The 57,671-nt window shown below is 47.3% G+C and carries 48 protein-coding genes (1 of these 48 only partly in view); 37 read left to right on the plus strand and 11 right to left on the minus strand.

What is annotated here, in order from left to right; all coding sequences use genetic code 11:
- From Q4Q54_RS13325 to Q4Q54_RS13420, 20 genes are all read left to right on the plus strand, one after another.
- Nucleotides 1–127: the 3' portion of an N-acetylmuramoyl-L-alanine amidase gene (locus Q4Q54_RS13325; protein ID WP_311988682.1), read on the plus strand. 1,295 nt of this gene lie to the left of the window's left edge; 127 of the gene's 1,422 nt are visible here — the last part of the coding sequence; the start codon falls outside the window, past its left edge; it ends in the stop codon at nucleotides 125–127.
- Nucleotides 128–157: 30 nt separating this feature from the next.
- Entirely contained in the window at nucleotides 158–2,044 is a 1,887-nt protein-coding gene (gene mutL / locus Q4Q54_RS13330) for a DNA mismatch repair endonuclease MutL (RefSeq protein WP_371824968.1), read from the plus strand.
- On the plus strand, nucleotides 2,037–2,963 hold the full coding sequence (gene miaA / locus Q4Q54_RS13335; protein ID WP_311898586.1) for a tRNA (adenosine(37)-N6)-dimethylallyltransferase MiaA: 927 nt from the start codon (nucleotides 2,037–2,039) through the stop codon (nucleotides 2,961–2,963). Before mutL ends, miaA begins: the two co-directional genes overlap by 8 nt.
- A 92-nt stretch (nucleotides 2,964–3,055) precedes the next feature.
- Nucleotides 3,056–3,328 carry an RNA chaperone Hfq gene (hfq, locus tag Q4Q54_RS13340; RefSeq protein ID WP_006084207.1) on the plus strand — a complete coding sequence of 91 codons (273 nt, stop codon included), beginning with the start codon at nucleotides 3,056–3,058 and terminating at the stop codon, nucleotides 3,326–3,328.
- Nucleotides 3,329–3,351: 23 nt separating this feature from the next.
- Complete coding sequence (hflX, locus tag Q4Q54_RS13345) at nucleotides 3,352–4,659, plus strand: ribosome rescue GTPase HflX (RefSeq protein WP_311988683.1); 1,308 nt, start codon at nucleotides 3,352–3,354, stop codon at nucleotides 4,657–4,659.
- A 36-nt stretch (nucleotides 4,660–4,695) separates the two neighbouring features.
- Entirely contained in the window at nucleotides 4,696–5,835 is a 1,140-nt protein-coding gene (gene hflK, locus Q4Q54_RS13350; RefSeq protein ID WP_106651683.1) for an FtsH protease activity modulator HflK, read from the plus strand.
- 3 nt (nucleotides 5,836–5,838) lie between these two features.
- Nucleotides 5,839–6,732, plus strand: coding sequence for a protease modulator HflC (hflC, locus tag Q4Q54_RS13355; protein ID WP_311890132.1), 894 nt, complete (start codon nucleotides 5,839–5,841; stop codon nucleotides 6,730–6,732).
- A 370-nt stretch (nucleotides 6,733–7,102) separates the two neighbouring features.
- A complete protein-coding gene (gene petA / locus Q4Q54_RS13360; protein WP_106651681.1) occupies nucleotides 7,103–7,693 on the plus strand; it encodes a ubiquinol-cytochrome c reductase iron-sulfur subunit in 591 nt (196 codons plus the stop codon).
- Nucleotides 7,693–8,907, plus strand: coding sequence for a cytochrome bc complex cytochrome b subunit (locus Q4Q54_RS13365; protein WP_105250274.1), 1,215 nt, complete (start codon nucleotides 7,693–7,695; stop codon nucleotides 8,905–8,907). Before petA ends, Q4Q54_RS13365 begins: the two co-directional genes overlap by 1 nt.
- Nucleotides 8,907–9,611: a cytochrome c1 gene (locus Q4Q54_RS13370; protein ID WP_311988684.1), complete on the plus strand. Its 705-nt coding sequence runs from the start codon at nucleotides 8,907–8,909 to the stop codon at nucleotides 9,609–9,611. Before Q4Q54_RS13365 ends, Q4Q54_RS13370 begins: the two co-directional genes overlap by 1 nt.
- Before the next feature lie 96 nt (nucleotides 9,612–9,707).
- Nucleotides 9,708–10,337 (plus strand): stringent starvation protein SspA, encoded by a 630-nt coding sequence (gene sspA / locus Q4Q54_RS13375; protein WP_006080065.1) that lies wholly within the window; start codon nucleotides 9,708–9,710, stop codon nucleotides 10,335–10,337.
- Nucleotides 10,337–10,774 (plus strand): ClpXP protease specificity-enhancing factor, encoded by a 438-nt coding sequence (locus Q4Q54_RS13380; RefSeq protein ID WP_006080066.1) that lies wholly within the window; start codon nucleotides 10,337–10,339, stop codon nucleotides 10,772–10,774. Before sspA ends, Q4Q54_RS13380 begins: the two co-directional genes overlap by 1 nt.
- Before the next feature lie 192 nt (nucleotides 10,775–10,966).
- Nucleotides 10,967–11,551 carry an aminodeoxychorismate/anthranilate synthase component II gene (locus tag Q4Q54_RS13385; RefSeq protein WP_311988685.1) on the plus strand — a complete coding sequence of 195 codons (585 nt, stop codon included), beginning with the start codon at nucleotides 10,967–10,969 and terminating at the stop codon, nucleotides 11,549–11,551.
- Nucleotides 11,552–11,758: 207 nt separating this feature from the next.
- Nucleotides 11,759–14,239 carry a prolyl oligopeptidase family serine peptidase gene (locus Q4Q54_RS13390; protein WP_311988686.1) on the plus strand — a complete coding sequence of 827 codons (2,481 nt, stop codon included), beginning with the start codon at nucleotides 11,759–11,761 and terminating at the stop codon, nucleotides 14,237–14,239.
- A gap of 204 nt (nucleotides 14,240–14,443) precedes the next feature.
- A complete protein-coding gene (locus Q4Q54_RS13395) occupies nucleotides 14,444–15,589 on the plus strand; it encodes an HDOD domain-containing protein (RefSeq protein ID WP_006080071.1) in 1,146 nt (381 codons plus the stop codon).
- Nucleotides 15,590–15,644: 55 nt separating this feature from the next.
- Nucleotides 15,645–16,556 carry an alpha/beta hydrolase gene (locus tag Q4Q54_RS13400; protein WP_311988687.1) on the plus strand — a complete coding sequence of 304 codons (912 nt, stop codon included), beginning with the start codon at nucleotides 15,645–15,647 and terminating at the stop codon, nucleotides 16,554–16,556.
- Nucleotides 16,557–16,863: 307 nt separating this feature from the next.
- Nucleotides 16,864–18,081, plus strand: coding sequence for an aspartate aminotransferase family protein (locus Q4Q54_RS13405; RefSeq protein WP_311988688.1), 1,218 nt, complete (start codon nucleotides 16,864–16,866; stop codon nucleotides 18,079–18,081).
- Between the two features lie 127 nt (nucleotides 18,082–18,208).
- Nucleotides 18,209–19,228: an arginine N-succinyltransferase gene (gene astA / locus Q4Q54_RS13410; protein WP_311988689.1), complete on the plus strand. Its 1,020-nt coding sequence runs from the start codon at nucleotides 18,209–18,211 to the stop codon at nucleotides 19,226–19,228.
- A 9-nt stretch (nucleotides 19,229–19,237) separates the two neighbouring features.
- Complete coding sequence (gene astD / locus Q4Q54_RS13415) at nucleotides 19,238–20,698, plus strand: succinylglutamate-semialdehyde dehydrogenase (protein ID WP_311988690.1); 1,461 nt, start codon at nucleotides 19,238–19,240, stop codon at nucleotides 20,696–20,698.
- Nucleotides 20,699–20,907: 209 nt separating this feature from the next.
- Nucleotides 20,908–21,711, plus strand: a complete 804-nt coding sequence (locus tag Q4Q54_RS13420; protein WP_115333847.1) for a DUF1338 domain-containing protein — start codon at nucleotides 20,908–20,910, stop codon at nucleotides 21,709–21,711.
- Nucleotides 21,712–21,827: 116 nt separating this feature from the next.
- Here Q4Q54_RS13420 and Q4Q54_RS13425 read toward each other — a convergent pair whose 3' ends face one another.
- From Q4Q54_RS13425 to crp, 4 genes are all read right to left on the minus strand, one after another.
- A complete protein-coding gene (locus Q4Q54_RS13425; RefSeq protein WP_006080079.1) occupies nucleotides 21,828–23,156 on the minus strand; it encodes an ATP-binding protein in 1,329 nt (442 codons plus the stop codon).
- On the minus strand, nucleotides 23,153–23,827 hold the full coding sequence (locus Q4Q54_RS13430; RefSeq protein ID WP_006080080.1) for a response regulator transcription factor: 675 nt from the start codon (nucleotides 23,825–23,827) through the stop codon (nucleotides 23,153–23,155). The genes Q4Q54_RS13425 and Q4Q54_RS13430 overlap by 4 nt, the downstream gene beginning before the upstream one ends.
- Complete coding sequence (locus tag Q4Q54_RS13435) at nucleotides 23,808–24,155, minus strand: PepSY domain-containing protein (RefSeq protein ID WP_259565614.1); 348 nt, start codon at nucleotides 24,153–24,155, stop codon at nucleotides 23,808–23,810. Before Q4Q54_RS13435 ends, Q4Q54_RS13430 begins: the two co-directional genes overlap by 20 nt.
- Before the next feature lie 82 nt (nucleotides 24,156–24,237).
- The gene (gene crp / locus Q4Q54_RS13440; protein ID WP_006080082.1) at nucleotides 24,238–24,873 is read right to left on the minus strand and encodes a cAMP-activated global transcriptional regulator CRP; all 636 of its coding nucleotides are present in this window, start codon (nucleotides 24,871–24,873) and stop codon (nucleotides 24,238–24,240) included.
- Between the two features lie 430 nt (nucleotides 24,874–25,303).
- On the opposite strand from crp, the gene Q4Q54_RS13445 reads away from it, so the two are divergent.
- On the plus strand, nucleotides 25,304–26,083 hold the full coding sequence (locus Q4Q54_RS13445) for a tetratricopeptide repeat protein (RefSeq protein WP_311905654.1): 780 nt from the start codon (nucleotides 25,304–25,306) through the stop codon (nucleotides 26,081–26,083).
- A 122-nt stretch (nucleotides 26,084–26,205) separates the two neighbouring features.
- Here the strand turns inward: Q4Q54_RS13445 and thpR are convergent, their stop codons facing one another.
- On the minus strand, nucleotides 26,206–26,745 hold the full coding sequence (gene thpR / locus Q4Q54_RS13450; RefSeq protein ID WP_311905655.1) for an RNA 2',3'-cyclic phosphodiesterase: 540 nt from the start codon (nucleotides 26,743–26,745) through the stop codon (nucleotides 26,206–26,208).
- A 199-nt stretch (nucleotides 26,746–26,944) separates the two neighbouring features.
- Here thpR and Q4Q54_RS13455 point away from each other — a divergent pair, with 199 nt between their 5' ends.
- From Q4Q54_RS13455 to Q4Q54_RS13485, 7 genes are all read left to right on the plus strand, one after another.
- The gene (locus Q4Q54_RS13455; protein ID WP_311905656.1) at nucleotides 26,945–29,164 is read left to right on the plus strand and encodes an EAL domain-containing protein; all 2,220 of its coding nucleotides are present in this window, start codon (nucleotides 26,945–26,947) and stop codon (nucleotides 29,162–29,164) included.
- 82 nt (nucleotides 29,165–29,246) lie between these two features.
- Nucleotides 29,247–31,817: an ATP-dependent helicase HrpB gene (gene hrpB / locus Q4Q54_RS13460; protein WP_311988691.1), complete on the plus strand. Its 2,571-nt coding sequence runs from the start codon at nucleotides 29,247–29,249 to the stop codon at nucleotides 31,815–31,817.
- Between the two features lie 84 nt (nucleotides 31,818–31,901).
- Nucleotides 31,902–34,226, plus strand: a complete 2,325-nt coding sequence (mrcB, locus tag Q4Q54_RS13465) for a penicillin-binding protein 1B (protein WP_311898600.1) — start codon at nucleotides 31,902–31,904, stop codon at nucleotides 34,224–34,226.
- 152 nt (nucleotides 34,227–34,378) lie between these two features.
- The gene (locus Q4Q54_RS13470; protein WP_006084190.1) at nucleotides 34,379–34,657 is read left to right on the plus strand and encodes a peptidylprolyl isomerase; all 279 of its coding nucleotides are present in this window, start codon (nucleotides 34,379–34,381) and stop codon (nucleotides 34,655–34,657) included.
- Nucleotides 34,658–34,747: 90 nt separating this feature from the next.
- Complete coding sequence (locus Q4Q54_RS13475; RefSeq protein WP_106651668.1) at nucleotides 34,748–35,143, plus strand: DUF2391 family protein; 396 nt, start codon at nucleotides 34,748–34,750, stop codon at nucleotides 35,141–35,143.
- A 158-nt stretch (nucleotides 35,144–35,301) separates the two neighbouring features.
- A complete protein-coding gene (locus Q4Q54_RS13480; RefSeq protein ID WP_106651667.1) occupies nucleotides 35,302–35,532 on the plus strand; it encodes a hypothetical protein in 231 nt (76 codons plus the stop codon).
- A 211-nt stretch (nucleotides 35,533–35,743) separates the two neighbouring features.
- Complete coding sequence (locus tag Q4Q54_RS13485; protein WP_311905659.1) at nucleotides 35,744–36,445, plus strand: DUF3581 domain-containing protein; 702 nt, start codon at nucleotides 35,744–35,746, stop codon at nucleotides 36,443–36,445.
- Nucleotides 36,446–36,536: 91 nt separating this feature from the next.
- Here Q4Q54_RS13485 and Q4Q54_RS13490 read toward each other — a convergent pair whose 3' ends face one another.
- The 4 genes from Q4Q54_RS13490 to dsrO all read right to left on the minus strand — a co-directional run bounded on the left by Q4Q54_RS13490 (nucleotide 36,537) and on the right by dsrO (nucleotide 43,310).
- Nucleotides 36,537–37,835, minus strand: a complete 1,299-nt coding sequence (locus Q4Q54_RS13490) for a PAS domain-containing methyl-accepting chemotaxis protein (protein ID WP_311905660.1) — start codon at nucleotides 37,833–37,835, stop codon at nucleotides 36,537–36,539.
- Between the two features lie 477 nt (nucleotides 37,836–38,312).
- The gene (locus Q4Q54_RS13495; protein ID WP_311988692.1) at nucleotides 38,313–41,420 is read right to left on the minus strand and encodes a tetrathionate reductase subunit A; all 3,108 of its coding nucleotides are present in this window, start codon (nucleotides 41,418–41,420) and stop codon (nucleotides 38,313–38,315) included.
- Between the two features lie 35 nt (nucleotides 41,421–41,455).
- A complete protein-coding gene (gene nrfD, locus Q4Q54_RS13500) occupies nucleotides 41,456–42,538 on the minus strand; it encodes an NrfD/PsrC family molybdoenzyme membrane anchor subunit (protein WP_311905662.1) in 1,083 nt (360 codons plus the stop codon).
- The gene (gene dsrO, locus Q4Q54_RS13505; RefSeq protein ID WP_311905663.1) at nucleotides 42,528–43,310 is read right to left on the minus strand and encodes a sulfate reduction electron transfer complex DsrMKJOP subunit DsrO; all 783 of its coding nucleotides are present in this window, start codon (nucleotides 43,308–43,310) and stop codon (nucleotides 42,528–42,530) included. The genes nrfD and dsrO overlap by 11 nt, the downstream gene beginning before the upstream one ends.
- A gap of 394 nt (nucleotides 43,311–43,704) precedes the next feature.
- Between dsrO and Q4Q54_RS13510 the strand changes: the two genes are divergently transcribed.
- The 7 genes from Q4Q54_RS13510 to Q4Q54_RS13540 all read left to right on the plus strand — a co-directional run bounded on the left by Q4Q54_RS13510 (nucleotide 43,705) and on the right by Q4Q54_RS13540 (nucleotide 54,836).
- Complete coding sequence (locus tag Q4Q54_RS13510; protein WP_311988693.1) at nucleotides 43,705–45,642, plus strand: PhnD/SsuA/transferrin family substrate-binding protein; 1,938 nt, start codon at nucleotides 43,705–43,707, stop codon at nucleotides 45,640–45,642.
- Complete coding sequence (locus Q4Q54_RS13515) at nucleotides 45,642–46,262, plus strand: response regulator transcription factor (protein WP_259585444.1); 621 nt, start codon at nucleotides 45,642–45,644, stop codon at nucleotides 46,260–46,262. The genes Q4Q54_RS13510 and Q4Q54_RS13515 overlap by 1 nt, the downstream gene beginning before the upstream one ends.
- Before the next feature lie 358 nt (nucleotides 46,263–46,620).
- Nucleotides 46,621–50,295, plus strand: coding sequence for an ATP-binding protein (locus Q4Q54_RS13520; RefSeq protein ID WP_311988694.1), 3,675 nt, complete (start codon nucleotides 46,621–46,623; stop codon nucleotides 50,293–50,295).
- Between the two features lie 112 nt (nucleotides 50,296–50,407).
- Nucleotides 50,408–51,061: a hypothetical protein gene (locus Q4Q54_RS13525; protein ID WP_006080105.1), complete on the plus strand. Its 654-nt coding sequence runs from the start codon at nucleotides 50,408–50,410 to the stop codon at nucleotides 51,059–51,061.
- A gap of 48 nt (nucleotides 51,062–51,109) precedes the next feature.
- On the plus strand, nucleotides 51,110–52,330 hold the full coding sequence (locus Q4Q54_RS13530) for a phosphoenolpyruvate carboxylase (RefSeq protein WP_311988695.1): 1,221 nt from the start codon (nucleotides 51,110–51,112) through the stop codon (nucleotides 52,328–52,330).
- Nucleotides 52,318–53,190: a hypothetical protein gene (locus Q4Q54_RS13535; RefSeq protein WP_311988696.1), complete on the plus strand. Its 873-nt coding sequence runs from the start codon at nucleotides 52,318–52,320 to the stop codon at nucleotides 53,188–53,190. Before Q4Q54_RS13530 ends, Q4Q54_RS13535 begins: the two co-directional genes overlap by 13 nt.
- A 401-nt stretch (nucleotides 53,191–53,591) precedes the next feature.
- A complete protein-coding gene (locus tag Q4Q54_RS13540; protein WP_259214815.1) occupies nucleotides 53,592–54,836 on the plus strand; it encodes a dicarboxylate/amino acid:cation symporter in 1,245 nt (414 codons plus the stop codon).
- Nucleotides 54,837–54,930: 94 nt separating this feature from the next.
- On the opposite strand, the gene Q4Q54_RS13545 is transcribed toward Q4Q54_RS13540, so the two are convergent.
- Together Q4Q54_RS13545 and Q4Q54_RS13550 are read right to left on the minus strand one after the other, a co-directional pair.
- On the minus strand, nucleotides 54,931–55,401 hold the full coding sequence (locus tag Q4Q54_RS13545; RefSeq protein ID WP_311988697.1) for a hypothetical protein: 471 nt from the start codon (nucleotides 55,399–55,401) through the stop codon (nucleotides 54,931–54,933).
- A gap of 430 nt (nucleotides 55,402–55,831) precedes the next feature.
- The gene (locus tag Q4Q54_RS13550; RefSeq protein WP_006080109.1) at nucleotides 55,832–56,326 is read right to left on the minus strand and encodes a TIGR00645 family protein; all 495 of its coding nucleotides are present in this window, start codon (nucleotides 56,324–56,326) and stop codon (nucleotides 55,832–55,834) included.
- A gap of 394 nt (nucleotides 56,327–56,720) precedes the next feature.
- On the opposite strand from Q4Q54_RS13550, the gene Q4Q54_RS13555 reads away from it, so the two are divergent.
- Together Q4Q54_RS13555 and Q4Q54_RS13560 are read left to right on the plus strand one after the other, a co-directional pair.
- Entirely contained in the window at nucleotides 56,721–56,876 is a 156-nt protein-coding gene (locus Q4Q54_RS13555; protein ID WP_311988698.1) for a hypothetical protein, read from the plus strand.
- A gap of 11 nt (nucleotides 56,877–56,887) precedes the next feature.
- Nucleotides 56,888–57,250, plus strand: a complete 363-nt coding sequence (locus Q4Q54_RS13560; RefSeq protein WP_311988699.1) for a DUF7010 family protein — start codon at nucleotides 56,888–56,890, stop codon at nucleotides 57,248–57,250.
- Nucleotides 57,251–57,671 lie beyond the last annotated feature (421 nt).

Consider the following 57,671-nt stretch of genomic DNA (forward strand, 5'->3'; position numbering starts at 1 on the left):
TCGTGGCGAGTCTTTATCGGCTATCGCGCAGCGTTATCGAGTGCCTATGTCTAGCATCAAACAAGCGAATGGGATGAAGTCCGATGTGGTGCAGTTAGGGCAAACGTTAGTCATACCCCAGAGTTAAATAGGAAAGAGAGTTAAATAGGAAAGCATGATGGGCATTCAGATCCTGCCACCGCAATTAGCCAACCAAATTGCGGCGGGGGAAGTGGTTGAAAGACCCGCTTCCGTAGTCAAAGAATTAGTTGAGAATAGCCTCGACGCAGGAGCGAGCCGAGTCGATATTGAAATCGACAAAGGCGGTAGCAAGCTGATTAAAATTCGCGATAACGGATCTGGTATACCCAAAGATGAACTCGCGCTGGCCTTATCGCGCCATGCGACCTCAAAGTTACACACCTTAGACGATCTCGAAGCGATCCTCAGTTTTGGTTTTCGCGGTGAAGCGTTAGCGAGTATCAGCTCAGTCTCACGCTTAACCTTAACCTCGCGCACTGCTGATCAAACCGAAGCATGGCAAGCCCATGCTGAAGGTGCCGACATGGCGGTTAAAGTCATGCCCGCCGCGCATCCTGTTGGTTCTACGATTGAAGTGGTGGATTTATTTTTCAATACGCCAGCTCGCAGACGCTTTTTAAAGAGCGATAAAACCGAATTTACCCATATCGATGAATGGTTAAAGCGCATTGCATTAGTGCGCGGCGATATCCATTTTACACTGACCCATAACGGCAAGACGGTACGCAATTATCGTCCCGCCATGAATGAAGCCCAGTATTTACAACGTTTGACGCAAGTAAGTGGTCGCCCATTTGCTGAGCAAGCGCTTAAGATTGAATGTCAACACGATGATTTGCGCCTCAGTGGTTATTTACAGTCACCTTGGTCGCCGGTGATTACTGATACCCATTATTTTTATGTCAACGGACGGCTTATCCGTGACCGCTTAGTCAATCATGCTGTGCGCCAAGCCTTTGCCCAAAAAGCAGAACTGGAGCAACCCGGTTATGTGTTGATGTTGGATATCGATCCCCATCAAGTGGATGTAAACGTGCATCCTGCTAAACATGAGGTACGATTCCATCAGAGTCGCTATGTGCATGATTATATTTTGCAGGCACTGCAATCGGCGCTGGAAGAAGCAGGGGAACTCAATGTCGTTCACTCTAGTTCCTTGGATGAAGTTGAAGATGTGTTTGTGGATGCTCCAACAAGCGCAGTTGGAATAGCTGCCCCTTTTGCACTTGGTGCTGATTCATTTGAGTCTGCTCAAGATGCAGTTTCCACTGCCGTTCAAGTAAAATCGGTCGGCGCAGGACGAGAAGGCGCCAGTTTTGGCACTCAAACCAATGCCTTTGGCAGCATGGCCACGCCAAGGGACAGTAGTCGCAGCAGTTATTCTGCAAGTGAATCTCGGCAACGTACTGAATTACCGTCAAAAGCGGCAATTGCAAGTTATGGTGCTTTATTGCAAACACCTTCTTACAGTGTAAAAGATCAAGATTATCAGCCATCTTTACCTATGCCTGCTATTTTAGATGGCCAATATTGGGTAATGGCGACGGCGGATAAACTGAGTCTATTGCCAATAAAATCAGTAGCATTGGCGACGCGTTGCCAAGAGATTGAGGCTAAGCTAGCGACCGGATTAATTGGTCAGCCTTTATTGATGCCAGTGTCTGTCGCGGCCGATGCGGATTGGCAGGCTGTGCTCGATGAACATGACACGCTAATCCGCCAGTTAGGTTTAGAACTAACAATTCGTTACCAGCAGTTGATTATTAAAAAAGTGCCCCCATATATCAGAGAGAGCCAGTTAGCCAAAGTGATCCCTGAGTGGTTACAATCGCTGCGTTTTGAAACACCTGCGCCAAGCGCATTGGCATTTTGGTTGGCAAAACACAGTTTAACGGGATTCGTTTCGGCGCCAGAAATTTGGGCAGCATTTTCGCAGTTAGCTGACGAGAAAAAACAGCTTATTGCCAACAAAGCAATATCATTACCTTGGCAATCGTGGCTAGAAGAGCAAGCAAGTGAATAAAGAATTACAGCCTAATGTGATATTTTTGATGGGGCCAACGGCCTCAGGCAAAACTGCTTTAGCATTAGAATTGGCCGAAAAGCATAACTGCGAAATCATTTCGGTCGATTCAGCATTAATTTATCGCGGTATGGACATTGGCAGCGCCAAGCCTTCAGCCGACGAATTGGCCCGTGGGCCACATAGATTGATCGACATTCGCGATCCTAGCGAAAGTTATTCGGCAGCCGACTTTAGAGCCGATGCGATAGCCGAGATAGAACAGATTGTCAGCATGGGTAAAACGCCAGTATTAGTTGGCGGAACCATGATGTATTTCAAAGCGTTACTCGAAGGTTTATCACCTTTGCCGAGTGCGGACGAGGCCATTAGAGCCGAGATCCAAGCTGAGGCGGATGAAAAGGGATGGGAAGCACTGCATGACCAATTAAGGGAGATAGATCCCGTGTCGGCAGAAAGAATTCATCCTAATGATCCACAAAGACTTTCAAGAGCGCTGGAAGTCTATAGAATAAGCGGCAAGAGTATGACTGAGCTGACTCAGACCAAATCTGCTCCCTTGCCCTATGACGTAGTGCAGTTTGCTATTGCACCGCGTGAGCGCAAAGTGTTACATGACTTAATTGCGCAACGTTTTGCGATTATGCTCAAGCAGGGCTTTCTTGAGGAAGTCACAGAGCTGAAAGCCCGTGGAGACCTGCATTTAGACTTGCCTTCAATGCGTTGTGTGGGTTATCGACAGTGCTGGCAATATCTCGATGGTGAGTTTGACTATGATACTATGGTCGAAAAAGCGGTTGCTGCTACTAGGCAATTGGCTAAGCGTCAATTAACATGGTTGCGCAGTTGGCCAGAGTTGAATTGGCTCGAAAGTGGTGCTGAGGGGAATTTAGTTACACTTATGCGTCAATGCCGCTAGCTTATTAGCCCTTGCTGTATAATACTAAAACTAAACAAAAAACTATCACTGATATCGATTTATTTTATATAAATTAAAAAGGAAATAATAAAATGGCTAAGGGGCAATCTTTACAAGACCCATTTTTGAACGCATTGCGTCGCGAGCGCGTTCCTGTATCAATTTACTTGGTTAACGGCATTAAACTCCAAGGACAGGTAGAGTCGTTTGATCAATTTGTCATTCTGTTGAAAAACACAGTGAGCCAAATGGTTTATAAACACGCTATTTCTACTGTCGTGCCAGCACGCCCATTCAACGTTACTGGTCACCAAAATGCCCAAGGCGGATATGGTGCTCAAGATGATGCGCCTAGTGGCGAATAAGTTTTATCTAAGGAGTTTACTTCTTGTTTGATCGTTATGAGGCGGGAGAAACTGCGGTTCTTGTCCATATCGACTTTTCCGATGAGGAACGCCGAGAAGATTTAGTCGAGCTGCAGCTATTAGTAGAATCAGCTGGAGCGCGATCAGTCGGGGTGATTACTGGAAGTCGACGTTCGCCGGATCGCAAATTTTTTGTGGGTTCTGGTAAAGCTGAAGAGTTAGCCGCATTAGTGGCGGCGACCGAAGCCAATGTGGTGATTTTTAATCATGCATTGAGTCCAGCCCAAGAGCGTAATCTTGAGCAAGTGTGTCAATGTCGAGTACTCGACCGTACGACACTTATTCTCGATATTTTTGCTCAAAGAGCGCGAACTCACGAAGGTAAGTTGCAGGTGGAGCTAGCGCAATTGCGCCATATGTCGACTCGCCTGATCCGTGGTTGGACGCATCTTGAAAGGCAAAAAGGTGGTATTGGTTTACGTGGTCCAGGGGAAACCCAGCTCGAAACCGATAGACGTTTGCTCAGAGGACGGATTAAAAATATCAACAAACGCTTAGAGCGAGTTGATAAACAACGTGAACAGAGTAGACGTGCACGTAAGCGCAGTGATTTGTCGACAGTATCATTAGTCGGCTACACCAACGCCGGTAAATCAACGCTGTTTAATGCCTTAACATCTTCCGATGTTTATGCAGCAGACCAGCTGTTTGCCACACTCGATCCCACGTTAAGAAAGTTAGATTTACCCGATGGTGCCGTGATACTCGCGGATACAGTAGGGTTTATTCGTCATTTGCCCCATGATCTCGTTGCTGCATTTAAGGCGACTTTACAAGAGACAAGGCAAGCTGAGTTACTACTGCACATTGTTGATTGTGCAGATGAAAACATGGCGGATAATTTTGATCAGGTTCAATCTGTACTGAAAGACATCGAAGCCGATGAAGTCATGCAACTCGTGGTATGTAACAAAATCGATTTACTCGAGGATGTAATCCCAAGAATTGAATATAACGACATAGGCAAACCCGTTCGAGTTTGGGTTTCAGCACAGAAGCGTTTGGGATTTGATTTGCTATTGAAAGCCATCACTGAGCTTATCGGTGAGGTGATTAAAGAGCTAACACTAAGAATTCCGGCAACTGCTGGACATTATCTTGGCCAGTTTTATCGACTGGATGCGATACAGCAGAAAGAGTACGACGATCTGGGGAACTGTATTTTGTCTGTTCGTTTATCGGACGCCGATTGGCGCCGATTAGCTAAACAGAGTCAGGGTGAGTTAGAAACCTTCATCTACGAAGATTCGATAGATGAGGCTGTTTGTTAATAATCTAATTTATTTCATCCACTTATGGAGTGCTAAATGGCTTGGAACGAGCCCGGTAACAAGGGTAATGATCCTTGGGGAAATAAAGGTGGTAACGACAAAGGACCACCGGACCTTGACGAGGTTTTTCGTAATCTTTCAAAGCGCTTTGGCGGCAAAGGAAATGGCTCAGGCCAATCTTTTAGTTCGTTTAGCCTAATCATCATTCTTGCTGTTGCTTTGGTTGTTTGGGGGCTTTCGGGTTTTTATACAATTAAAGAAGCGGAGCGTGGTGTGGCACTGCGATTTGGTCAACATAATGGCGAAATAGGACCAGGTCTTCATTGGAAAGCGACTTTCATTGACCAAATTTATCCCGTTGACATTCAATCGGTTCGCTCTATTCCTGCGTCTGGTAGTATGCTGACATCCGATGAAAACGTCGTGAAAGTTGAGCTTGATGTGCAGTATCGTATTTTAGATGCTTACTCATATCTGTTCAGTGCCGTCGATGCGAACGCCAGTTTGCGTGAAGCGACCGACAGTGCATTGCGTTATGTCATCGGACATAACAAGATGGATGATATTCTGACTACTGGCCGTGATGCTATCCGTCGCGATACGTGGAAAGAGTTAGAGCGCATTCTTGAGCCCTATAAATTGGGTCTGGCGATTGTCGATGTTAACTTCTTGCCGGCACGTCCGCCTGAAGAAGTGAAAGATGCCTTCGATGATGCGATTTCTGCCCAAGAAGATGAACAACGTTTTATTCGTGAAGCTGAAGCCTATGCCCGTGAGATTGAACCTAAAGCTCGTGGTGAAGTTGAACGTATGGCACAACAAGCGAATGCTTATAAAGAGCGTGAAGTCTTAGAGGCTCGCGGTAAAGTGGCTCGATTTGAGCTGTTATTACCTGAGTATCAAGCTGCGCCTGAAGTGACTCGCAAGCGTTTGTATCTCGATACAATGCAGCAAGTGATGACTGATACGAATAAAGTGCTGATTGATGCCAAAAACAACGGCAACTTAATGTACCTACCGCTAGATAAGTTAATTCAGCAGAAGCCTGCGACAATTGAGCTGGAAGCTAAGCCACAGCAAAATGTCAATTCTTCATCTGTATCAACGACTCGCGCGAATGAGCCTTTGAGTGGACGTCCATCCCGCGATGATCGTACTCGCCAAGGGAGGGAGTAATCCATGGGTAGATTAAGCGTTATTCTTATCGCCGTACTTTTAGGTATTGGTTTGTCATCTTTAATGGTGGTGAATGAAGGCGAGCGCGCAATTGTGGCGCGTTTCGGTGAAATTTTAAAAGACAATGTGGATGGCAAGCAAGTCACTCGCGTCTATGGTCCAGGTTTACACGTTAAAGTACCTGTGATCGATAAAGTAAAATTACTCGATGCCCGTATTCAAACACTTGATGGTGCTGCGGATCGTTTTGTAACTTCAGAGAAGAAAGACCTTATGGTCGATTCTTATGTGAAGTGGCGTATTTTGGATTTCGAAAAATATTACCTGTCTACAAATGGTGGTATTAAATCGAATGCTGAATCGCTTTTACAACGTAAGATCAACAACGATTTACGAACTGAGTTTGGTCGCCGCACAATCAAAGAGATTGTCTCTGGTAAGCGTGATGAGTTACAGAATGATGCATTGGAAAATGCTTCAGAAAGCGCTAAAGACTTAGGTATTGAAGTTGTCGATGTGCGTGTAAAGCAAATCAATTTACCCGCTAACGTCAGTAACAGTATTTACCAACGTATGCGTGCTGAGCGTCAAGCTGTGGCAAAAGAGCATAGAGCACAAGGTAAAGAGCAATCTGAAATTATCCGTGCAACGATCGATGCTAATGTAACAGTGAAGATTGCTGAAGCTGAGCGTAAAGCCTTAACCATTCGTGGTGAAGGTGATGCATTAGCGGCTAAGATATATTCTGATGCTTATAGCAAAGATGCTGAATTTTTTAGCTTTGTTCGTAGCTTAGAAGCCTATCGTGCTAGTTTCTCAGGCAAGTCAGATATCATGGTATTAGAGCCTGATAGCGAGTTCTTCAAGTATATGAAGAGCACTTCACCCAAGAAGTAATACGTTAAAAGTGTTGATCTAATAGGCCCTGTTACCCAGGGCCTATTTTTTTATCTGGCGATTGTTAACTTAGATAGAAAAGTTAAGGCTAATTTATATTAGCGATGCATGCTTTATGCCGATGTCACAGACAAGATGCTCAAAAAACCTTCCAAATTGATTAAAACGGCTTAATAGTTGGGGCTTTTTTCGACTTTTTTCAAAAAACACGCAATCTCCCTAACTTACTTGCGTGTTTTCACTATGATCTGCTTCTAATTTTTAGCTATAATGAGCCCCGCTTCAAACTTCGATTTTTGACCCTAGTGATGACTAAGGGCCGAAAGTCTTTGAAATATAAAAATTCCAACACCCTCTGGGAGATAAGTGGATGAGCAATGCGCCAGTCGATACCGGACGTCGCAGATTCCTGACAGCCGCAACCGCCGTAGTAGGTGGTGCTGGTGCCGTCGCTGTAGCGGTTCCTTTCATCAAGTCATGGAATCCGAGTGCCAAAGCGAAAGCTGCAGGTGCACCGGTCGAAGTAAATATCAGTAAAGTAGAGCCAGGTCAGCTGATCCGTGTTGAGTGGCGTGGAAAACCTGTATGGGTTGTCCGTCGCACAGATGCTGTGATCAATGAACTGCCAACACATGATGATAAGTTAAGAGATCCTGCTTCTGCTGAAATGCAGCAGCCTGAATATGCAACAAATCCTTTGCGCTCAATTAAGCCAGAGTATTTTATTGCTGTCGGTATTTGTACCCACCTCGGATGTTCACCTACTTATTTACCAGATTCATTTGGTGAGCAAGTTGAAGGTGTCACTTCTGGTTTCTTCTGTCCATGTCATGGCTCTAAGTTCGATATGGCTGGCCGCGTCTTCCAAGGCGTACCTGCTCCATTGAACCTAGTTATTCCTCCACATCAATACGTTGATGATGGCACCGTGATTATCGGTGTAGATAAAGGAGTGGCGTAATGGTTAAGAATTTAATTAATTGGATTGATGCGCGTATCCCTATGACGGCGACTTATAACCGTCACGTGGGTCAGTATGCAACGCCAACTAACTTTAACTTTTGGTACTTTTTCGGTTCGCTAGCGATGTTGGTATTGGTTAACCAATTACTGACGGGTATCTGGTTGACGATGAACTATGTACCAACAGCAGAAGGCGCATTCGCTTCTGTTGAGTACATAATGCGTGACGTTGAATACGGTTGGTTGCTGCGTTATATGCACTCTACCGGTGCTTCAGCGTTCTTCGTTGTGATCTATCTGCACATGTTCCGTGGTTTAATTTACGGTTCATATCAGAAGCCTAGAGAACTACTGTGGCTGTTCGGTATGTTAATTTTCCTCGTGCTGATGGCCGAAGCCTTTATGGGTTATTTGCTGCCATGGGGTCAAATGTCATATTGGGGTGCGCAGGTAATTATCTCTCTGTTCGGTGCGATTCCAGTTATTGGTGACGACTTAACCCTGTGGATCCGTGGTGACTACGTGATCTCTGGCGCAACGCTGAACCGTTTCTTTGCGCTGCACGTTATTGCTCTGCCGCTAGTATTAGTCGTACTCGTGTTTTTACACTTAATTGCGCTGCATGAAGTGGGTTCTAACAACCCTGACGGTATCGAAATCAAGAAGAACAAAGACGAAAATGGCTGGCCAGTCGACGGTATTCCATTCCACCCATATTACACTGTAAAAGACATCATGGGCGTCGCGGGCTTCCTGATAGTGTTCTGCTATGTGTTGTTCTTTATTCCTGAAGGCGGTGGTTACTTCCTTGAAAAGCCAAACTTTGAAGCGGCTAACTCGATGAAGACACCTGAACACATTGCACCCGTTTGGTACTTCACTCCTTTTTACGCCATTTTACGTGCTGTGCCTGATAAATTGGGTGGCGTGATAATGATGGGTCTGTCGATTGCAGTACTGTTCGTATTGCCTTGGTTAGATCGCTGTAAAGTGAAGTCAGTTCGCTACCGTAGTACGCTACATAAGCTGAATATTGCCCAATTTGCTATATCTTTCATAGTATTGGGTTATTTAGGGGTAGTGCCTGCCACGCCGACCCTGACGATAGTTGCACAGGTGTTTACTTTCACTTACTTTGGTTTCTTTGTGGCGCTGTGGGTATACAGCAAGAATGAAAAAACTAAACCTGTTCCAGCGAGGTTGACACACTAATGAAAAAATTATTGATTGCATTAGTTGCATTAGTTGCCTTGTTGCCGACCTTGGCAATTGCCGCGAGCGGACACGTACATTTAGAAGATGCCAATGTTGATCTGCATGATAAAGCTTCTTTAGAACGTGGTGTGGACCTGTTCCAACATTACTGTTCTGGTTGCCATAGCACTCAGTATCAACGTTATGAACGTGTAGCAACCGATATCGGTATCTCTGCGGATGATATGCGTAACAAGTATATGTTCACCGATGCTAAAATTGGTGAGTTGATGCAAAACGCTATTCCACCTAAAGATGCTGCTAAATGGTTTGGTGCTACACCGCCAGACTTAACTTTAGTTGCTCGCGTGCGTGGTGAAGATTGGGTTTATTCCTATCTGAAAGGCTTCTATAAAGATCCAAGTCGCCCATTTGGTGTGAATAACACAGTATTCCCATCTGTTGGTATGCCACATGTACTTGAAGAGTTACAAGGCACACCAGTTAAACAAGAAGATGGCACTATTGTGGTGACTGGCGGTAAATTGAATGCGGAAGAATACGACCAAGCAGTACGTGATATCACTGGCTTCTTAGTTTATTCGGCTGAACCTGTTAAGCTAGAGCGTCAAGCTATGGGCTGGTGGGTACTCGGATTCCTGTTTATATTCTTTATTGTGGCCTACCTCTTGAAGAAAGAGTATTGGAAAGATGTACACTAGGCACCAATAACGGGTAAAATGTAATATCCGCATAGTGTAAACGGGGGGCTTTGCCCCTCGTTTACTTTTGTTTTATTTCGATTCTGGAGGGTATCAATGGCTGTTGCTGCCAACAAACGCTCTATCATGACACTGTTTTCAGGTGCTGATGATCTGTATAGCCATCAAGTACGTATCGTGTTAGCTGAGAAAGGGGTTACTGTTGATGTTTTACAGGTCGACCCTAACGAAATGCCTGAGGATTTGCTCGAAGTAAATCCATATAACTCAGTGCCAACTTTGGTAGACCGTGAACTCGTTTTATACGAATCACGCATTATCATGGAATATTTGGATGAGCGTTTTCCTCATCCGCCTTTGATGCCAGTTTATCCAGTGTCTCGCGGCCAAAGCCGTTTGATGATGCATCGCATCGATACTGACTGGTATTCGCTTGTTGACCGTATCCGTAAAGGTGATCGTGTTGAAGCGGCTCGTAAAGAGTTGACTGAAAGCCTGATCGCAATTGCGCCAATCTTCGGTGAAGTGCCTTACTTCATGAGCGAAGAATTTGGTCTAGCGGATTGCTACCTTGGCCCATTGTTGTGGCGCTTACCTGTATTAGGTATTGAGCTAGATAGCCGTGTAGCTAAAGATATCAAAGCGTACATGACACGTATTTTTGAGCGTGAATCGTTTAAAGCTTCTCTAACTGAAGCTGAACGCGAAATGCGCATGGGTATGTAATGAAACCTTTGACTCCAAATCGTCCTTATTTACTAAGGGCTTACTATGATTGGTTGATGGACAACCAATTGACTCCTCACGTTGTGGTGGATGCCTTTGTTGAAGGCACTCAAGTACCGCAGCAATACGTGAAGGATGGCCAGATAGTGCTGAATATCGCTGCTGGCGCAGTGGGCAATTTGCAAATTAGCAATGAGTTTGTGGAGTTCAATGCGCGTTTCGGTGGTGTTCCCCAGCAGGTGATGTTGCCAATGGCGTCGATTGTCGCTATTTATGCCCGTGAAAACGGTGCTGGCACTGTCTTCGATATTGAAGATGCTTACCTGGTGGATGATGAAGTCGATTCATCTTTATCGGTTGTTGAAACAAACGATAAAGCACCTGAGCCGACTGATGAACCACCTAAGCGTCGCAGCCATTTAACCGTCGTAAAATAACGACCGCTAAAGAGCTGTGGTGAAATGCCCAAGTTGTTTTAAAACTAAGCCAGTCCTATGACTGGCTTTTTTGTCGCTGTATTTTATCGCCGTAATTGGCTAAACCTTGAGGATAAGGTGTGGTAGCATTTGCGCCCGCATTCATCCGTCGGATATGCGTTACCTTTACCCATTTAGGCCAATGGATCTTGTATGTTGCTAATGATCGATAATTACGACTCTTTTACCTTTAACTTAGTGCAGTATTTTCAGCAGCTAGGGCAAGAGATAGTGGTCAAACGTAATGACGAAATTAGCATCGCCGAAATCGAGGCACTTGCGCCTACTCATCTGGTGATTTCGCCCGGCCCTTGCACTCCCAATGAGGCGGGGATTTCCCTTGCGGCGATTAAACATTTTGCCACGCGCATGCCGATCCTAGGTGTGTGTTTAGGGCATCAGGCGATGGCGCAGGTTTTTGGTGCCAATGTGGTGCGTGCCGAGCGGGTAATGCACGGCAAGGTCAGCGCCATTGCGCACACTGGCCAGCGGTTATTTGAGGGATTAAATCAGCCCTTAACCGTCACACGTTATCACTCGTTACTGGTTGATGCTGTGCCTGAAGGTTTTGTACTCGATGCTTGGTTTGACGATGCAATTCACGGCCGAGAAATCATGGCCATGAGCCATCAAGACTTACCGCTGTATGGGGTGCAATTTCATCCCGAATCAATTCTCACCGAGCAAGGTCTCGAACTATTAGCCAATTTTTTAGCGCAACCTGCTGTGCCTGTATAATTTCCTCGCCCTAAAAACTCCTCGTCCTAAAAACTCCCCGCACTATATTCGTACTATCAATTTCTGTTACAAGATTTATCCTTTTTTTAAGCAAGTTTAGCGATTAACTATGCTATAACTTCGGCAAAACTACGCGAATAGGCAAAACCAGCAGATCAATTAGACTGGGTCATGTAGCCATTGCGATAACAATAAAAGGAAGGACAAATGAGAAGCGTAATGCGAAATTTGGGTTTAAGTGCGTTAGCGGTTGCCGTATTGGCAGGTTGCGCAGCGACATCGACTGAAACAGCAGCTCCTGCATCATCCCCGCAAGCATTCCAAGTTCCCTTAGCCCAACCGCCACAGGTTTCACAGGCGCTTACGCTTAATCAAATTATGGCAAATCCCGATTGGATGGGGGTTTTCGCTAAGGAGGCTTACTGGAGCGACGATAGCCAAAGCGTGCTGTTTGCCCGCCAAGCGAGTGCTTCACCTCTGCGCAGTTATTATCAGCAAGGCATCAATGACAGTCGCGCCGTCGAGCTAGCGCTTGATAAATTACACGCGGCAGATCAGCAGTTTGGCGTGTTTGATCGCACTAAGTCCCACAAGGCTTATCTGTATCAGGGCAACATTTTTGTTAAGCAATTAAGCACAGGTAAAATCAGCCAACTGACTCGTCAGCGCAGTGCCATCGATGGCGTGCGTTATCTCAATAATGGCGATATCGCCTATTGGCAGGGCGACAATGTTTTCCAAATTCATCAAGACTCAGGCTTAGTCGAGCAACTTGCTGAAATTAAAATGGCGAAAGCCCCAGAAGGTGTAAAAGAGCCAACGTCTTACCTTGCCAAGCAACAGCACAGATTGATTAAGTATGTGGCGCTGCAGCAAGAGAATGCTAAAGCCAAAGCACAGTACATAGATGAATTGCAAAAAAGCGACCCGACGCTCGCCGCCAGCACTTGGTATTTAGGCGATAGCGAAGTGGTGTCAGAGCTTAGTCTGTCACCGGATGGCCGCTATATCTTACTCGCCCTGACCGATAAGAATTACACCGGCAGCAGCGAACACGACATCATGCCTAACTACTTAGGTAGCGACGGTTATATCGATCCTGTGCCAGTACGTGCACGTGTGGCTGAAGATACGCCACCAGGACAACGCTTTGTAGTGCTTGATTTAAAACAGCATAAACAAGTCGATATCACTATCGAGGGCCTGACTGGTTTTGATGAAGATGTGCTTGCCAAAGTGAAAGCTGAGAATGCTAAAGCGAAAGGCGAAACTTACCAAAGCACTAAAGCGCCACGCAAGATTCAGTTGATGCAGGATTGGGGCTGGACCCAAAGCGCGATTCAGTGGCATGAATCGGAAGATAAATTAGCCCTGATGCTAGAAGCCACCGATAACAAAGATCGCTGGATCGCCAGTGTCGATTTAGCTAAAGGTAAATTCACCACCGAACATCGTTTGCATGACGACGCTTGGGTGAATTACGACTACAACCAATTCGGTTGGTTGCCGGGGACGGATTCTCTGTACTATTTGTCGGAAGAATCAGGTTATTCGCAGCTCTATGTGAAAGGACTCGGTGAAAAGCCGCGCGCCTTAACCCAAGGCAAGTTTGTGGTGAGCGACATCCAGCTGTCACCGGACGCAAATTACATCTACTACAAAGCTAACCAAACTCACCCTGGCATTTATAACGTTCACCGGGTGAACTTAGCCACAGGCAAAAATGAGCAATTAACGCAGTGGGATGGCAACTTAGATTACAGCCTAAGTCCTGATGGCACTCAGCTACTACTCAATGCTTCACGCCGTACTCAGCCCAATGAGCTTTATGTTCAACCTATTGGCGGTGAGTTAAAGCAACTGACGTCTTACACCAGCGATGCCTTTAAAAACTATCCATGGCAAGCGCCAGAAGTGGTCGCTGTACCTTCAAGCCATGGTGCCGGCAAGGTGTACGCCCGCGTCTATTTGCCACAAGGCTATGATAAATCCCGCGCCGAGAAATACCCTGCGGTGATTTTCAACCACGGCGCTGGTTATCTGCAAAATGCTGACTATGGCTTTAGCGGTTACTTCCGCGAGTTTATGTTCCACAACCTGCTGACTCAGCAAGGTTATGTGGTGATGGACATGGATTACCGTGGCTCTAAAGGTTATGGCCGAGATTGGCGCACCGCGATTTATCGCAATATGGGTCATCCAGAAGTGGAAGACTTAAAGGATGGCGTTAGCTGGATGGGAACCAATACGAATGTTGATACGGAGCGTGTCGGGACTTATGGTGGTTCCTACGGCGGATTCTTAACCTTTATGTCATTGTTCACTGCACCAGATCTGTTCCAAGCAGGAGCCGCACTGCGTCCTGTGGCGGACTGGGCACATTATAATGCGCCTTATACCTCCAACATCTTAAATACGCCTGATGTCGATCCTATCGCCTATGAGCGCAGCTCTCCGATTGAGCATGCTCAAGGATTAACGAAACCACTGCTTATTATGAGTGGCGTTATGGACGACAACGTTTTCTTCCAAGACAGCGTGCGTATGGTGCAGCATTTGATCGAACTGGAAAAACCGACCTTTGAAACGGCGATTTATCCTGTCGAGCCCCATGGTTTCCGTCAGCCTTCTAGCTGGTTAGACGAATACCGCCGCATCTATAAGTTATTCGAACAAGAACTCAAATAACTCAGCTCGACTTCCTGTAAAGGCCTCTATGTGAGGCCTTTTTATTGGCCAACTGAGTAGGAAATATCCGATATAACACTATGTTTGTGTTCTGCGACTTTGCGTTATTGCTAAGATTAAGTGTATGTGCTGAAATTGTAATGATTTTGAGAGTTTGATTGTTTTGACGTCACTCGGGCATTAGCGATATAGGAAAGATTTATAGTGGCGATTTCGGTTGCGGGCGGTGTAAGACCCGGCAAAATTATAGAGATAGAGCACAGACTCTATCAGCAATTGATCCTCGGAAAGCATAAAGCGAGCCCGACTCTTTTGGATGATCTCGACCTTGAATTAGAGGCCGATGCGAATAAGTTAGATGTTGAGCGCGAAGCGATTTTAGCGCGTTTAATGAAACAAATTAAAGCCAAAGAAGTGTTCGAAGCCGTGTCGAGCCAGCTGCATGAAACGGTCAATAATGCCATCGAGCATCAACTCGCGTCCCCCGAACTGGTTCTGGCTAAGTCAGAGATCAATGAATCGCAAATTCTATTGCTGGAATTACTGCTGGCAAAAAATCTTGATGCGACGCGATTAAGACCGCTGATCAGTAACTTAAGTTGGTTGTGCCGCGATTTGACCAATATGGTCAACAGCCCGTCTTTTCGTGCCCGCCGGCCTCAGAGCTCAGATGTGCGAGTCACTGATATCAAATTGGTGATGAATTACATCGGCATCGAAAACCTGCGAACGATTATCCCTTATTTTTGCCTGCGCAATTGGCTGCCGAGCGCCAATGCTAAGTTGTTGTGGACTACCCGTAAATTATGGCGCTACAGCATAGTCAGTGGCATAGCCGCCAATGCGTTGGCTCAGCTTCATAATACTGACTCAGCCTTAGTTTATAGTAGTGCCTTGCTCAATCAATTAGGCACCTCGGTTGTGCTGAGTTTGAGTGCCCGCTTATTCGATCAAACCTGGGGAGCGTGGATAAGGGAGGCCAGCAGCAGCCGTGATAAGGAAGTGTATGATGCTGTGATTGCCACTGAGTTTCCGGCCAAAGCGGTGTTTGAACAAGTGTTAAGCCATGGTCATAAACTTAACTGGCAGCTATTAGAGTTACTTAAGTTTGAAGCGAGCCCTTTGACTGGGTTATTGAAGGAGTTAGACCTGACTTTAAGCTATCGAGAATTGTCACCGCAGGCCGCATTAGTCGCGCGGGCAAACTGTTATGCTAAGGTGGTGTTACTCGAAGAGATGCGTCAAATCGATCCCCAAGAAAAGCGTTTAATGTTCGATTATTACGAGTTAACTGAGCAAGAAGTGCTGCGCTTAAAAGCACAGAATTATAGGAAGTTAGATCTGCTGTAGTCCACGACCTGCGACTTGAGCGTCGGGATGGCGGCGTTTAAGTAGAGGAAGGGATATGCCAAGCTGGCAAGCATCTGTACTGAATACTATTTTATCTTATGTCGCTAGGCCATCCATCAGTCGCGGCAAGGCCAAAGTCCCCCTAGCGCAAGTGCGTAAAAAGTTGCTTGATCTCGATAAACGTTGGCTTCCTTGGCCGAATAAGTTAGTCAGTGCCACCATCCCTTTGCAACACTCTAGCTTGCTGCACTATGTGCTTCTCAATGAGCAAACTCGCCTTGGCAATCTGTTTTATATCCGTGGCGGAGGCTTTTGTTTTAAAACGCCCCACGCCCACGCAAGATTGATCGCAGATATCAGCCAACGTTGTCAATTGGATGCCTATATTCCTGATTATCGTCTCGCACCTGAGCATCCTTTTCCTGCGCCATTTGATGATGTGCTTGAAGCCTATAAGCAATTAATCACGCTTAAGGGCGCTGAGAATGTGATCCTCATGGGCGACTCTGCTGGCGGCAATTTAGCCCTGAGCTTGTTGCTGGAATTAAAGCGTTTAGCCCTGCCTTTGCCGACGGCTTGTATCTTGTTATCTCCCGCGTTGGATTTAGCACTAACCGGAGATACTGAGCTGATACTCGCAGCTGACGATCCCTTCTTCACCATCGAAGCTTTGCTGCGTTTACGTGGCGCCTATCTTGCTGGGGCAGACCCTATGTCAGCAAAGGTTTCACCCTTGCAGGGAAACTTAGCTGATCTGCCGCCCATCTTAGTGATTGCGGGTACGCGGGAACTCTTATTGCAGGATTCTGAGCGCTTAGTCACCCAAGTTAAAGCCTGTGGCGGCGAGATAACAGGCTGTTTTTACCCTAACATGCCCCATGTGTTTCCCTTGTTCGATTTATTGCCCGAAGCCCTTGAGGCGAGGTCTAAAATTAGCCATTTTGTGCTTTCACACTTGATTCGTTAAAATGGTGTAGTTATTCACATTCAGTGAATAGCTAGCAAAATGAGGGGTAAATAACTTTTTTTCTGACTAATTATGCTGCAAGCCACGGGTTTAAACGCTTGTATAGTTCTTAAACTGCAATCTTTATGCACTTTGGGTAGAAGAGCTAGGATTGATGTTTGTGAAAAACTGGTATTTTGATCACATTTTCGCTAATAATGGTTATTAATAGACACAAGCAATCCCAGTATCACTAACTCTAGATAAAGATACCTATGGGACTCTGACGGCCCCGATGCCGTTAAACAAACACAAAGGACGAAGAAGAATGAGCATTGATATGAAGTTAGACCGTGCCCAGTTTGACGCAGTTATGGTGCCTAATTATGCGCCTGCTGCTGTGATCCCTGTTCGTGGCGAAGGAAGCCGAGTTTGGGACCAAGAGGGTAACGAGTTTATCGATTTTGCTGGCGGTATTGCGGTAAATTGCTTAGGTCACTGTCATCCTGCTCTTGTGAATGCCCTTAAAACACAAGGCGAAAAATTATGGCATCTGTCAAACGTAATGACGAACGAGCCTGCCTTAGAATTAGCGACTAAATTAGTCAACAGCACGTTTGCCGACAAAGTGTATTTTGCCAACTCTGGTGCCGAAGCCAACGAAGCCGCATTGAAACTTGCCCGTCGTTACGCCTTAGAAAAACACGGCGTTGAAAAAGACGAAATCATAGCATTTGATAAAGCCTTCCACGGCCGTACCTTCTTCACCGTGAGCGTCGGTGGACAAGCTGCCTATTCCGATGGTTTTGGTCCTAAGCCGCAGAGCATTACTCACCTGCCATTTAACGATGTTGCCGCATTAGAAGCCGCAGTAACGGACAAAACCTGCGCCATCATGCTTGAGCCGCTGCAGGGCGAGGGCGGTATTATTGATGCCGATCCTGCATTCCTGAAAGCCGTGCGTGAACTGGCTAACAAGCACAATGCGCTAGTGATTTTTGATGAAGTGCAAACGGGTGTGGGTCGTACTGGCGAACTGTACGCTTACATGGGGACTGAAATCGTACCTGACATTTTAACCACAGCTAAAGCACTCGGTGGTGGTTTCCCTATCGCAGCTATGCTGACAACCGCTGAGATTGCTGAACATCTAAAAGTGGGCACTCACGGTTCTACCTACGGTGGTAACCCATTAGCCTGCGCTATTGGTAATGCTGTGTTAGACGTAGTGAACACGCCTGAAGTGTTGGACGGCGTTAAACATCGCGAGCAGTTATTGCGCGATGGTTTGAACAAAATTAATGAAAAATATCATGTATTTTCAGAAGTACGCGGTAAAGGTTTGCTGTTAGGGGCAGTTCTTAATGAACAATACCAAGGCCGTTCACGCGACTTCTTGGTGGCCTCTGTCGCTGAAGGCTTAATGAGCCTGATGGCGGGTGCTAACGTGGTACGTTTTGCTCCTTCTCTGGTGATCCCTGAGGCAGATATTGCTGAAGGTCTAGCTCGTTTTGAACGTGCTGTGGCGAGCATTGCTGCCGCCTAAATGACCAAAGGAGTGCTGAATTTATTCGCACTCCTTTTTTGTCAGGGAATACTTACGTGCATCATTACCTGTCTTTTTGAAGAGAGGCGCCTTGATGCACGGCAAGCCAAAGTGAGGAGACACTAAGATGTTAATCATACGTCCTATTCAGGCTGGCGATTTTGAAGCCTTATATCAAATTGCCGAAGAGTCTGGTCATGGTTTTACGTCATTACCCGTGAATGCCGATTTGCTCAGACATAAAATTGCGCGAGCAGAAGCCTCATTCGTCAAAACTGTCGATGCGCCCTTCGATGAAGGTTATTTGATGGTGCTGGAAGATACCGATACCCGTGAAGTGGTGGGGACGTGCGCTATCGAAGCAGCCGTGGGAATGGAAGATGCTTTCTACCATTATCGACTCGGTACCGAAGTCTATCATTCCGAACAAATTGACGTGCGTAACGAGGTCGAAACCCTCACCCTTTGCCATGATTACACGGGCGCCGCCGAAATGTGCACCCTGTTTTTGCGTGAAGCGTATCGCAAGGGCAACAATGGCCGCATGTTATCCCGCAGTCGCTTTCTGTTTTTAGCGCAACATGCAAAGCGTTTTGGCGAAACTGTGATTGCCGAAATGCGCGGTGTGAGCGATGCCGATGGTCATTCACCTTTCTACGGCTGGCTGCAAAAACACTTTTTAGGCATTGATTTTATTCAGGCGGATTATCTTTCTGGTTTGGGTAAAAAGGCATTCATGGCCGAAATGATGCCACGAAATCCGGTATATGTTTGTCTATTGCCGGAAGAAGCGCAGAAAGTGATTGGCGAAGTGCATACCAATACCCGTCCCGCATTAAGTCTGCTGCAGGCCGAAGGTTTTAGATGCCGCGGTTACGTGGATATTTTTGATGGTGGTCCAACGGTTGAGTGTCGTTTATCGGACATTCGCGGCGTGCGAGAAAGCCGTCTGTTGACCGTCGATATTGGTGAGATGGCCGAAGCCGACACTCAATTTATTATCTCAAATACTCAATTAGCCAATTATCGAGCGACGTCTGCCGCACTGGCTGTGGACGACAAATCCGAACACATCATTATCAGCCCTGAGCTGGCAGCGGGTTTGTTACTCGCAAAAGGCGATCAAATCCGTATTTTGGCAATGTAGGAATAGCAAATGACACATTATATTCAAGGTCAGTGGCATGCTGGCAAAGGTCATGACGTGGCCTCAATTAACCCAGCCAATGCTCAAACTATTTGGACAGGCAAAACGGCTACAGCAGAACAAGTTAACGCCGCCGTTGATGCCGCGCGCGCCGCGCAGTTTGATTGGTTTATGTTAGGTTTCGATGCGCGTTTAGCCATAGTCGAAGCGTATAGCAGCCAACTTGAAGCCAACAAAGCGGAACTGGCTGAAACGATTGCCCAAGAAACCGGTAAACCTCAGTGGGAAACGGCGACCGAAGTCGGCGCCATGATAGGCAAAATTGCGCTATCAGCCGCGGCTTACAATAAACGTACGGGCACAGAAGCCAACGATACGCCAGCGGGACGCGCGGTTATCCGCCATAAGCCCCACGGTGTTGTGGCGGTTTTCGGTCCTTACAATTTCCCAGGTCATTTGCCGAACGGCCACATAGTCCCTGCGCTGTTGGCGGGGAATACTGTGATTTTTAAACCTTCTGAATTGACGCCTAAAGTTGCTGAGCTGATGGTTAGCCTATGGGATAAAGCGGGTCTGCCTGCTGGCGTGCTTAACTTAGTCCAAGGTGAAGTGGATACGGGTAAAGCATTGGCTTCTCACCCGCAGCTCGATGGTCTGTTCTTTACTGGCAGCTCACGCACGGGTCATTTTTTACATCAACAATATGCCGGTCATCCGGGCAAGATTTTAGCACTTGAGATGGGTGGCAATAACCCACTGATCATTAAAGGTGTGCAGGATATCAAAGCTGCCGTGCACGATATTTTGCAGTCGGCTTATATCTCATCTGGCCAACGTTGTACTTGTGCGCGCCGTCTATATGTAGAGCAAGGCGAGCAGGGCGATGCCTTGATTGCCATGTTAGCCGCTGCGGTCAAACAGATTAAAGTTGGCCCTTGGAACGCGCAGCCACAACCTTTTATGGGCTCAATGATTTCTGAAACTGCCGCCAAAGGTATGGTTGCGGCGCAGACAAATCTGCAGAACTTGGGCGGCGTGTCGTTAGTCGAGTTAACCCATCTAGAAGCGGGTACGGGCTTAGTCTCTCCTGGCCTTATCGATGTGACGGCTATCGATGTTTTGCCGGATGAAGAATACTTCGGACCTCTGCTACAGCTGGTGCGTTATAGCGATTTCGATCAAGCGATTAAACTGGCTAACCAAACGCGTTATGGTTTGTCAGCGGGTTTACTGGCCGATAGCCGTGAAGATTATGACTATTTCCTCGCGCGCATTCGTGCTGGGATTGTTAACTGGAACAAACAAATCACTGGCGCATCGGGCGCGGCACCTTTTGGTGGCGTAGGTGCATCGGGTAATCACAGAGCGAGCGCTTTCTATGCCGCCGATTACTGTGCTTATCCCGTCGCTTCGGTCGAGGCCGATGCAGTGAGCTTACCTGTGACATTAAGCCCAGGTTTGAGCTTGTAAGCGGGTAGAGATTTAACTTTTATCTGGTAAAGAGTACGTGGTAAAGAGGAGGAAGGACGAATGTTCTTCCTTTCTAATAACAAGCAGTAACGTAACTTGAGCTTCTACTGTGGGTATGTGTGACGCTGCAACAGTGGCATCTAGGTCGTTACATTTAGTGTTCGCGGCAAAATAACAGCAATAACCGCAGCACAATAAAAGGAGTTTTTATGCATACCGACATCAACGCGTTATTTGCCGCCCTGTGGCAAGACTATATTCAAATGACCCCTTCTGCGGCAAAAGTGCACGCGCTGCTGGGCCATGGTAAGCCAATCATCAACGATCATATTGCCTTGCGTACTTTCAACATCGCTAAGGTGAATTTGGATGTGCTCGCTAAGCATTTCACTTCACTTGGTTATGTCGCTTGCGGTGATTATAAGTTTGAACAGAAAAAACTGATCGCTAAGCATTTTGAACACCCAGATTCGACTCAGCCTAAAGTGTTTATCTCTGAGCTGTTAGTTGAAGAATTTAGCCCTGCGCTACAAGAGACCATTCAAGGCTTAATCGCCCAAGTGGATGTAGCGGCGACAACGGCGGACAACTTTATTTACTCGGGTCGCCATTGGTCTTTAGATTCTAAAACCTATCAGGATTTATTAACTGAGAGCGAATATGCGGCTTGGGTAGCGGCTTTTGGCTATCGCGCTAACCATTTCACTGTGTCTATCAATCACCTCGACGGTTTTGAAACCTTAGAGTCAGTGAATGATGCACTGAAGCAAGCGGGCTTTGTACTCAATGGTTCAGGTGGCGAGATCAAAGGTTCGCCAGAAGTGTTATTAGAGCAATCGTCGACTATGGCCGATAAGATTGGCCTTGAATTCACCGATGCGACAGTGGAAATTCCAAGTTGTTTCTATGAGTTTGCGCTGCGTTATCCTATGGCCAATGGTGAGCTGTATACTGGCTTTGTGGCTGCGTCTGCCGACAAGATTTTTGAAAGTACGAACGTGAATAAGGCTTAACGTGAATAAAGCCTAACGTCATCAGACATTAAGGATAAAAAACGCCATCAATTCGATGGCGTTTTTTTTATGAGTATTTTAAAGAGAGCATTTAACGCTGAGCATGTTAAGCGAGACTAACTGAAGGTCAGTTCGATTCTCAGTCCACCTAAGCGAGTGCTGTGGCTAAACTTAAGCTCAATCTCATACTGTTCGGCAATTTCCTTCACTATCGACAAGCCTAAGCCGTGCCCCATTACAGACTCATCTAATCGAGTGCCTCTTTGAGTGAGTTTATCGAGTTCATCATCGGCAACCCCTGGACCATCATCATCGATACAAAGGCAGAGACGCTCCTGTTGGCGTGATAACTGAATGCTGACTCGGCTCTGGGCCCATTTAAAGGCGTTGTCCAGCAGATTGCCTAGGAGCTCCATGCCATCTTCCCTGTGGATCGGCAGCCTGAGAATATTAGGGTCGAGTTCGAAAGCACATTCGATGGTTTTATTGCGGTGAACCTTGTTTAAGGTGTTGGCTAGGCTGTGTAAATCCCTTGGGATAACCAATTGCGCCGCAGGAAGCATATCGCCTGTGATCCTTGCCGCCGCCAGTTTGCGCTCGACCATCTTGTGGATAGAATCCAGCTGTTGCTGCAAGGCAATGGCGGTTTCAGGATCTTTAAGACCAAGGGCTTCGACCTGTTGCTGCATCACGGCCAGCGGGGTTTTAAGCCCATGGCTTAAGTTACCTAAGTTATTGCGGCTACGCTCAATTTGCTTGGCGGTGTACTCGAGTAACTCGTTGTAAGTCTTCGCTAGTGGCTGCACTTCGGGGGGAATATTATTCAGCTCCAGCGCGTTAATCTCGCCTTCTCTTAGCCGCGAAAGCGCGTGCTGAATATGCTTAACTGGCTTAAAGGATTGGCGCAGGATCAGGAAGATCCCCGCGATCATAGCAACCAACATCGCCAGATTGATCCCAAGCTTAGTGCCATAGACTTCGCTAAACACGCGTCTGCCGATACTCAAATCTTGGGCAACGGTTAAGGTGGCACTGACATTGGCGCTACTGGAATTTAATCCCAGTGATAACAGCTGCATATCGTTATTTTTTGGCCCTTTAGCTTGCCAGACACGGGTTTTATTTGGCGCGAGTGGCTCGATATCTAACTGCATATCCCACAGGGAGCGCGAGCGAATGACTTCATTGGGCAGGTTAAGCTGGAAATAGCGGCCTGAATAGGCGGGCTTGTAGAAACTGGAAAGCTGGCTTTGATCTATGCTGATGTCCCCATCGTGGATATGGGTTGCCAACATAATATGTTCGAGATCTTCTTCTAAGCGATTGATAATAGAGTCATGGAAGGCCTGACGCAGCATGGACTCAAACAAGATGAGCCCAATGACTGTGCCTATTACCAGTAAGCCCGTTAACCATAAACTGAGCTTAGTGCGGATCGAGATCATTCAATAATGCCGTGGAAGATATAACCTTGGCCGCGACGGGTTTCGATAGCGGTTTTGCCTAATTTCTTACGTAAGTGGGTCACATAAACTTCGACCACATTACTCTCTTTTTCATCGTCAAACTGATACAGCTTATCGGTGAGCTGTGTCTTAGATAACAGCTTCTTAGGCGACATCAGGAAGATCTTCAATAATCTGAATTCCATCGCCGTAAGTTCAAACAATTGGTCTGCCACTTTCACCGTTTGCTCGGCTTCGTCTAAGATCACGCCGCCATAGCTCAATTGCTTGCTAGAAGTGTTCAAGCGACCATGGGCACGGTGGATAAGGGCTTGAATACGCGCCAATAATTCCTGTGCGTGGAAAGGCTTGCCTAAGTAATCGTCGGCGCCAGCATTAAAGCCTTCGACTTTTTCATGCCATTGACTACGAGCGGTCAGCATGATGACTGGGGTGCTGATCCCTTGATTACGCCAGCCTTCGAGCAGTTCGAGGCCGTTGCCGTCGGGCAAGCCTATATCTAAGATCACACAATCGTATTGGGTTTCTTTGATCAGATAATCGGCTTCAAGCGCTTTGTCTGTAATATCGGTCACATAGCCAGCGAGTTTGAGTTGTTTCTCCAGCTCGGTGACTAGCATAGGGTTATCTTCAACGAGTAACAGTTTCATGTTTTCGACATTCGCTCGGTAATGCTATTGAGTGATCGGCTTGACCATTGGTTGCATCAATACTGAGATTGACGATTTGGCCACGCTGAACTTTGATTTGCAAATCATAGCGCCATTTATGATCTTCTTGATAGAGATGAGCATCAATTAGTTCACCTTGGCAAAACTGATTTACTACGGCGAGTGTACCGTTTAAGGACAGTATTTGCCCAGAGTTGACGAGTGCCTTGGCTTGATAGTGTTCTAATTCAATAGGTTCGGCATTCAATTGCATTGGATGCACCAGCGTGAACAGGCTGAAAAAACAGATTAAAAACAGCCGTTTCATTTGAGCTCTCCAATAAAAAATGGCCTAGAATTTATTCTAGGCCACTTTAATAAGGCAGGCTTAAATCAAGCTGAAGACTAACTTAACGGGTACCGTATACCACGATGGTCTTACCATGAGCTTGGATCAAATTCTGTTCTTCTAACATCTTCAAGATACGACCCACAGTTTCCCGTGAACAGCCAACGATTTGGCCTATCTCTTGACGTGTGATCTTAATCTGCATGCCATCAGGATGCGTCATAGCATCAGGCTGTTTCGCCAGATGTAACAGCGTTTGGGCAATGCGGCCAGCCACGTCTAAGAATGCGAGGTTACCCACTTTCTGGCTGGTGCTTTGTAGGCGATAGGCCATTTGCGCAGACAGCTTCATCAGAATTTCAGGGTTAACTTGAATTAACTGTCTGAATTTCTTGTATGAAATCTCAGCGATTTCACAAGCTTGCTTAGCACGAACCCATGCAGTACGTTCGGCTTGTTCTTCAAACAAACCTAGTTCACCGATAAAGTCACCTTGATTCAGATAAGAAAGGATCATCTCCTTACCTTCTTCATCTTTAATCAATACCGCTACAGAACCTTTTACTATGTAATAAAGAGTATCTGAATCTTCACCAGCATGAATAAGAGTGCTCTTTGCAGGGTACTTATGAATGTGACAGTGTGATAAAAACCATTCCAAAGTTGGATCAGGTTTTGGCTTACCAATCAGAGCCATGTTGGTGTTCCTCGATTGATTAAAACGAAAGTAAGAGTATTCTAAATAAGCATTTTACGTCAATTAAACTAACAAAAACTTGATGGAAGTCTTACTTTAGAATAAGTGAATAAATGCAATTAACCATCTAAAATTAGAGCTTATTTTGCTACTTTAGTGATTTAAGTCAACTAAATCGGCGTGAAACTCGCTGGATTCACTTAACTCTGTCGAGTTAATCACATCTTACCAGTCTAATTAAGCCGTTTTATTATAGATTATGGATAAAACAGGCCCCTAAATTACAGTATAAGATGTTTCACTTTTTAAATTCGGCGCTTATTTGCTTCAACTTCCCCCATTATCCTGAGGTTTGTGTGTATTTAGGCTCGACTTATGGGGTTAATTCTGGCTAACTTTGTGGGCAGTCGCTTTCAAGAGAGGTAAGCAAGTGAAATACAGATTATGGGTTTTAGGTGCAGGTTTAAGCTTAACAATCGGGCTGAGCTCTGCGACGCACGCATTTTCTATCCCGCAGCCTGCTGCCGAACTCGCGGCCAGTAAGTTTGTGCATATACAGGTGACGGCAGAGCAAGGCGACGCCGATGCCCAATTTTTGCTGGGATTAATGTACCTTTCTGGCCGTTTTGTGGCGCAAGAAGTGCCCTCTGGTTTGCACTGGATTTCACTTGCCGCCGAGCAGCAACATGAAAAAGCCCAGCAAACCTTAGCCGACCTATCTTTTGAAGGCCAATTGATCAAGCGTGACTTATCCGTGGCCGAGCATTGGTATCGAGCCTTGAGTGAGCAGGGAAGTCGTTGGGCACAATTCCGTTTAGGTTTTATTTATGCTTCTGGCGGCGATGGTGTGCAACGTAATTGTGGTAAAGCGGTCGAGCAATTTTCCCAAGTGGGTGATGATGTTGCCTTAGGTAATGTGGCGTGGATTTTAGCGACTTGCCCCGAAGCTGAGTATCGCGATGGCAATAAAGCGGTCGAGTTATCCTTAAAGTTACTCAAAGTGAATGAGAACGATCCGACAAATTTAGATAATCTGGCGGCGGCTTATGCCGAAGTCGGCGATTTTGGTGCGGCAATTTCGACGCAGCAAAAAGCGATAGAAGCGTTAAAGATGAGTGCCGAAATGACCAAGACAGATGAGTTTATGCAGCGCTTACAAACCTACGAGCAAAAGCGTGCGTATCGCGAAACCTTACGCTTACTCGAATAAGGCATTGGTTATTGGAGCCCTTAAAGTAAGCCCTGTTGGTTTATTCGCGCTTTAGTTGATGCATATAATGATAAATTGGAAAGCCTGAGTTAATACTCGGGCTTTTTTGTTTTTAATTCACGCTAACCGAGCGTCCAAGAATCTAGGATGTGGTATTCCACACCCGTGCTTGTGCTTTTTGAATGATATAAATGCAAATGTTCGGGCGTTAGCGTATTCATCTCCTTGAGTTGCAATAAAGCCGGCTCATCTCGTGTCCATTGTTTGGCCTTCCTAAATAAACTAATGTGCGGGCAAAAGTGGTGTTCACTGCTATGTAATTGCAGGCGGCCTGCTATTGCTTGCGTCTGCTTAGCTAATTGCGCTAACGGCGGATCAACTTCATCGGCTTTTAAGCAACAGACTTGGGCATTAGGCCATAAATCGAACTGGTTAAGTTGAACACTGAATCTTGGCTTAGCTAAGCGGTCAAGCGCATCAAGGAGGGAGATACGTTGATCGTCGTCCACTTGCCCTAGAAAGCAGAGCGTTAAATGCATATTGTTGACACTCACTGCTTTCGCCTCAGGATTAAGGTGGCAAAGCAGTTGTTGCTGTAAATCACTCAGCCTTGCTTTTTGTGTAGTCGTAGGCGCGAAGCCGAGAAATAGCCTTTGTTGCATCGGTTTATCGTCCTTTGTGGGGCTCAACACGGATTATCTCAGGGAACACTTTGACGGTTAGCGTCTTTGAGCGTTAATCTAGTTGTTGAATTTATCGGCTAATTTACGACTCAAGCAGACGTTTAATTCACTGTGAGCCTATACTCAATATACGTCGATAATACCTTAAATGGATTTTTAGGTAAGGAAGTCACTTTTCATGTCAGTAGGTTTAGCAAATCCACTCCAACAGGCCTTAGTGAGTATTTTTAGTGAGTCTCCACTAGAAACCTTAGAGCAAAATGTTGACCGAGCACTTGAGACCATCACATTGCAACTGCATTGTGATGGGGTATTTGTATTGACGGGCAGCCAGTCTCTGGATCGTTTACGCACGCGTAATTTGTATCTAAAACCCCAATTTGCTAAAGGCCAGCAAACTCGAGTTTGGCCCTTAGCGCGCATGCCATTCTTTCGCTCACTCGTTCGCACCCCAAGACTATTAAATCTGCCCGATGTGAATACCTTACCCGCCGATGCACAGGCCGAGCGAACGCTATTAAGAGATTGGGACGTCAAAAGTTTATTGGTATTGCCACCTGTGGTATTTGGCGAAACGCGTATCGCGTTGGGCGCGGTGAATTGCTCTGAGTGTTGCGAATGGAGCGAAGAGTTTATTCAGGAATTTAATCACGCCGCTGTGATGATTGGCTCGGCGATGGAGCTGACGCGTATCGCCCTGAGTATGCTCGCCAGTGAGCATAAATATTGTGAAGTCTTTAATCAGTTGCCCTTAGCCTGTGCCTTGCTAGATAAGCATGATCAATTGACTATGCTCAATAAAGTCGCCCTGCAAACGCTACCAATCCAACATGGTTATGACTTATTCGACATGGTACGTGAGGAAGAGCATGCCATGCTCACCGATACCTTACATGTGGTACGTGAAGGTGTACTCGGTCACGCTTGGTGTGAGTTACCCTTAAAATCTATCCATCAATTGGCTTGGTTGAAACTCAGCTTTAGCCAGATCAGTGGCGATAAAGATACCTTAGTCATGATTGCCGAAGATGTCAGTGAAAAGTATCGCCTAGCCGATGAGCTGTCATTCCATGCCAATTATGATGCGCTCACAGGATTGCCCAATCGGTTACATTTCGAAGCCCTATTAGAAAATCTGCTGCACGCCCACGACGACATGCCAATATGTGTGGCGTTTCTCGATTTAGACCAATTCCAAGTCATCAACAATATCAGTGGCCATCAGGCAGGCGATAAGCTGCTGTGCCAAGTGGCATTGCGCTTAAAACAGCTCGTGCGTAAGGGCGATATTGTTGCCCGTTTAGGAGGCGATGAATTTGGTATCTTAATGCATTACTGCAATGTGGAATCGGCGAAACAAATTGCTAAACGTATCTGTACCCAATTGGCGAAGCATGAGTTTATTTGGGAAAGCCGTAGTCACAATGTCAGTGTCAGTATGGGGATTGCCAAGTTAGATAAAAAAGCCGCCGACATTTATACCGTAATGAGTCAGGCCGATGCTGCGTGTCGCTTGGCGAAGGATCAAGGTCGCAATGGTTGGCATTTATACAGCGCGAGCGATCCTAAAATGAACCGTCTCTATACCGAGATGATGGCGTCTGTGGATATCGTTGGCGCACTCGCGTTAAATCAATTTGAGCTTTATTTTCAAAGCATAGTGCCATTAAACCGTGAGGCGTCAGGTCTGCATTTAGAGATCTTACTGCGCATGGTGCAGGCTAACGGCACTATTGTGTCTCCCGCCATTTTCTTACCCGCCGCCGAGCGATACAACTTAGCTTCTAAGGTCGACTTGTGGGTGATCGATAATTTACTCAAGTGGGGCGGTTGCCATTTAGATATCTGGCAGCAATTGGACCTAGTGTCGGTGAATTTGTCGGCGACGTCTTTGGGCGACCATGAGTTTATGAACTGGCTAGAAATGCGTTTAATGGCCGAACCTGAGCTGGTGGACAAGCTTTGCATCGAAATCACTGAAACCGCAGCCGTGAGTCAGCTCGATCAAGCGACAAAGTTACTCGATATATTGCGCCCGCTCAATTGCAAGTTAGCCCTCGATGACTTTGGGGCTGGTTTTTCTAGCTTTGCCTACCTTAAGCGCCTCAATGTGGACATTGTGAAGGTAGATGGTCAATTTGTAGTGAACATCTGCGAAGACAGTGCGGATCAGGCGATTGTTAAGTCGATTTGCCAACTCGGCCAAGATATGGGCTTTGATGTGGTTGCCGAATTTGTCGAATCCCAAGATATTGGCCGAAAACTGCAAGCTTTAGGCGTCGACTATGCCCAAGGTTACGCCATCAATAAACCGATACGGTTAGCTGAATTGCAGTCTGGACTCAGTCAGCCTTGGCTCGAAAAACGTGAGACCTTTGCGGCCTATCCCCTACTATAGTGTTTGGTACACTTATCTACTGAGCTGGATTATGTTGCAGTGAAATGGTACTCACCGTCGATTGTTAGTACACTGACGGCCTGTGTTGGCCGCTGATGTCTTTTTCTTGAACTCTCTACCTATTCATAGCTTATTAGCACCGCTGCGTGCGGCTTTTTCTAGTCACGCTCAAGTGATCCTCGAGGCACCGACAGGTGCGGGTAAATCTACCGCGTTACCTTTGGCTATGTTGGATTGGCCAGAAATCAGCGGACGCATTTTAATGCTCGAACCGCGGCGTGTCGCGGCGCGCAGTGTGGCGCACTATATTGCCCATTGCCGCCAGCAAAAGGTGGGGCAAGAAGTGGGCTATCGCGTGCGCGGTGAAGCTAAAGTCAGCGCTAATACCCGCTTAGAGATTGTCACCGAAGGCATACTCACGCGGATGATCCAGCAAGATCCCGAATTAACTGGGATTGAGATGATCATCTTCGATGAGATCCATGAACGCCACCTCACTACCGATTTAGGCCTCGCCTTAGCGCTCGAAGTGCAAGCTTCACTGCGGGACGATTTAAAAATATTGGCCATGTCGGCCACCTTATCTGGCCTTGCCTTGGGCGAATTGATGCCAGAGGCCGTGACCTTGCACAGTGAAGGCCGCAGTTTTCCCGTTGAGGTTGAATATCGCCCTGTGCCGACGCAGCAGCATTGGATCGATCATCTTGGCCGCTGCGTACTCGATCTGGTCTCGGCCAGTAGTGCCAACGTTGATAAAACGGCTAGCAATAACGCCGTGCTCGTTTTCTTACCTGGAAAAGGCGAAATCTCACGACTGCAGCAGTTTCTGCGTGAGCGCTTAGCCCAAGATGCCTTTCTGATTTGCCCCCTTTATGGTGAGCTTTCTGGCGCAGAGCAAGATAGCGCGATTGCGGCAACTACAGATGGCAGGCGTAAAATCGTGCTAGCGACTAACGTGGCGGAATCGAGCTTAACTATTGAAGGAATAGGTTTTGTCATCGACAGTGGCTATAAACGTCAGGCCAGTTTCAATCCTAAAACTGGCGTCACTCGCTTAGGTTTAAAACGTATAAGCCAAGCCTCTGCAACTCAGCGCAGTGGCCGCGCGGGACGTTTATCTGCGGGTGTGTGTGTGCGTTTGTGGAGCCAAGAAGAACATGGCCGCATGCTCAGGGCCGATGAACCCGAGATCAGCCAAGCGGATCTGGTGGCTATGGCCCACGATTGTGCTTACTGGGGCGCAAAATCCTTCTGCGACTTGATGTTGTTAACGCCGCCACCGAGTGTGAATGAGGCGCTGGCGTGGCAATTGCTGCAGCGCTTAGGCATGGTTGATGGTCAAAATAAACTCACTCCCCACGGTAAAGCGGCCTATGAGCTGGGGTGTCACCCCAGGCTTGCCCATATGCTATTGGGCGCGAAAAGCTTAAGTGTGAAAAGCTTAGGCGTAAACAATGTTAATGAGCAAACTGGGCAATTGGGCAGTTTGGCCTGTTTGCTGTCGGGGATTGTAGAGGCGCGCGGTTTGCCTAAAAAGGGCGCCGATATCATGAATTACCTGCACTTTGCCTGTCAGGGGCAAGCGGGACAGCAGGCGAAACAGTGGCAGAAAAAGCTCGGATTAACTGCTGACTTAGTGAAGGTTGCGACCCATGCTCACCACAGCGATGTGGGATTATTACTGGCGTTGGCGTATCCGGATCGCATCGCCAAAGCGCGTGGCGTTGAGGGCTATCAATTAGCCAATGGCACTGGCGTGGTGCTGGTGGCCGAAGATGCCTTGTCGCAAACGCCTTGGATGGTGGTGGCGGATTTCCAAGAAACTGAAGGCCGAAACGCCGGGCGGATTTACTTGGCGAGTCCGTTTCAGCCGAGCTTGTTCGATAGCGAGCTAAAAGACTTGCTGGAAATCCACGAGATCTGTGGCTGGGATGAAGGCAAAGGCCGAGTCATTGCCGAGCGCCAATACAAGGTCGGACAAATTTTAGTGAAAACCGAGACGATTGCTAAGCCTGAGCGCAAGCAAATTGTCGCGGCCTTACTGGGTTATATTCGCCAGCAAGGATTACAAATTCTCAATTGGAACGCTAACTTAGAGCAGTTTCAATACAGGCTTAAACTTGCGACAGAGTTCGACGCGGGCAGCGACTGGCCCAAGGTCGATGATGGGGCGTTATTAGCGAGCCTAGAAACTTGGCTGGCGCCTTACCTCGAAAATGTGAATAATCTGCCGCAATTAGTTAAGCTCGATTGCTTTGGTTTTGTGGCAAACTGTTTGAGCTGGCAGCAGAAACAGCGACTGGACGAGTTATTGCCAACCTCTTGGCCGTTAGTTACCGGTACCTCTGCGCCAATCGTATACGATGAATCTGGGCGTGCGCTGCTGCGGGTGCGTCTGCAAGAAACCTTTGGCATGGCACAAAGCCCTATGCTGGCGCAGGGCAAGCTAAAGGTGACGATGGAATTACTTTCTCCCGCTCAACGTCCATTGGCTTTAACGGCGGATTTAGCCAGTTTCTGGCAGGGACCTTATGTGGAAGTGAAAAAGGAAATGCGCGGCCGATATCCAAAACATCTGTGGCCGGACGATCCTGTGAATACACTACCGACAAAATTTACCAAGAAGAAAACCTTGGGTTTAGCTCAGCCATAGCGCAGTGGCGCTGGTTTTTTAATCGCGTGATAACACGCCTTGATTCGCACCACGCTTGTTATTGTGGCTGATGTCTTTAAATGCATGAATGATGAAGTAGATATGACGACTAAGACGACAAAAAAAACACCCGCTTCCCGTAGGGCCAACAATGGCCGCGGTTTATTTCGACGAATGTGGTCAATCACTTGGAAATTAGCCTTAGCTGGATTAGCTGTAGTGACGTTCTACAGCATTTATCTCGATCAAATTATTGCGCAAAAATTTGAAGGCCAAAAATGGCACTTGCCCGCGCAGGTGTTTAGCCGTTCTATGGCGCTGTATCCCGGCGCGGCGGTCAGTCATCCGCAAATGATGGCTGAGCTTAAGTTGCTCGGCTATCGCAAAGTCGCGAATCCACGCCAAGTGGGAGAATTTTCGGCATCAAGCACTCGTATCGAATTGTGGCGTCGACCGTTCTTACATCCAGAAGGCGATCAAGTCGAACAAAGAGTCATGATCAGCTTCGACAGCAATGGCGTCAGTTCAGTCTCCCGGGTGTCGGATAAGCGTCAACTTGCCGTATTCCATCTTGAGCCTGTGTTGCTCGATCGCATTATTACTGGCGACGGTGAAGATAGGCTGTTTGTGCCGACCGAAGAAATGCCTAAGTCGATTGTGCAGGCGTTATTGCTGGTGGAAGACCGTAGCTTTTACGAACATCATGGGGTGAATCCCTTCGCGATTGCGCGCGCCGCGTTTGTGAACATTAGCGCCGGTCGCACAGTGCAAGGTGGCTCGACGTTAACCCAGCAGTTAGCGAAAAACTTTTTTCTATCCAGTGAGCGTTCTTTACTGCGTAAGGTGCGCGAAGCCTTGATGGCAGTGATTATCGATTTTCGTTACAGCAAGGACGAAATCCTCGAAGCCTATCTTAACGAAGTGTATATGGGGCAGGATAAATCCCGCGCCGTTCATGGTATGGGTTTGGCATCGCGTTTCTATTTCGGCCGTCCAATCAGTGAGTTGACTATCGCCCAGCAGGCATTTTTAGTGGCTGCGATTAAGGGACCGTCTTACTACAATCCATGGCGATATCCGGATCGCATTCAAGAGCGTCGCGATCTGGTATTGCGTTTACTCATGGATGCAGGCGATTTAACCACGGCCGAGTACAAGGCGGCGGTAGAGTCACCTCTGGCGATCCGTAATCTTAATAAACCCGCACACCAGAAATTACCTTCCTTCTTCGCCCTGGTAAAACAGGAAGTGAACGAGCGTTATGGCGATGCGTTACTGAAGCAATCTGGGGTAAAAATCTATACCACGCTCGATCCTATGGCCCAAGAAGCCGCCGAAATTGCGGTGACTCAAACCCTTAAGAGCTTAGATAAGAGCAACAAGTCATTGCAGGTAGGCATGGTGGTGACCGACAAATACACGGGCGGTATCGCGGCAATGGTCGGCGATAAAACCCCTGGATTTGATGGCTTTAACCGTGCGGTTGAAATTCGTCGTCCGATTGGCTCGTTAATTAAGCCCTTTGTGTACGCCACGGCACTGGCACCCAATAGCCAATTTACCTTAGCGACTCCCCTTAAAGATCAGCCTATTACCTTAAAGAGTGAGCAAGGTAAGACATGGTCACCGCAAAACTTCGATAAGAAGTTCAGCGGCCAAGTGCCTTTGTTAACGGCGCTGAAAAAGTCGATGAACGTCCCGACAGTAAATCTTGGGATTGCGGTGGGCGTGGATGCGGTTGCGACAACCTTAGCTAAGTCGGGTTGGCAGGAGCCGTTAAACGAGTATCCTTCTATGTTACTCGGTGCCGTCAATGGTTCGCCATTAATGGTGGCGCAGGTGTACCAAACCTTAGCCGATAGTGGGGTTTATCGTAAATTAACCACAGTGACGGCTGTGTTAGATGCAGATAAAAATCCATTACCTGTAACACGATTACCTAAAGAGCAGGCTATTTCACCCGATACTGATTTTTTGATCCAGTACGCTATGCAGCAAGTGGTGAATACAGGCACAGCGACGCGCTTAGGCAATGCCTTCCCTGGCGTTGGACTGGCGGGTAAAACAGGCACAAGTAACGACAGCCGCGACTCTTGGTTTGCGGGCTTTGATGAGCGTAATGTTGCTGCTATTTGGGTGGGGCGTGATGATAACGGCAAAACCAGCTTGTATGGCAGCAGTGGCGCCATGGCCGTGTATCTTGCCTTCTTGAAAGAACGTCCACCTATTAGTCTGCGCTCTATCCCAGTGAATGGCGTCGTGAAGGGCTTTTTTGACCGAGATACCGGAGTGGCCAAAGAATCGGATTGCAGCAATGTTGATGCGCTTCCGGCATTAACCGCAACTTATCGTCCGGTGAATAATTGCGGCGAGCCTTTGCAATGGTGGCAGAAAATACTCGGCCAATAGGCTCGATAATCGACCTATCACTCACGCATTTGTGCGTTGAATATAAAATCTGAAGTAGTAGAACCTATGCGAATGGAAATGGCGTTATCGAGAGTACAGGCGTGACGCCATCTTCCCTTAGCCTAGGTCGTTAACCAAAAGTGAGAAATAACATGTTTAAAACCGCTGCCGCCGTGCATATTTTAGTGAAACACAAAGAGCAGGCTGAAGATATTGTTAAGCAGCTGAATAATGGCGCTAATTTTGCGGTACTCGCCAAGCGTTTTTCCTCTTGCCCTTCGGCCAAAAAAGGCGGCGATTTAGGCGAGTTTAAAAAAGGCCAAATGGTGCCACAGTTTGATAAAGTGGCTTTTTCGGGCGAGTTATTAGTGCCGCACATAGTTAAAACTAAGTTTGGCTGGCATGTGGTTAAAGTGCTGTATCGCACTTAACTCCGCAGGAATAAGCCCTAATGTAGCGCGTCTTAGCCGCACGTTATTTTCGGCTAATTAAATGGATTGGAATATTAAGGAGCGATGAGCATGACCTTTAGTTTTAATACCGAAGATGCGAGCCAAGTTTGCGTGGGAGCATTTGCGCTGGCGGTGCCCGTGGCGTTTTCAGAGGAAGCCTGGCACCTCGGCGAAACCTTGCCTGTGCTCAATATCGCCATGCTCTTTAGTTTATCTTTGTTATTTCTAGGGGTTTTTACTTACCACAGCGTGTTCCAACAGAATATTCGTGCCCGAGTCCCTGTGTTTATTTTCCGCATCATGGTGGCGTATTTGCTCACCGCGCTGGTGGTTTTCCTCGTCTTGCTGTGTCTCGATAAAGTGCCATTTTTTGAAGATCCACTAACCTCGATCAAACGGATCATCGTCATCACTATGCCTGCCTCCATGGGCGCTATTGTTGTGGATAGCTTCGATAAGGAATGATGCGCCTTAGCTAAACCTCATGACTTTTGTCACTGGTGGATAAGCGTTATTTTGCGCATACTCATTGCCATATTCTGACTTTGAGCTATATCTAGAGTCGAAATAAGCCTGATTTTTTAGCCTGATAACAATAGCGCCAATCGATAAAGGAAATGACTATGAATACCGGAGCCCTCGCTTTACTTATCCCGATCCTCGCCATTGTTGGCGGATATGTGGTGGCGATTATGAAAATTCGCGACAAGCAAGGGGTGTCCAGCCGAGCGCAAGAGGCTGAAAATCAAGCCATGCGGGCCGAGTTAGCCACACTGCGTCAACGCGTCGAAGTGCTAGAACAACTTGTTACTGACGATAGTTTTCAATTGAAGCGAGAATTTAAACAAGTCTAACTATTTGTTCCTTATCCAATGGAAGACGTTAGCCTGTTAACCTAAGTTAATACCATTGTAATGTGTTTGGCTTTACAAATGTGGTCATGGTGTTACTTTGTACGTCTTCCGTGGGATCAAGTCATCGGGTGAGTTAAATACCTAATTTAAGGTAGACTCGTGATAATTTTGTTATCCATCCCTGTATTGAGTTATTACAAATAGAGTTTATATGTTTCTAGCGCCTTATTTTTCCGAGCAAAATCAAGCTATTTCCGTATCCGCACAACAAGCCAGCGACTTCGCGAAGAAAATTGCGCAGGACTTTAATCCCATACACGATGTGGGCGCAAAACGCTTTTGTGTGCCGGGAGATTTACTGTTTGCCTTAGTATTGACTCAATATGGCCTGAGTCAGAGCATGAAATTTAGCTTTGCGGGTATGGTGGGCGATAGCGTCGAACTGCAATTCCCAGAACAAGTGAGCGAGAGTTTTTCGATTCGCGATAGTCGTGAAAAAACCTATCTTAATGTCAGCCGTCATGGCGATGTGAGTTGTTGCGATGCGCAGACCGAATCCTTTATTCGTCAATATGTTGCTTTCTCTGGGCATAACTTTATCGATATTCTGATCCCTTTGATGAAACAACATCAAGTGATGATCAACCCAGAACGGCCTTTAGTGATTTACGAAAGTATGTCGTTTGACTTAACCACCCTCGATTTTGTACAAGTGACCTTATCACTCATTGGCCAAGATTTAAAAATCGACGGTAAACGTGGCGATGTGACATTGCACTTTGAATTACACAGTGGCGACACTTTAGTTGGCACAGGTATAAAAACCTTAGTGATGAGCGGATTACGTGCTTACGATGAGGTTCTTGTACAGCAAATGCGCGCCACCTATGAAGGTCGTAAAACTGATTATTGATTGACGTAAAAGCAATAGGTTGGCGTTTTGTCTTTTAGATAAAGCGCCATGCAATCCTTGATAGCGCGACGAAATAGCTTACATATTACTGTTAATCAATCGACAGTTGAGAGACTGTTTTTGAAACGTTTTCTGCTCCGTTGCGTATTTCTCCCATCACCAAAGTTACCTCGGCTAATTGCTTTTTCCCCTCCTGAGCAATAGATTCAACTTCATTCATCATGTTAGTTGCGCTTGTCGTCAGTTGGCTATTCTTAGTGACGACGGTAGCTATTTCACTGGTTGACTTACTGGTTCTCGCCGCAAGTTGTCTTACTTCATCGGCGACAACCGCAAAGCCTCGGCCTTGTTCCCCCGCACGTGCGGCCTCAATTGCGGCATTTAATGCCAGTAAATTAGTTTGATCGGCAATCGAGCTAATGGTCGCGACTATGGCTTGAATACTTTGAGATTGTTCATTGAGTTTTGCCATAGACTCGGTGGTTTTATGGGTCTGTTCTGCGATAGCATTTGAGGTATTGACCGTAGCATCGAGTAACTTAACACCTTGTCTGGCTTGCGTAAGAGTTTGTAGTGAAGTTGTCAGTGCTATGTTAGCGGCCTCTTGGACTGCTTGGTTTTGTAAGATCCGTGCACTTACATCACTAGCAAATTTGATGACTTTTCTGACATGGCCATTTTCATCAAGGATGGGGTTATAAGCGGCTTCTAACCAAATGGAGTTGCCATAGGCATTCTTTCGCTCAAAGAGGCCGCTTTTAAACTGTCCTTGTTTTAGAGCATCCCAGAAATGAGGCTGTTGTTGATAGAAATTATCAAAACAGAAAATACTATGGTGCTTACCTACGACCTGTTCTTTACTGTAATTCATCACACTTAAGAAATTTGCATTCGCGTGAGTGATAACCCCTTCAGGGGTGAATTCAATAATCGCTTGTGAGCGATTCAACGCGTTAAAAATGGCTTCTTGGTCATCAAGTTGCAGCTTATCTTTAGTTATGTCTGCAGCGATTTTCATTATTTTGATCACTTTCCCATGCTTTTTTATTGGGAAATAAGTCGCTTTAAGCCATATCTCTTTGCCATCCTTACGAATACGACAGAAATTACCTTCTTGAAGGTTTCCAGATTTGAGATTAACCCAAAATTGGCGATATGTCGGAGCATTGGAATATTCTGGCTTACAGAACATTTTATGGCTTCGGCCAACAATTTCGACTAACGAATACCCAATGATATTTAAGAATAATTTATTAGCATTTAAGATTTCGCCTTCAGGTGAGAATTCTATGGTAGCTACACTATTATCAATAGAATCGACCAGAGACTCGGACTCTAGTAATTTAGCCTCGTTTGCTTCAAGGCTTCTCCGCAATGATGAATTAAACACTAGATGCACCTCAACTAAGTTGTTACTTGGTTCAAATCTTGGTGAAGACTTGATGGTATTGTGCCAATTGGGTTATCGGCGATGAAAACTCTGCAATAACTATAGCAGTGTTCTATTTTAGTTTTTGAAAAGTGAGATTTGCCGAGAAGAGATAAAGTGTAATCAATCGAGATCGTCAGTATCTAAAATATTATTCACTTAAGTGCTTAGAGTTGGGTTTTGGGGTATATGCATGATGAATCCAATACGTTCATTCGCTAATAATGGTTCATTTTAGATAAAAAAAGAGCTGCAGTTGGCTAATGCCATTCACTTAAGAAAACCTTATAAAATAAAGGGCTACAGAGATTAATCGAAATCGTCCTGTAGCCCTTCTGATATACGGCTAAGTACTCATTTACTGCTTACTTAACTCCACTATATTTTGGAATAAGGTGTGAGTATAAACTTGAGCGATTGCTCAACGGTATGTAGTCATTAGCTTAGTTTTTCAATCTTAGCTGGCAGCCCTTGTCTGGCCGAAGCGCCACTTGCCCAATCCACCAGCGGGTAGCGGCCGTGGCGACTCGGATCAAACAGATTCAAGTCGTTCATATTGATGCCGACTCGGATCCGCGGATTGGCGGCGATTTTAAGGTTGTCGATCACTACGTCCCGCGCGCCGAGTTCCTTATGACCATAACCGTGTTCGATAGCGATACAGTCAGGGTGCACTCCGGCAACACATTCCACTAAGGCGATTACACTGCCGTTGGGCGTGCTGATCTTGACCGTGTCACCAGTGCTTATCCCAAGGCGACTGGCGGTCTTCTCGTTCAGTCGTACTGGATTATTAGGGTGCACTTGGCGCAAACGATCCGAGCCAATACTCATAGAGCTCATGGTGTGGGATTTGTAACTACTGATCAGCAAAGGCCATTGTGATTTATTAAATGCCTTATCGAGCGGTGTGCCATTGGCTAAGGCGGGTTGATATAAGCGCGGACAACCACTCATAAATTCCCCTGTGAGACTGTTGCGACGACTGCCGACGTCGGGATTCCACAGCATCATAGGTTTAGGCCAGACTTTACTCGGATTCCCCGCGTCATCGCGTGCGCCGCGCATTTCTTCAAAACGGCCGCCGCGGGCAAATAAGTAACTCACTTTTTTGACTTCATCAGGCGTGAGTCTGGTATTGAGTTCACTTTGAATGCGGCTTACACCGCTAAGATACATGTCCTCGGCGTTGATATCGGCGACGGCTTTACCTAAATAGGCCACGTTGGCGGCGCCGTAAAGTGAGTAATCCGCTGCGCGCGTTAACGGGTGTAAGCTGCCATCGGCGGCCTTAACGGCATTTTCGCCAAAGCCGGGTAGTTGCAACTTCATCGCCACTTGGCTCAAGAAAGACTCCATGCACACCACATCACCACTGGCCATTTTCGCGACTCTTGGCTCGACAATCGGCCAACGACCTGTGGCAACTTTGGTTAGCGTGCCTTGCCATGCTGAGGTCCAGCCCCAAGACTCGTACGTTAAGGTGTCGGGCACTATGTAATCCGACAGCGCCGAGGTTTCGTTGATGAAGCTGTCGATGCTGATAAACAGTGGCAGCACCTTAGGATCTTTCAGTTGTTCACCAATGGCTTCCCCTAAACCCGCTTGACCATAAATTGGATTGCCCATGTGGTTAATCCATGCTTTGAGTCGATAGGGATAACCGTGCACCGCCGCGGTTAAATGTTCGCCAAGCAAGGGCGATGAAATCGGGAACCAAGGCTCCTTGGCGGGATAAGGCGATTCGCCCGCTTCGACTTTACGGCGATACTCTGAGGTTTTCTCGTAGGGGAATTTAGAGCGCGATAGGAATACGCCCTTAGGCTCGACCATGCCGTCAAAATCCTGCAGATTATACCTTGGGCCTTTACCAAAGGCGGGGAAGGAACCGCCGGAGGCTAATGCACCGCCCTTCAAATTGATGTTACCTATCATAGCGTTGAGCATCATGATCGCCCACGCGCTATAGAAACCATTGGCGCTCATTGTGCCGCCGTGGGAGATCACCGCAGCCTTAGTGCCATGGCTGGTAAATTTATCCGCAAGGGCAATAATCTGCGCTTCGCTGATATCGCACTCCTTGGCATAGTGTGCCATCTCGAAGCTGTGCGCCGCTTCACTTAACAGTTGGAAGCTGGATTTAACCGCAATCGCCCCCTTAGGTGTGTCGACGTTTTGGTCAACGTCGAGCTTGGCTTTCTGACTGTGGCTCGCCAAAACTATCTTGTCACTCGTTGCATCGACAACCAACTGCGAGTCCTGTTCGCCATAGGCTTTGCCGTCGAAAGGTAAGCCAAGATCGCTGGCAAAGAGATATTGGCCATATCTTGGATGGGTAGGCTCGCTGACGATCAAGAATCCTGCGTTACTGAAGCCACGGTAACCTGATGCTTTTGCGGCATCGACATTGGGCGCACTCAAAAAATCGGCGGCATAGCGCTGGTTATCAATAATCCAGCGCAACATGCCCATGGCGAGGGCCGAGTCGGTGGCGGGGCGGATCGGCAGCCAAGTATTGTTACCCGCGCAAGGTTGATTCGAGGTATTGGGTAGCATGGGCGACACCACCACATAACTGAAATTGGTGTTATTCACACGCGCGTTAGCCAATTGTCTTGCTTGGCGTTTAAAGGGATTGCCCGATTGCTGCGGCGACGTGCCGATAAAGAGTAAAAATTCACTATGGTCCCAATCGGGTTTTAAGTGGGCGTATTTTTTCAAATCATCCAATAAAGCGCCCGCTCCAGCACGGTAGGTAAATCCACAGTAAGCGCCGTGGTTGGCAAAGTTGCGCGTGCCAAAGCTGTTGAAGGTGAAGCGTTTGATAATGGCATCGCGGCCTTCATCTGATGCGTTTGAGACCAGTAACTGATTAGCTTTAGGGCCGTATTCTGGATTATTGGCGTCGAGCGGCGTGGCGATATTACGAATCGCTCTTAAGCCTTCGACTTGCCCCTCACCAAATAAATTACCACCTTCGACGACTTCATTCAGCAATTGCTCAAAGCTAATGCTCTGCCATTGGCCGCTGCCGCGCTTACCCACGCGTTTAAGACATTGGGTGACGCGGTGTGGGCTATCCAATTGTTCTAGCATGGCATTACCGCGGGCGCAGGCGGTGGAACGTCCTTGTAGACCCTGTTCTTGAAAGGCGCTAAGCCCAACAAAGGCGGTTTTGATCGGTGTATCGAAATCGATATGTTCCCGCGATGACAGCGGGTGATAAGGATTACCGCTGATACGGATGATTTTATCGGTTTTTTGATCGATACGAGCGCGCACGCCGCATTTGGTCCAGCAACCTAAGCACATAGTATTGGCGATGCGTTGATCGTCATTGCTGATTAACTGACCTGACTGTAAATTGACTTTGTATTCAGGTGCTAAGGAATTGCCATGCAGCGGATCTTGGGTTGGTTTTCCTGAAGTACCATTGACGACACCTTTACCTATTTGCGCTAATGTATGGCTATAACCCGCAGCAAATAATCCCACACCACCCGTTACAGCGGCCCCTTTGATAAAACGACGTTTACTCTTATCCATGATGGACTCCTTAATTCTGTAAACTAATTGGGTACTCAGCGAGCAAGTTTTGCTGCAGGCGTGTGGCGAATAAGTTCGGAGACCAGCGCCATTAATGCTAACCAGAGGCCGAAGGTACCAGCTATGCCTAATAGCCCTTCAGGTCCCCAAGGCAGTTGATAGAGATAAGTCCCCGCGCCGTATTTAGGATCGGTTTGCGCTTGAATTAGCACTATCCAGCGAAATCCCCACGCAAGGTGAATGGCCGTGAGGCTGACGATTAGCATTGCCATATTGGGTAAGTGACGAATGGCGAGCATCAGTGCCAGCACGGCGAGTGTGACCAGTACCCAAATTGCAGCAAGTTGCCAGCTTGGGCTGGTTTCAAGCAATAATGCGGCTTCGGGGGCCGAGCCCTTATCGAATAACGCCCAGCCGATAAGGCATAGGGCGAATAGACCAAAACTTGCTCTTACCCAGAGTAATAGGCTGTCTTGGGTGCGCTGTTGGTAGCCCTTTAATAGTCGATTCAATACCACCAAAGTGCCGCAGGCGGCGAGCAGGGCACTCATTGCCATCAAAGGTGGCAGCCAATAGGTATGCCATAGTGGCCGCGCCTTAATGGCCATGGTTTCCATGCCAGTGTAGAGGGCGATACTGCAGGCACTCAGGGCCGTGAACAGTGCGATCGGCTTGATGAATTTGTCACTGTTCCAATCACCGAATCTCAATAATTGGCCTATTTTATTCACCCAATCTGAGTCTTGATTCGTGGTGTGCTTAGGCAGATATTGACGCAGTAGCAGCCAAGCAAACACTGCGCTGGTGCCCGAGAATACGGGCAGTAAAAAGGCGCCATACCACATCCAAGAATCAGGGCGAACTTGCGCATAAAAATGCCAAGCCCGCAGCGGTTGGTGTAAATCGGCGAGTAAGGCGATAGGGGCGACTATGCCTGCGGTTAACATTAAACAGGCGCAGAGTTTCAGCAGTCTGTCATCGGGTTTCGCGTGACTAAACAAGTGTATTGTCGCGACCCACACACTGGCATAGGCCAGACCCATCATAAAAAAGTATTGCACCGCCCAAGGTAGCCAAGTAATGGCGATATCTGGGGTAAAGATTTCTTTAATGACCATGGTGGATCTCCTCGCCAGTATCGGTAAGTAAGGTTCTAACGGGGGCTTGGCCGCTAATCTTGTCCTCAAAAGCGCTGCTCATGCCGATGTAGAACACGCGCGGTGAAGTGTTGGCCGTGGGTTTGAGTACCTTTATATCGGTTTTATTGTTGGCGAGCAGTTGGCTTATCTGGCTGTGGGGATCGTTAAGATCGCCAATCACACGGGCTTCTCCCACGCAGGTTTCGACGCAGGCGGGCAGTAATCCCGCATCCAACCTGTGGGCGCAGAAGGTACATTTGTCGGCGGTATTAGTATCGTGGTTGATAAAGCGGGCATCGTAGGGACAGGCTTGCACGCAATAGCCACAGCCAACGCACCATTCATTATTGACGACTACTATGCCGTCCTTACGCTGGAAGGTCGCGCCCGTAGGACAAACGGGAATACAGGGCGGGTTTTCGCAGTGATTACAAAGTCTTGGCAGCATTAAAAACGCAGGCGGCGTGGTATCTTCCTGCTGCGAGACTTCATACTGCTGCACTGTGGTGCGAAATTGCCCTAGGGGCGGTTGATTCTCGATAGTGCAAGCGACGGTACAGGCTTGGCAGCCCACGCAGCGGCGTAGATCGATCACCATGCCGTAACGTTTAACCACTTGGCCTTCGCTGGCACTGTGCACTTGAGGGCTGCGCTTATCATCTTGTGCATACACTTGCACCACAGGGATCAGTGCGGCGCCAACACTGACGCTGGCCATTTTGCCGAGAAACTGACGTTTACTCTTGTCCATACAGATTTCCTTCACTCTTGCAGATGGCGAATAAACTGGCTCATAGACCTAGCGTTAAGGTTTATGGCGAGGTTTAGAGGCATTCTGTAAAAGGCGAGGCGGCATAACTATAGTGGTTTTCCACATATCAGGCGTGGGTTTGATCTAGCGCAACAAATATCCGTTAGAATAGCCTTCAAAATGATAGGGTTTTATTTTTTACGGCTTTTAAACTTAAGTTTGGCCTGCTTCCAATTTGAATTGGACCTACTTTTAACTGAATTTGAGCTTGAGTTGAATTTGAGTGATTGGGGATAAAGGATTGCACTTCACGTTATTTAGGATGATGAAAACAGTGTTTAGCTCAGCGATGTCGCTCAAGCGGCCGTTACCGATTCAAGGAACAGTGCCTAAGATGGCACCTCGAATGATTTTAAGGATGACACTAGCCGTGGCGTTAGCGTGCTTGCTCGCTTCGGCAAACGTGTTTGCCGCCGAGCCGCAGAATCAAAGCGCGCCTTCCGATGTAATGGACGCTGAGGTTGTCGCTCAAGTCGTTGCCGAAGAACCCGGTTATCAAGTGGTTGATGTGGGCGTGTTAGCCATCCGCGGTTATAAGGCGACGATTAACCGCTGGCAGCCGTTAATGGGTTGGCTCGAAACCCAAATTCCCAACAGTTACTTCAGGTTACATCCTCTCTCCCTCGATGAGTTAGCCAAGGGCGTTGAAACCCAAGGGCTCGATTTTGTGATCACCAACCCGGGGCAATCCGTGTTGCTGGCGCGGCAATATTCTCTCACTTGGTTGGCGACCCTACGCAGCCCGTTAAATAATGGCGCGGCGATGCAAGTGGGTTCGGCGCTGGTGGTGCGCGCCGATTCACCCTATCAGACTTTAACGGATCTCAAGGGACGTCGACTCGGTATAGTGTCGAAAAATGCCTTCGGCGGTTACTTGACCTTAGTGTACGAAGCGCAGCTAAAGGGCATAGATTTGCCTCGCTTTGTGGGTGAGATCATTCCGCTGGGATTCCCGCTAGATAATCTGTTGTATCAGTTAGATGATCAAAAAAGTGGTAATGATGCGGCGAAAGACAATCGACTGGATGCGGCTGTGGTGCCCGTGTGTCAGCTTGAGCAGATGCAGGCAGAAGGGCTGATTAATATCGGCCATTATCGGGTGCTCGATAACCAAACTCCGGTGGGATTTCATTGCCAAGTCTCGACTCGTCTCTATCCCAACTGGTCCATGGCGAAGACCAATCGCGCCTCGCAATCTCTAGCTAAAAGCGTGACCCAAGCGCTGCTGGCACTGCCCGAAGATCACCTCGCCGCTAAGACGGCCGATTCTGCGGGTTGGACCACGGCCGTGAGTCAGCTGGCGATCGATCAGTTACTTAAAGATCTCGACATGCATCCCTTACAAACACCTTGGTGGCAAAGGGCGTGGCAGTGGGTCAAGTTACATCAACAATGGGCTTGGTTTGTGTTAGGGATTTTGGTTTTACTCAATGTGTATCATTTCTGGTTGGAGTATCGTTTTAGCCGTCGCGGCCGGGAGTTAATTAACACTCAGCGCCAGCTCAATGAAAACCGCGCGCTACTGGAACATGCCCAGCGCATTGCGATTGCTGGCGAACTTGGCGCGAGTCTCTCCCACGAACTGAATCAACCTTTGGCGGCGATTGGCCATTATTGTCATGGCGCCGAAGTGCGATTACAGCGGGGTACTAGCCCTGAGGAACTGCAATCGGTATTGACGCTGATCCAGCAGGAAGTCACGCGAGCCGACAGCATTATCAGCCGCTTACGCAACCTGTTGAAGAAACGGCCTGTATCGAAACAACCTTTGTATTTGCATGAGCTGGTCAATGATACTGTGCCGCTGCTCGCCTATGAGTTTGAACAACATCAAATTAATCTTGCCGTAAACGTGAGCGGCGAGCCCTATTTACAGTCCCTCGATGAAGTCGGCATGCAGCAGTTGTTGCTTAACCTGCTGAAAAACGCCGCCGATGCCTGTGTTCAGCGGCTAGAGCTTGAATCCAGTGGCACCGAACAGATCATCACGCAAAAACCATACACGCCGACGATCGATATCGATCTTCGCTATCAAGAACGCACACTCTTGCTGACAGTCACGGATAATGGCACGGGTTTAACCGAAGCCGCCAGCCTGCTGATGCAAGCCTTTTATTCCACTAAATCAGAGGGATTAGGTTTAGGCTTAGTGATTTGCCGCGATATTGCCGAGAGCCATGGCGGGACGTTTAGCCTAGAAAGCCCTATGGGTGGCGGTTGCCAAGCGCAGGTGGCTATACCGCGTAAACCTGAACCTAATGGAGCACTTTAATGAGTCTTGAGTTACCTGTGTATTTAATCGATGACGATGACTCAGTGCGTCGTTCTTTGCGTTTTATGCTCGAAAGCTATGGCCTCAAGATCACCGACTTTGATAGCGCCGAAGCCTTTTTTACCGCCGTAGACTTAACCCTGCCGGGTTGTGCGCTGGTTGATGTGCGTATGCTGGGCTTGAGCGGCCCACAGTTGCATCTTGAATTAGTCGCCAAAAATAGTCCGTTAGCTGTGATTTATTTGACCGGCCATGGCGATGTGCCTATGGCAGTAGAAGCGCTCAAACTCGGTGCGGTGGATTTTTTCCAAAAGCCCGCCGATGGCGCTAAGTTAGCCGAAGCGGTACTCAAAGCGTTGGAACATACCAAGGCGCATCATCAAGACAATCAGTATCTTGAGACGTATCAAGCGCTCACACCAAGGGAGAGGGAAATACTCAACCTGATTGCCCAAGGGCTGAAGAACCAAGAGATCGCCGATAGCCTCTGTATTGCCATGCGCACGGTCGAGATCCACCGCGCCAATTTGATGAAAGGCATGCAAGTGGGATCGCTGGCGGAAATGATGCTGATTTATAGCCGGATCGCCGATCGCCTGCGCCTTGAAGATAACCGCTAAAATTTACCTTTTACTGCGCTAATTGCCGCTTTGTTAGCCGCCTATTTTGGCTAAGTTGTCGTATCATTGGCGGTTAGTATTGGCTTTGCTAGTAGCTTAGTTCTGGGCTTAAAGAAGAGCTTAGTTCTGGGCCCAATTCTGGGCGTAAAGATTGTGAGCCATGGCATTAGTGCTGCGCCGCTTAATTGCCAATACACCGCGATTGCCTTATTTTAGGGGCACTATTTTTAGGTCATGATTTTAAAATCACTTTTTACAGTGCTTTTTAAGGTCTGTGGCCCTCTTGGATTGTTTTGCTTTGTCCTGTAGAAGGCTTCTGCAGCTTAGATAAGACTCTCCCGTTTGCATAAGGAATGAAATGGCAAGCTTGATTCGTATTGTGCTGATTGATACGCACCTTCCGGGCGTTGTGGAACTCGCCCTCAATGGCCATACCAACATTTGTGGTACTAACGCCTCGGGTAAGACGACATTACAACGTCTAGTCCCTGTTTTTTATGGCGAATACCCAAGCCGCGTGGTGCCTTCGACCCGCGACAGTTTCGAGCGTTGGTACTTGCCACACGATTCAAGCTACATCATTTACGAATATCAAAAGGCCGATGGGTTACTGTACCAAGCCGTACTGGCTTCGGCGGGTGATGGCAAGGGCGTTAACTATCGCTTTATCGCCAAAGGTTTTGAGCTAAGCGATTATATTAAATCGCAAAATGGCGACACTATTCTGTGCCACACCATGGCGGAATTAGGCCGTGATTTAAAACGTGCTGGTATCGCCACCACTAACTTGCTTAACACCCGCGAATATCGCGCCATTATTCAAAACGATCGCACCCTATTAAGCACGGGCAGCAACCGCAGCGAACTACGCGGCTATGCACGCCAATTTGCCCTGTGTGAGGGCGAGCATTCCCTGCGCCACATCGAAAAACTCGCCAAAGCGGTGCACTCCAAAGAAGGCAAAATGGAGACGGTCAAATCCATGATCGCCGCCATTTTAGAGGAAGACGGAGTTAATCCGCCCAGCTCACGCTTAAATCCACAGCGCGTTGAGGTGTGGATCCGTGAAAGCCAACTTATCCAAGGGTTTGAAGTCATTCGCCCTGAGTTTGAAAAACTAGAGCAAGAATTTAACCAACTGCTCAGCGCCGAACTGCGCTTATCGAGTTTGTCCCGCGGTTATCGCAACGATGAAACCTTAGAAGCCGATCGCCAAGATATTCAGCAAACCTTATCTAAAGAGCTGAATTTAAAACTCAGATTGCTCGACGATGAATGGAAAGAGCAGCGCGATGAGCTCAACCTCGATTTATCGGCCGCCAAAGGCGATGTGGCAAAGTGCGAGTACGAACTCGATGCCATTGAAGATCAGCACAGCGCCTTTTTAGATGCCAACATAGAGCAAGCTAAGGCCGATCTTGAGATGCTGCCAAACTGGCGCACCGATGTTGAAAACCTAAGTGAACGCCATAAGCTGCAAACCGAGAAGCACCAAGATATCGAGGCGGCCTACAATGCCCGTCGCAGTAAGATTGGCGAGCAGTTAAACCGCGAGCTAGAAGGTTTGCATGTCGACCAAGATAAGCAGCGCGAAGCCCGCGATAAGCAACGCGAAGTCGCGCGCACCGATATCGACGCTTTAGAGTTGCAATGGCGCAACCAAATGGATGCGGGCAAGGCCAGCTTTAGCGAGCAGGAATACCAATTTAAACTCACTGCCGCCGAACTTAAATTACGTGTCGATGGTGTGACTTACACCGAAGAAGAAAAGTTAAGCCTAGCGATTTTCGACGAACGTATTCACCGTGCCGACGAAGAACAAGAAAGCTGTAATGCTAAGGTCGAGCGCTTAAGTAGCGATGAACGCAAGCTCAGAGCCAAACGTGACCAAGCCAACGAAGCCTTGCGTATCGCCACCTTAAGGGTGAATGAGCGTCAAACTGCGCTGGATGAACTGCACCACATGTTGTTTCCGCAATCCCACACCCTATTGGAGTTTCTGCGTAAGGAAGCTCAAGGTTGGGAGCAAAGTTTAGGTAAAGTGATCGCGCCTGAACTACTGCATCGCACTGATTTACATCCCAGTTTAGTTAGCGAGTCGAGCGAAGCTTTCTTTGGCGTACATTTAGATCTTAAAGCGATCGATGTGCCTGAATATGCCGCCTCCGAGCAAGAGCTGCGGATTCGGTTAAGCAAAGCCGAAGAAGCCCACACTAGCGCCCAAGAAATGCAGGCCGAGGCCGAATCTCAGTTAGTGGCGATTAATGGCGAGCTGGATAATCTCAGCCGTGAACTTACTTTTGCCCGCACAGCGTATAAAAATAGCCGTGACGATCTGCGTCGCCTATTCGATGAAAAGCGCAGTGAGCAAGATAAAATCAACAAAGCATTGAGCGATCGCAAAGCCCATGCGGGACAAAGACTGACCCAGCTGGATGGCGAGCTGAAACAGCTTAAACATCAGCACGAACTCTGGCTCGAAGAGCAAAAAGAGCAAGCGCTCGAAGCGCGCATGGAAAAACAAGCCTATTGGCAGGAAGTGATCGGCGCGCTCGACAATCAACTCGGCCAAATTAAAGCGACCATTGAAGGCCGCCGCGAAAGCGCCAAAATCGAGCTGAAAGCCTGCGAGACCTGGTACAAAAACGAGCTTAAATCCCGCGGTGTGGATGAGGAGAATATCCTCAAACTCAAGCAACAAATTCGCGAGTTAGAAACCAAAATTAGCCGCGCCGAGCAGCGTCGTAGCGACGTACTGCGCTTTGACGATTGGTATCAGCACACTTGGCTGATGCGCAAACCTAAACTGCAAACTCAGCTTGCAGATGTGAAGCGCGCGGTATCGGAAATCGATCAACAGCTTAAGGCGAAAACTCAGGATGTGAAGACTCGCCGTCAACAACTCGAAACCGAGCGTAAAGCGTCCGATGCGGCGCAGGTTGAAGCCTCCGAAAACTTAACGAAGTTACGCGCCGTAATGCGTAAACTCGCCGAGCTTAAGTTGCCGATCAATAACGAAGAAGCCCAAGGCAGCCTAGGCGAGCGTCTGCGCCAAGGTGAAGATTTGCTGCTGAAACGCGATTACTTGATGGGTTCGGTGAAGCAATATGTAGAGCATTTCGACTCAGTGATCGCCAGCAAGTCAGGTTCGGGCCTTGCCGAAACCTGGGAGCGTGCCCGTGAAGAATCGAGCTTTATCAACGACAAAGGCATTCGTCTGCTGGATTACCGCAAGTTAGTGCCACAGCTTGAGCAATTGCTGAACGTGATAGTGCCGCAGTCGATTACTGCGCTGCGTGAGCAAGGACGAATTTTCGGCGTCGACTTAACTGCCTTCTATGATGTATTAGCCGATATCGACCGTCGCATCGCGTCCCAAAGTGCGCGTATTACCCGCGAAGTGGGCGAAGAGTTATTCCTCGAAGGCGTGTCTGAATCGGCGGTACGTATTCGCTCGCGCATCAGCGAGTTAGAGTTCTGGCCTGAGCTTGAACAGTTCGTCAAAGCCTTTAAACATTGGAAAGCCGATGGTTTTAATGGCTTGCCCGATGAGGATTACACCAACAGCATGCGCCGCGCCTTGGACATTATCGGCCGCGCCGCGTTAACGGGGGGCATCTCTAAGTTGCTGGAAATCGAGCTGCGCCTTAAAGAAGGTAACAGCGACTTAATTATCCGCACCGACAGACAGCTTAACGAATCCTCAAGCCACGGTATGGCGTATCTGATTTTGTGTAAGTTCCTGCTAGCATTCACGCGTTTGTTGCGTGGCCGCGCCGATGTGACCATTCACTGGCCAATTGATGAGCTGGGCACTTTGCACCATACCAACGTGAAGAAGATTTTCGACGCTTGCGAAAACAACAATATTTGTGTGCTGGGCGCCTTCCCGAACCCAGAGTCTGAGGTGCTGAACTTGTTCGCCAATCGTTACATTATCAACAAACAAACCAAGAAGTTGCAGGTGGTAAAACCAAAGGTGAACCCAATTGCAGACATGTTGAATAAGCGTTTGTCGAAGGAGGCCATCTAATCATGCTTGAATTAAAACAAACCAAGATGTTGCAGCTGGTAAAACCTAAGGCTAACGTGAAAAGCGCAATTGCCGACATGTTGAATAAGCGTTTGTCGAAGGAGGCCATCTAATGAGCGATGCAACTCAAACCGTATTAGTCGGTACTGGCGCTTTGATTGAGCTGTTACTCAAGGGCGAGTTTATTTGCCGCACCACCAATGAAGAAGGCTGGCGCGCCCTTAAAAATAGTAGCACCCGCGAGCGGGTCGAAGCCTATCTCAATCAAATCAACCGTACCGTGGCGTCCGCCGCCGAAGGTGATGTGTTCTTCTGCGGTTATTTGCAGCTCGGCGATAGCGAGCGCAAAGTGATTTCATCGCAGTTTAAAGATATCTGTCAGGCATTGATCCCGCTGGTGGAATGGCTGGTATTAGTGCAAGAGGCCAGTGGTCAAGATGCGCCGCTGAGCGAAGGTGCGCCCGTGCGTTTAACTGAGCTGCAAAGCCGCATCGAAGACACGCCGGCGTTTCGTGAGCAGTTAGCCAAACTCAGCCAATATCGTCTATTTGGCTCGACCAGTACCAACAGCGATGCGCAAATCAAGTTAGTCTTCAAACGCTTAGTCGAACTCGGCTATTTAGTGCGCCCCAATGCGGAGAAGCAAATCTATATCGCCACGGGCAAGCTGGATTATCTGTATGAAGTCATTCGGTTTATTGACGAAACCGAAGGCCTAAGCCTAGAAGCGCAGGCGGAAACGGCGACTCAGCGGGACTTAATCTAATGTTGGCACGATTAAACCTAGGTAAAAGCTGCGACCAAGGAGGCCGTGATGAGCAGTAACTTACATCAGGCGGGGGTTAAGCTGCTCAAGCAGTTAGGTCGCCATGCTGACATCATTATGGACGCCTATTTGGCGGGTTCTCTTAACGAGGATGCCCACGATCCAAGCGTGGTTGAAAAGCTTAAACAGGCCGGCATTTTGTGGCGGCCAGAGCCAGATCAGGAGCTGCGGCTTAAGCGTTCTGTTCGTGCCTTGCTCGAAGAAGGTTTAAGTGACGAGCGTAATCGCCAAATCGACTCTAACGTCGGCTCGGCTCTCGCGACCATTAAAACCTTGGCCGACCATTACAAAGAAGCCCGTCACAGCTCAGATTACAGCGCCGCCGAGGCCTATTTGTCGGATTTGAGCGAGCATGTTTATAGCTTTGCCGATAGTCTGCGTTATTCGATTCGTGTGCTCTGGGGCCGGATCAATAACGAGTTCGGTTATGTCGGTACGATCAACGCAAAGATCCGTGAAAATGAATTAGCTCAAAGCCAAGTCTCTGAATTGCTTAATGGCTTAGAGATGTTCCAGTTTAGTGAGCTTGGCGAAATCGCCGGCGATATCCGAGAGCTGCGCAAACTCTTAGTGACGACTTTGCAAGAAACCATGAGCGACTGCGCCCAGGAACTGAGCGTAGTGCAGGGGCGTTTACTCGAACTCTTAGGTCGCTTTAGGCAAATCCGTGGCCGTACCCGTTTGCTTAAGGGCTGGTTACTCTACACTGACTTGCATCCGGATTATCGGCCTGCGGACCATGTGTCCCACAAGGAAATTCCAAGCCTATTCAATCGCGCCGAAATCTTGCTCGCGCCTGCTGCAGTAGACGTGCACAACGCCAGCCAAGAACTGGAGTTGATGGGCATAGTCGCGCACATTAAAGCCATTAGTCGTCATCCCGTGATTGAAGCGGTGCGTGAGCGAGATGCGTCCGTGTCACTCATCCAAAGTGAAGACTTCGATGTGCCGGATAATCCGCTTAAACAGGCGGTGGATACCTATTTTGTCGATGTAATTGAGTCTGGCCTGCGCCAATCTGCGCTGGAATATTTGGTGGATAAGGCATTGCCTTGGGAAGCCGAGAGCTGGATTTATCAAGTGATTGGCGGCTATGAAGGCCTACCCGATGAACACAAAGTTTACTTTGAGCTTGAGCCTTTGGGTGAGCCGCATCCCATTTATAGCGGTAACTTTATCATTCGCGATGTTGAGTTATGGCTAGCCTAGGCCAGCAACAACTGCAGCTGTTGGAGAAGGCTTTTATTAAGCGTTCTCCCAAGGTTAAGCTCACGGCTAACTGGCGCGCGATTTACCGCGAGTTAGAAGTGGGTGAGTTAGACGAGTCTGAAAAGCATTTGTGCTTCGCGCCCAAAGACTTTGATCTGTTAAGGCAAGGCGTATTGGCGCTAATGGGACTTGATCTCAGGGATCTGGATTTCAATGTCGATCGCATGGCGATGTCCGCCAAAAGTCATAATGAGAAGCTCGCTAAGATCCGCCCCGAAGCCGAGTATGTGTTACTCAAGTTTCTGGGCTTTCAATCGCCACCTGTTGCAATCTCCGCTTTATCCTCGCTGCGTATTCCTTTGGATGAAGCACAAAAGCACTGTCGTGAATTTGATGTCGCAGCCATCTTAGTGGTTGAAAACTTGGATGTGTTTGATGTTATCCATCAAGCGCGTTTACCTGAGGATCTAACGAACCTCATGGTTATTTACCGTGGCAGCGGTCATCATTCACCGATTGGTGTGCGGCATTTTTTGCAAGCTATGGCAGGCGAGCTACCGATTATCGCCTTTACCGACTTAGATCCCGCTGGGCTACAAATCGCCCATACCTTAATGGGGGTGACCCATTGCCTTGTGCCGCAACTTGCGCTGACGGCTGCTGCCGAGTTGTTGGGCATTGGGCAAATTAATTCAACCTATGATTTCGACAAGCAAGCGAAACAGACCAAATATCTTCAGCATGCCGATTTAAAGCGTTGGCAAGAATTAGCTTTTTGGTTAACTCAACACAGTATTAGCATCAAACAGCAACACCTGCTAGCTCACGGGCTTGAACTAGTGTTAGTGCCATATATTTAGCCATCACGCATTCCATCTCTCTGCGTTAGTGCAATTATCTAGTTTTAAATTCTTTTATAAGTTGAATTTTAGTCATTAAGACTGAGGTTGATTTTCTAATTGTTTTTAATATGTTTACATTGTGATTTATTGGTTTTCATTCTGTTTAAATGTGCAGTTTTAAATAAGTCTTTAGTCTGCTCATTGATTGAACATAATTATTATTTGTCATTTAAAATCAATTTATTACTAATTTTCCGTGATGCGGTTAGCTTAATTTAAGATGAAAAAGTGAAATTTATTCATTGAATTAACGGCTAGCATGTTTCACTATCCCTGCCTAAGCCAAAAATGGATTGGCAATTGTGCTCATCATGGAAGATGAATAACAAAAAAACTACATTTCTGGGGAAACCACAAGCATGATGAAATCACTTTCGACGCGGATCTTTATAGGTCTGTTTGCGGGTCTTATTTTCGGCACAATAGTGCAGTACTTCTTAAACGATATCGGCTTCTTCTCGGACAATTTGGTCGAGCTTGCCGGCGGCGTTGGCACTATGTTCGTCAATATGATCATGATGCTAGTCGTGCCATTAGTGTTTGTGAGTATTGTTTGTGGTGTCTGTGAGCTGCAAGATCTCAAAAGTTTTGGCCGTTTAGGCGGTAAGACCTTTGGTTTTTATATCATCAATACCTTTGTCGCGATCGCGACGGCATTATTAGTCGTGCTGTTACTCGACCCTGGTAAAGGCGTCGATATGAGCAGCACTGACGGCCTGGCCATTACTGCAACTGAGCTGCCAAGTTTGATGGCACTGGTGATCGACATAGTCCCACGTAACCCTGTGGCGGCGTTTATGTCGGGCAATATGCTGCAAGTGATCTTTATGGCTTTAATGCTTGGCGGCGTGATTAAGTCACTCGGTGAGCATGTCGCTGGCGCTGTGCAAGGTTTTCAAACCGCGAATAAAATCATGATGAAGCTGATTTCTGTGGTCATGAGCCTAGCGCCCTACGGTGTGTTTGCCTTGATGTTCAAGCTCGGCGCGACTTTAGATGCTGGCGTGTTTATGAGCGTAGTTGAGTACATGGTGCTGATCCTCGCGCTGCTACTGCTGTGGATTTTTGTGGTTTACCCAATGGCTGTGGGCATATTTACCCCAATTTCGGCAAAAACCTTCCGCGAGAAGACCCAAGAGCAAGTGCTGTTTTCACTGTCGACCGCAAGCTCGAATGCGACGATTCCTGTGACTATGCGTACCTTAACCGAAAAGTTAGGTGTGAATCGCGCGGTAGCAGGCTTTGGTGTGCCGCTCGGCGCGACCATGAACATGGGCGGCGTGGCGATTTACATCACTATCGCGATTTTCTTTGTCGCTAACGCCTTTGGCATGCCTATCACCTCTGATCAATTGCCTTCGCTGTTATTTAGCATCTTCCTGCTTTCTGTCGGTGCCGGCGGTGTGCCCGGCGGCGGCATGGTAATGATAGGCGTGTTAATCCATCAAATGGGTTTACCGATTGAAGCTTTCGCCATCGTTGCGGCATTAGATCGCATTATCGATATGGTGCTGACCTCTTGTAACGTGGTAGGTGATGCTGCGGTATTGACCATAGTGGACCAAACCGAGAAAGTGCATCAGGTTGAACTAGCGAAGAGCTAATCTGGACGTTATGTCAGATGCTATAAATGCAAAAAGCCACTGTCATCAGTGGCTTTTTTGTTCATATTGTTCTATTAAATGCTGGCTGAGGAGCCTACTGGACACAATCTTGTTTGAGCTTAGCCACAGCATCGGCAAAGCCTACGGCGACTAAGTCTGAACTAGTGTATTTACTAGAGCGGAAAGATACCGCTTCAAGGTGTAATTTTTGAGATTGGAGCTCACCTAAACTTCCCCATAGATCTGGGTTGGCTGCGATCCCGCTGCTGAAATTCATCAGTGAGCCAGTACCATGTAATTTCAACTTGGTTTGTTCGCCACTGGTAATGATGAGCACGCTAGGATCACCATAAAATGCAAAGGATTCCGACATAGTAACATTGATGCTAGGTTGCAGATCTCCAACGGAACAGGCCAAGGTTAATTTGAGATTTTTATCGATAAAATCGATGCTATGACTCTTCAGTGGTATTCCTTCTGCGTTTAGAGTTGAGGCCAAATCTTCCTTGGCATGGGCGTAGCCAATATGGCTGACGAGCATGAGAGCCAGTAACTGTGTTTTCACTTTACTACCTTGCGCTTACAGTGATGTTTACTTACGAATGGATGCGTTAGAGACGAGTTTGTCAAAAGGGTGGCGATTATAGAGTTTTTTGACACTTTTGGGTAAGTATTTTAATAGATTTAAACCGTATGACTGATATCTAAATAATTAACGCAACAAGTTGGAAAAATAGATATTACAAATAGCCGTATTAAGATTTAAATGAGTGCAGATTAATGAGTCAACAAGGTGAAATTAAGTTGATGTGTGTGGAATAACTAGTGTTAGTGGATTGCTTTAATTTTTTGGGTTTTGTCATTAAAAATGCCACTCAAAAGAGTGGCATTTTAATTTAGCAGAAGCGAATAAACTTTATATTTGCCTAGGTTTTACTTTTAAACTTTCCACAGTGTTAAAACCGTTAACGCTTAACTTATTCAGCGTGAAGCGACTACTTACCAGCGCGGGTCATTTTATCTAAATAGCCCATGGCAAAGGCTGACAACACGAAGGTGATGTGGATTAACAGATACCACATGATTTTGTCGTTATCGATATTCTTCACATCCATAAAGATTTTTAGCAGGTGTATAGATGAAATCGCCACAATAGAAGCGGCGACTTTGTTTTTTAATGATCCAGAATCTAACTTACCGAGCCAACTGAGCTTCTCACTGTCTTCGCCCACATCTAATTGTGAAACGAAGTTTTCATAGCCAGAAAACATCACCATCACAATCAGGCCGCCGACTAGAGTGATATCAATTAAGGACAGGGTGACCAGCACCAGATCCACTTCGGTCATCTCAAAAATAATCGGCAGAATATGGAAGATCTCTTGGAAGAATTTAATGCCTAAACCGATTAGGACTAGGCTTAATCCCAAGTAAATCGGCGCCATAATCCAGCGAGATGCATACATTAGCCTTTCAAATATTTTTTCCATATTCCATTTAACCCTTAATCTAAAAATGCGGTAAAAATCGAGTTACCAACGACTAAAACAGTAACATAGCGCATTTTAGGCGCGCGATAACCCTAGGGCAAAGCGTGAGATATATGCTGTTATTGCGCTTTCTGTAGACATTGTCGTCATCTAAACCCGATTCAGGGTTTAGCAGCGCGGCAGCGTCTAACTTACTCATGTCTTCGATATGTTTGATTGTCGCTTTTTTCAAGCAGATACCAAAGTAAATTCAGCAACAGAGGATCACGTTTTTACACTTTTTAGGACTTTGTTGAAAGAGGTGACATTTGTCATCTTCTATTGCTGACAACTCACACTGCCGTGTTGGATGTTAGCGTAGATACTTAAGCCATCTAAACAAGGAGGCTTAATCATGCAACACATATCATTGGATCAACAGTTAATCGAATACCGTCAACAACGTGCTTTGGCTATGCCCTTATCTGGCATGATAGTGTGGATCTTGCTGTTTGCACTAAGTTTTGTATTACCTCCTTCACAGTTGGTGATGGCGGTATTTATCGGCTAACCGGTGAGAACATGTCGTTCAAGAAAAAGCATGAGCGTAATTGGTTTGATAACGTATTTTTGGCCGCAGTGGGCATGAGTATCCTGACCTTTGCAATCAGCATTCCATTCTTTATGGAAAATTATCTGGCATTGCCTTTCGCCCTTGCGGTGCAAACAGGTTTAATGTGGTTAGTCCACGGTGTTTTAGCGGCGCAAAAGGTGGCGATTGTGCATGCAATTGTGCGCACTGTGGCTTGCGTGGCAGCCTTTATGTTGTGGCCTGAGTTGAGTTTTCAGCTTCAACCTTTAATTGTGGTGGTATGTTATGGTTTTTCGATTCCACTAATGGAACGTCGTTGGAAGATTCAGCAAAATCTTTGTGTTGCGAGTTAGTGGTTTTTACTGTGAGTAATTGCGGCCTTCGGCCGAGGTCGGTTAAAGTCGTGGGGCTTCACCCCACACCCGATAATAATGCTGGTTTGTTTGGCGTTTGAATTGGCAAGGTTATCGCTGTGAGTATGTGAATTATTGCGGCCTTACGGCCGAGATAGGTCAAAGTCGTGGGGCTTCACCCCACACCCGACCAAGAGGGGATCAACAGTAATTCCCTCTTGGATCTCCCTTGCCGCCCCTAGCGAAGTTACATGCATTGGTCACTAGCCTTGGTCTTATGGATAAATTGCTATCGCTTCCGAAGGCAACGTCCCTATACCTACGAAAGCTAGCCGGTCATCCCTGACCGGACTCACGCAATTTATTCCAACGCCCTTCAGCAACTTCGCAGGGGAAGGTGAACTTCTGTGATATCGGTGTT

Origin of the sequence: Shewanella sp. SP2S2-4, assembly GCF_031932025.1 — a bacterium.
Taxonomy (GTDB): Bacteria; Pseudomonadota; Gammaproteobacteria; order Enterobacterales; family Shewanellaceae; genus Shewanella; species Shewanella baltica.

Coding starts and splice junctions, on each gene's coding strand:
- mutL (WP_371824968.1), top strand. CDS start 158: ATGGGCATTCAGATCCTGCCACCGCAATTAGCCAACCAAATTGCGGCG.
- hfq (WP_006084207.1), top strand. CDS start 3,056: ATGGCTAAGGGGCAATCTTTACAAGACCCATTTTTGAACGCATTGCGT.
- hflK (WP_106651683.1), top strand. CDS start 4,696: ATGGCTTGGAACGAGCCCGGTAACAAGGGTAATGATCCTTGGGGAAAT.
- hflC (WP_311890132.1), top strand. CDS start 5,839: ATGGGTAGATTAAGCGTTATTCTTATCGCCGTACTTTTAGGTATTGGT.
- petA (WP_106651681.1), top strand. CDS start 7,103: ATGAGCAATGCGCCAGTCGATACCGGACGTCGCAGATTCCTGACAGCC.
- Q4Q54_RS13365 (WP_105250274.1), top strand. CDS start 7,693: ATGGTTAAGAATTTAATTAATTGGATTGATGCGCGTATCCCTATGACG.
- Q4Q54_RS13370 (WP_311988684.1), top strand. CDS start 8,907: ATGAAAAAATTATTGATTGCATTAGTTGCATTAGTTGCCTTGTTGCCG.
- sspA (WP_006080065.1), top strand. CDS start 9,708: ATGGCTGTTGCTGCCAACAAACGCTCTATCATGACACTGTTTTCAGGT.
- Q4Q54_RS13380 (WP_006080066.1), top strand. CDS start 10,337: ATGAAACCTTTGACTCCAAATCGTCCTTATTTACTAAGGGCTTACTAT.
- Q4Q54_RS13385 (WP_311988685.1), top strand. CDS start 10,967: ATGTTGCTAATGATCGATAATTACGACTCTTTTACCTTTAACTTAGTG.
- Q4Q54_RS13390 (WP_311988686.1), top strand. CDS start 11,759: ATGAGAAGCGTAATGCGAAATTTGGGTTTAAGTGCGTTAGCGGTTGCC.
- Q4Q54_RS13400 (WP_311988687.1), top strand. CDS start 15,645: ATGCCAAGCTGGCAAGCATCTGTACTGAATACTATTTTATCTTATGTC.
- Q4Q54_RS13405 (WP_311988688.1), top strand. CDS start 16,864: ATGAGCATTGATATGAAGTTAGACCGTGCCCAGTTTGACGCAGTTATG.
- astA (WP_311988689.1), top strand. CDS start 18,209: ATGTTAATCATACGTCCTATTCAGGCTGGCGATTTTGAAGCCTTATAT.
- astD (WP_311988690.1), top strand. CDS start 19,238: ATGACACATTATATTCAAGGTCAGTGGCATGCTGGCAAAGGTCATGAC.
- Q4Q54_RS13420 (WP_115333847.1), top strand. CDS start 20,908: ATGCATACCGACATCAACGCGTTATTTGCCGCCCTGTGGCAAGACTAT.
- Q4Q54_RS13425 (WP_006080079.1), bottom strand. CDS start 23,156: ATGATCTCGATCCGCACTAAGCTCAGTTTATGGTTAACGGGCTTACTG.
- Q4Q54_RS13430 (WP_006080080.1), bottom strand. CDS start 23,827: ATGAAACTGTTACTCGTTGAAGATAACCCTATGCTAGTCACCGAGCTG.
- Q4Q54_RS13435 (WP_259565614.1), bottom strand. CDS start 24,155: ATGAAACGGCTGTTTTTAATCTGTTTTTTCAGCCTGTTCACGCTGGTG.
- crp (WP_006080082.1), bottom strand. CDS start 24,873: ATGGCTCTGATTGGTAAGCCAAAACCTGATCCAACTTTGGAATGGTTT.
- thpR (WP_311905655.1), bottom strand. CDS start 26,745: ATGCAACAAAGGCTATTTCTCGGCTTCGCGCCTACGACTACACAAAAA.
- Q4Q54_RS13455 (WP_311905656.1), top strand. CDS start 26,945: ATGTCAGTAGGTTTAGCAAATCCACTCCAACAGGCCTTAGTGAGTATT.
- mrcB (WP_311898600.1), top strand. CDS start 31,902: ATGAATGATGAAGTAGATATGACGACTAAGACGACAAAAAAAACACCC.
- Q4Q54_RS13470 (WP_006084190.1), top strand. CDS start 34,379: ATGTTTAAAACCGCTGCCGCCGTGCATATTTTAGTGAAACACAAAGAG.
- Q4Q54_RS13475 (WP_106651668.1), top strand. CDS start 34,748: ATGACCTTTAGTTTTAATACCGAAGATGCGAGCCAAGTTTGCGTGGGA.
- Q4Q54_RS13480 (WP_106651667.1), top strand. CDS start 35,302: ATGAATACCGGAGCCCTCGCTTTACTTATCCCGATCCTCGCCATTGTT.
- Q4Q54_RS13485 (WP_311905659.1), top strand. CDS start 35,744: ATGTTTCTAGCGCCTTATTTTTCCGAGCAAAATCAAGCTATTTCCGTA.
- Q4Q54_RS13495 (WP_311988692.1), bottom strand. CDS start 41,420: ATGGATAAGAGTAAACGTCGTTTTATCAAAGGGGCCGCTGTAACGGGT.
- nrfD (WP_311905662.1), bottom strand. CDS start 42,538: ATGGTCATTAAAGAAATCTTTACCCCAGATATCGCCATTACTTGGCTA.
- dsrO (WP_311905663.1), bottom strand. CDS start 43,310: ATGGACAAGAGTAAACGTCAGTTTCTCGGCAAAATGGCCAGCGTCAGT.
- Q4Q54_RS13510 (WP_311988693.1), top strand. CDS start 43,705: ATGGCACCTCGAATGATTTTAAGGATGACACTAGCCGTGGCGTTAGCG.
- Q4Q54_RS13515 (WP_259585444.1), top strand. CDS start 45,642: ATGAGTCTTGAGTTACCTGTGTATTTAATCGATGACGATGACTCAGTG.
- Q4Q54_RS13520 (WP_311988694.1), top strand. CDS start 46,621: ATGGCAAGCTTGATTCGTATTGTGCTGATTGATACGCACCTTCCGGGC.
- Q4Q54_RS13525 (WP_006080105.1), top strand. CDS start 50,408: ATGAGCGATGCAACTCAAACCGTATTAGTCGGTACTGGCGCTTTGATT.
- Q4Q54_RS13530 (WP_311988695.1), top strand. CDS start 51,110: ATGAGCAGTAACTTACATCAGGCGGGGGTTAAGCTGCTCAAGCAGTTA.
- Q4Q54_RS13535 (WP_311988696.1), top strand. CDS start 52,318: ATGGCTAGCCTAGGCCAGCAACAACTGCAGCTGTTGGAGAAGGCTTTT.
- Q4Q54_RS13540 (WP_259214815.1), top strand. CDS start 53,592: ATGATGAAATCACTTTCGACGCGGATCTTTATAGGTCTGTTTGCGGGT.
- Q4Q54_RS13550 (WP_006080109.1), bottom strand. CDS start 56,326: ATGGAAAAAATATTTGAAAGGCTAATGTATGCATCTCGCTGGATTATG.
- Q4Q54_RS13555 (WP_311988698.1), top strand. CDS start 56,721: ATGCAACACATATCATTGGATCAACAGTTAATCGAATACCGTCAACAA.
- Q4Q54_RS13560 (WP_311988699.1), top strand. CDS start 56,888: ATGTCGTTCAAGAAAAAGCATGAGCGTAATTGGTTTGATAACGTATTT.